The organism is Paenibacillus apis, assembly GCF_018333295.1.
Classification (GTDB): domain Bacteria; phylum Bacillota; class Bacilli; order Paenibacillales; family Paenibacillaceae; genus Fontibacillus; species Fontibacillus antibioticophila.
This window is the reverse complement of record NZ_BORS01000024.1, coordinates 1-57,671: the sequence shown is the minus strand read 5'-3', so window position 1 is coordinate 57,671 and position 57,671 is coordinate 1. Positions and strand designations below refer to the sequence as shown.

The 57,671-nt window shown below is 50.6% G+C and carries 46 protein-coding genes and 1 rRNA gene (1 of these 47 running past the window's edge); 15 read left to right on the top strand and 32 right to left on the bottom strand.

What is annotated here, in order from left to right; translation table 11 throughout:
- From KI362_RS23435 to KI362_RS23405, 7 genes are all read right to left on the bottom strand, one after another.
- Nucleotides 1-2,006: the 5' portion of a beta-galactosidase gene (locus tag KI362_RS23435; protein WP_301630736.1), read on the bottom strand. It extends 58 nt beyond the left edge of the window; only the first 2,006 of its 2,064 coding nucleotides appear in the window; it begins with the start codon at nucleotides 2,004-2,006; the stop codon falls past the left edge of the window.
- A 15-nt stretch (nucleotides 2,007-2,021) separates the two neighbouring features.
- Nucleotides 2,022-3,173 carry a glycoside hydrolase family 53 protein gene (locus KI362_RS23430; RefSeq protein WP_301630735.1) on the bottom strand — a complete coding sequence of 384 codons (1,152 nt, stop codon included), beginning with the start codon at nucleotides 3,171-3,173 and terminating at the stop codon, nucleotides 2,022-2,024.
- A gap of 19 nt (nucleotides 3,174-3,192) precedes the next feature.
- Complete coding sequence (locus KI362_RS23425) at nucleotides 3,193-4,038, bottom strand: sugar ABC transporter permease (protein WP_044477154.1); 846 nt, start codon at nucleotides 4,036-4,038, stop codon at nucleotides 3,193-3,195.
- Between the two features lie 4 nt (nucleotides 4,039-4,042).
- Nucleotides 4,043-5,416, bottom strand: a complete 1,374-nt coding sequence (locus tag KI362_RS23420) for a carbohydrate ABC transporter permease (RefSeq protein ID WP_301630734.1) — start codon at nucleotides 5,414-5,416, stop codon at nucleotides 4,043-4,045.
- A 45-nt stretch (nucleotides 5,417-5,461) separates the two neighbouring features.
- Nucleotides 5,462-6,802, bottom strand: a complete 1,341-nt coding sequence (locus KI362_RS23415; protein ID WP_301630733.1) for an extracellular solute-binding protein — start codon at nucleotides 6,800-6,802, stop codon at nucleotides 5,462-5,464.
- A 208-nt stretch (nucleotides 6,803-7,010) separates the two neighbouring features.
- On the bottom strand, nucleotides 7,011-8,003 hold the full coding sequence (locus tag KI362_RS23410; RefSeq protein WP_301630732.1) for a LacI family DNA-binding transcriptional regulator: 993 nt from the start codon (nucleotides 8,001-8,003) through the stop codon (nucleotides 7,011-7,013).
- Between the two features lie 179 nt (nucleotides 8,004-8,182).
- The gene (locus KI362_RS23405; protein WP_301630731.1) at nucleotides 8,183-9,811 is read right to left on the bottom strand and encodes an alkaline phosphatase; all 1,629 of its coding nucleotides are present in this window, start codon (nucleotides 9,809-9,811) and stop codon (nucleotides 8,183-8,185) included.
- Nucleotides 9,812-11,201: 1,390 nt separating this feature from the next.
- On the opposite strand from KI362_RS23405, the gene KI362_RS23400 reads away from it, so the two are divergent.
- The gene (locus KI362_RS23400) at nucleotides 11,202-11,771 is read left to right on the top strand and encodes a thymidine kinase (RefSeq protein ID WP_044477149.1); all 570 of its coding nucleotides are present in this window, start codon (nucleotides 11,202-11,204) and stop codon (nucleotides 11,769-11,771) included.
- Between the two features lie 82 nt (nucleotides 11,772-11,853).
- Here KI362_RS23400 and KI362_RS23395 read toward each other — a convergent pair whose 3' ends face one another.
- On the bottom strand, nucleotides 11,854-13,266 hold the full coding sequence (locus tag KI362_RS23395; RefSeq protein WP_301630730.1) for a deoxyguanosinetriphosphate triphosphohydrolase family protein: 1,413 nt from the start codon (nucleotides 13,264-13,266) through the stop codon (nucleotides 11,854-11,856).
- Between the two features lie 214 nt (nucleotides 13,267-13,480).
- Nucleotides 13,481-13,933 carry a flavodoxin gene (locus tag KI362_RS23390; RefSeq protein WP_301630729.1) on the bottom strand — a complete coding sequence of 151 codons (453 nt, stop codon included), beginning with the start codon at nucleotides 13,931-13,933 and terminating at the stop codon, nucleotides 13,481-13,483.
- 219 nt (nucleotides 13,934-14,152) lie between these two features.
- Between KI362_RS23390 and KI362_RS23385 the strand changes: the two genes are divergently transcribed.
- Nucleotides 14,153-14,497, top strand: a complete 345-nt coding sequence (locus KI362_RS23385; protein ID WP_301630728.1) for a PadR family transcriptional regulator — start codon at nucleotides 14,153-14,155, stop codon at nucleotides 14,495-14,497.
- A 3-nt stretch (nucleotides 14,498-14,500) separates the two neighbouring features.
- On the top strand, nucleotides 14,501-15,538 hold the full coding sequence (locus tag KI362_RS23380; protein ID WP_301630727.1) for a hypothetical protein: 1,038 nt from the start codon (nucleotides 14,501-14,503) through the stop codon (nucleotides 15,536-15,538).
- Between the two features lie 38 nt (nucleotides 15,539-15,576).
- Here KI362_RS23380 and KI362_RS23375 read toward each other — a convergent pair whose 3' ends face one another.
- From KI362_RS23375 to nikB, 9 genes are all read right to left on the bottom strand, one after another.
- Complete coding sequence (locus tag KI362_RS23375; protein WP_301630726.1) at nucleotides 15,577-16,425, bottom strand: lipoate--protein ligase family protein; 849 nt, start codon at nucleotides 16,423-16,425, stop codon at nucleotides 15,577-15,579.
- The gene (locus KI362_RS23370) at nucleotides 16,422-17,189 is read right to left on the bottom strand and encodes an exodeoxyribonuclease III (RefSeq protein WP_301630725.1); all 768 of its coding nucleotides are present in this window, start codon (nucleotides 17,187-17,189) and stop codon (nucleotides 16,422-16,424) included. The genes KI362_RS23375 and KI362_RS23370 overlap by 4 nt, the downstream gene beginning before the upstream one ends.
- A 149-nt stretch (nucleotides 17,190-17,338) precedes the next feature.
- Nucleotides 17,339-17,665 carry an antibiotic biosynthesis monooxygenase gene (locus KI362_RS23365; RefSeq protein WP_212938981.1) on the bottom strand — a complete coding sequence of 109 codons (327 nt, stop codon included), beginning with the start codon at nucleotides 17,663-17,665 and terminating at the stop codon, nucleotides 17,339-17,341.
- Nucleotides 17,666-17,749: 84 nt separating this feature from the next.
- Nucleotides 17,750-18,517: a class I SAM-dependent methyltransferase gene (locus KI362_RS23360; protein ID WP_301630724.1), complete on the bottom strand. Its 768-nt coding sequence runs from the start codon at nucleotides 18,515-18,517 to the stop codon at nucleotides 17,750-17,752.
- Nucleotides 18,517-20,199: a nickel ABC transporter substrate-binding protein gene (locus KI362_RS23355; protein WP_301630723.1), complete on the bottom strand. Its 1,683-nt coding sequence runs from the start codon at nucleotides 20,197-20,199 to the stop codon at nucleotides 18,517-18,519. The genes KI362_RS23360 and KI362_RS23355 overlap by 1 nt, the downstream gene beginning before the upstream one ends.
- Nucleotides 20,200-20,227: 28 nt before the next feature.
- Nucleotides 20,228-21,043, bottom strand: coding sequence for an ATP-binding cassette domain-containing protein (locus KI362_RS23350; protein WP_301630722.1), 816 nt, complete (start codon nucleotides 21,041-21,043; stop codon nucleotides 20,228-20,230).
- Nucleotides 21,044-21,113: 70 nt separating this feature from the next.
- The gene (locus tag KI362_RS23345) at nucleotides 21,114-21,902 is read right to left on the bottom strand and encodes an ABC transporter ATP-binding protein (RefSeq protein WP_301630721.1); all 789 of its coding nucleotides are present in this window, start codon (nucleotides 21,900-21,902) and stop codon (nucleotides 21,114-21,116) included.
- Nucleotides 21,899-22,744 carry a nickel transporter permease gene (nikC, locus tag KI362_RS23340; RefSeq protein WP_301630741.1) on the bottom strand — a complete coding sequence of 282 codons (846 nt, stop codon included), beginning with the start codon at nucleotides 22,742-22,744 and terminating at the stop codon, nucleotides 21,899-21,901. The genes KI362_RS23345 and nikC overlap by 4 nt, the downstream gene beginning before the upstream one ends.
- Nucleotides 22,745-22,772: 28 nt before the next feature.
- A complete protein-coding gene (nikB, locus tag KI362_RS23335) occupies nucleotides 22,773-23,690 on the bottom strand; it encodes a nickel ABC transporter permease (RefSeq protein WP_301630740.1) in 918 nt (305 codons plus the stop codon).
- A gap of 320 nt (nucleotides 23,691-24,010) precedes the next feature.
- On the opposite strand from nikB, the gene KI362_RS23330 reads away from it, so the two are divergent.
- The 4 genes from KI362_RS23330 (at nucleotide 24,011) to KI362_RS23315 (ending at nucleotide 28,464) form a co-directional block, all read left to right on the top strand.
- On the top strand, nucleotides 24,011-25,378 hold the full coding sequence (locus KI362_RS23330) for a PepSY-associated TM helix domain-containing protein (RefSeq protein WP_301630720.1): 1,368 nt from the start codon (nucleotides 24,011-24,013) through the stop codon (nucleotides 25,376-25,378).
- A gap of 341 nt (nucleotides 25,379-25,719) precedes the next feature.
- Nucleotides 25,720-26,052 carry an ArsR/SmtB family transcription factor gene (locus tag KI362_RS23325; RefSeq protein WP_301630719.1) on the top strand — a complete coding sequence of 111 codons (333 nt, stop codon included), beginning with the start codon at nucleotides 25,720-25,722 and terminating at the stop codon, nucleotides 26,050-26,052.
- 24 nt (nucleotides 26,053-26,076) lie between these two features.
- A complete protein-coding gene (locus KI362_RS23320; RefSeq protein WP_301630718.1) occupies nucleotides 26,077-27,864 on the top strand; it encodes a SulP family inorganic anion transporter in 1,788 nt (595 codons plus the stop codon).
- 45 nt (nucleotides 27,865-27,909) lie between these two features.
- Entirely contained in the window at nucleotides 27,910-28,464 is a 555-nt protein-coding gene (locus tag KI362_RS23315) for an HXXEE domain-containing protein (RefSeq protein ID WP_301630717.1), read from the top strand.
- Nucleotides 28,465-28,484: 20 nt separating this feature from the next.
- Here KI362_RS23315 and KI362_RS23310 read toward each other — a convergent pair whose 3' ends face one another.
- Nucleotides 28,485-29,756: a purple acid phosphatase family protein gene (locus KI362_RS23310; protein ID WP_301630716.1), complete on the bottom strand. Its 1,272-nt coding sequence runs from the start codon at nucleotides 29,754-29,756 to the stop codon at nucleotides 28,485-28,487.
- A 176-nt stretch (nucleotides 29,757-29,932) separates the two neighbouring features.
- Between KI362_RS23310 and KI362_RS23305 the strand changes: the two genes are divergently transcribed.
- The 4 genes from KI362_RS23305 (at nucleotide 29,933) to KI362_RS23290 (ending at nucleotide 33,651) form a co-directional block, all read left to right on the top strand.
- The gene (locus tag KI362_RS23305; protein WP_301630715.1) at nucleotides 29,933-30,655 is read left to right on the top strand and encodes a polyphosphate polymerase domain-containing protein; all 723 of its coding nucleotides are present in this window, start codon (nucleotides 29,933-29,935) and stop codon (nucleotides 30,653-30,655) included.
- A 3-nt stretch (nucleotides 30,656-30,658) separates the two neighbouring features.
- The gene (locus tag KI362_RS23300) at nucleotides 30,659-31,357 is read left to right on the top strand and encodes a DUF4956 domain-containing protein (protein WP_301630714.1); all 699 of its coding nucleotides are present in this window, start codon (nucleotides 30,659-30,661) and stop codon (nucleotides 31,355-31,357) included.
- A gap of 111 nt (nucleotides 31,358-31,468) precedes the next feature.
- Nucleotides 31,469-33,262, top strand: a complete 1,794-nt coding sequence (locus tag KI362_RS23295) for a CotH kinase family protein (protein ID WP_374705709.1) — start codon at nucleotides 31,469-31,471, stop codon at nucleotides 33,260-33,262.
- Between the two features lie 131 nt (nucleotides 33,263-33,393).
- Nucleotides 33,394-33,651, top strand: a complete 258-nt coding sequence (locus KI362_RS23290) for a GlsB/YeaQ/YmgE family stress response membrane protein (protein ID WP_044477130.1) — start codon at nucleotides 33,394-33,396, stop codon at nucleotides 33,649-33,651.
- An 85-nt stretch (nucleotides 33,652-33,736) separates the two neighbouring features.
- Here the strand turns inward: KI362_RS23290 and KI362_RS23285 are convergent, their stop codons facing one another.
- From KI362_RS23285 to KI362_RS23260, 6 genes are all read right to left on the bottom strand, one after another.
- Nucleotides 33,737-35,344, bottom strand: a complete 1,608-nt coding sequence (locus tag KI362_RS23285) for a response regulator (RefSeq protein ID WP_301630712.1) — start codon at nucleotides 35,342-35,344, stop codon at nucleotides 33,737-33,739.
- 16 nt (nucleotides 35,345-35,360) lie between these two features.
- A complete protein-coding gene (locus KI362_RS23280) occupies nucleotides 35,361-36,710 on the bottom strand; it encodes an ABC transporter substrate-binding protein (RefSeq protein ID WP_301630711.1) in 1,350 nt (449 codons plus the stop codon).
- Between the two features lie 11 nt (nucleotides 36,711-36,721).
- Nucleotides 36,722-38,443, bottom strand: coding sequence for a cache domain-containing sensor histidine kinase (locus KI362_RS23275; protein ID WP_044477127.1), 1,722 nt, complete (start codon nucleotides 38,441-38,443; stop codon nucleotides 36,722-36,724).
- 89 nt (nucleotides 38,444-38,532) lie between these two features.
- Nucleotides 38,533-39,396, bottom strand: a complete 864-nt coding sequence (locus KI362_RS23270; protein ID WP_044477126.1) for a carbohydrate ABC transporter permease — start codon at nucleotides 39,394-39,396, stop codon at nucleotides 38,533-38,535.
- Complete coding sequence (locus tag KI362_RS23265; RefSeq protein WP_301630710.1) at nucleotides 39,393-40,349, bottom strand: carbohydrate ABC transporter permease; 957 nt, start codon at nucleotides 40,347-40,349, stop codon at nucleotides 39,393-39,395. The genes KI362_RS23270 and KI362_RS23265 overlap by 4 nt, the downstream gene beginning before the upstream one ends.
- A 92-nt stretch (nucleotides 40,350-40,441) precedes the next feature.
- Entirely contained in the window at nucleotides 40,442-41,797 is a 1,356-nt protein-coding gene (locus KI362_RS23260; protein WP_301630709.1) for an ABC transporter substrate-binding protein, read from the bottom strand.
- A gap of 292 nt (nucleotides 41,798-42,089) precedes the next feature.
- Here KI362_RS23260 and KI362_RS23255 point away from each other — a divergent pair, with 292 nt between their 5' ends.
- Complete coding sequence (locus KI362_RS23255; protein WP_301630708.1) at nucleotides 42,090-45,953, top strand: endo-1,4-beta-xylanase; 3,864 nt, start codon at nucleotides 42,090-42,092, stop codon at nucleotides 45,951-45,953.
- 108 nt (nucleotides 45,954-46,061) lie between these two features.
- Here the strand turns inward: KI362_RS23255 and KI362_RS23250 are convergent, their stop codons facing one another.
- Both KI362_RS23250 and KI362_RS23245 read right to left on the bottom strand, forming a co-directional pair.
- Nucleotides 46,062-47,252, bottom strand: a complete 1,191-nt coding sequence (locus tag KI362_RS23250; RefSeq protein ID WP_301630707.1) for a GNAT family N-acetyltransferase — start codon at nucleotides 47,250-47,252, stop codon at nucleotides 46,062-46,064.
- A gap of 53 nt (nucleotides 47,253-47,305) precedes the next feature.
- A complete protein-coding gene (locus tag KI362_RS23245; protein WP_301630706.1) occupies nucleotides 47,306-48,937 on the bottom strand; it encodes a formate--tetrahydrofolate ligase in 1,632 nt (543 codons plus the stop codon).
- Between the two features lie 355 nt (nucleotides 48,938-49,292).
- On the opposite strand from KI362_RS23245, the gene KI362_RS23240 reads away from it, so the two are divergent.
- A complete protein-coding gene (locus KI362_RS23240; RefSeq protein ID WP_301630705.1) occupies nucleotides 49,293-50,693 on the top strand; it encodes a glycosyl hydrolase family 18 protein in 1,401 nt (466 codons plus the stop codon).
- Nucleotides 50,694-50,813: 120 nt separating this feature from the next.
- Here the strand turns inward: KI362_RS23240 and cobA are convergent, their stop codons facing one another.
- From cobA to nirB, 4 genes are all read right to left on the bottom strand, one after another.
- Nucleotides 50,814-51,599 carry a uroporphyrinogen-III C-methyltransferase gene (cobA, locus tag KI362_RS23235; protein WP_301630704.1) on the bottom strand — a complete coding sequence of 262 codons (786 nt, stop codon included), beginning with the start codon at nucleotides 51,597-51,599 and terminating at the stop codon, nucleotides 50,814-50,816.
- Complete coding sequence (locus KI362_RS23230) at nucleotides 51,596-52,480, bottom strand: formate/nitrite transporter family protein (RefSeq protein ID WP_301630703.1); 885 nt, start codon at nucleotides 52,478-52,480, stop codon at nucleotides 51,596-51,598. Before KI362_RS23230 ends, cobA begins: the two co-directional genes overlap by 4 nt.
- Nucleotides 52,481-52,499: 19 nt before the next feature.
- A complete protein-coding gene (gene nirD / locus KI362_RS23225) occupies nucleotides 52,500-52,817 on the bottom strand; it encodes a nitrite reductase small subunit NirD (RefSeq protein ID WP_301630702.1) in 318 nt (105 codons plus the stop codon).
- Nucleotides 52,818-52,895: 78 nt separating this feature from the next.
- Complete coding sequence (gene nirB / locus KI362_RS23220; RefSeq protein ID WP_301630701.1) at nucleotides 52,896-55,316, bottom strand: nitrite reductase large subunit NirB; 2,421 nt, start codon at nucleotides 55,314-55,316, stop codon at nucleotides 52,896-52,898.
- Between the two features lie 498 nt (nucleotides 55,317-55,814).
- Here nirB and KI362_RS23215 point away from each other — a divergent pair, with 498 nt between their 5' ends.
- Nucleotides 55,815-56,423: an ANTAR domain-containing response regulator gene (locus KI362_RS23215; protein WP_301630700.1), complete on the top strand. Its 609-nt coding sequence runs from the start codon at nucleotides 55,815-55,817 to the stop codon at nucleotides 56,421-56,423.
- 33 nt (nucleotides 56,424-56,456) lie between these two features.
- Nucleotides 56,457-57,500 (top strand): anthranilate phosphoribosyltransferase, encoded by a 1,044-nt coding sequence (locus KI362_RS23210; protein ID WP_301630699.1) that lies wholly within the window; start codon nucleotides 56,457-56,459, stop codon nucleotides 57,498-57,500.
- Nucleotides 57,501-57,544: 44 nt separating this feature from the next.
- Here the strand turns inward: KI362_RS23210 and rrf are convergent.
- Nucleotides 57,545-57,661, bottom strand: a 5S ribosomal RNA gene (gene rrf / locus KI362_RS23205).
- Nucleotides 57,662-57,671: the final 10 nt, after the last annotated feature.

The window sequence follows — 57,671 nt, the reverse complement described above, 5'->3', positions numbered from 1 at the left end:
ATCGAATGGCCCGAGTCCAGATTCCGATAGTCTTGATCCAGCTTTACTGTCTGGCGCTCCTCGGTAAAATTCATCACGAAAATATAATCCGTCTCTCCATCAGTTCTTGCCTGTACGGAGACTCCCTTCGGAAATTGGATCGCATGCGGGGGAGCCATGTTCAGCTCCTTCATCAAGCGGGCATAGAAGTCGTCATGAAACCTCGCTTCATTACGGGAGGCAATATAATAAGCCTGACCTGCTCCCCTGCGGTTAACGGTCACCGCCGGTTGTCCCTCGTAAAAGTCGGAATCGAACCGGGCGAGAACCTCGGCGTCAACAGCATGAATCAATTCGCAATAGTCATGCGACTGGTAGCGAACACCCTCGCTCGTTACGAAGTGCCGGACTTCCTTCGGATACAGGCTGTCCACTTCCTCGGCCCAAATACCCAGCAGCGGCTTCAAGGGCCCTGGAAAGCCCCCGCTGAAGACAAGATCGTGCCGGTCAACAATCCCGCTCATATAGGTGGTCACGAAGGTTCCGCCTTGCTCGGCGTATCGCTCCATTTTTTCCGCAAACCCTTCACGAATCATGTACAGCATCGGCGCAATGACCAGTTTATAGGTATTTACCGGTTTGTCAGGCGTAATCACGTCAACGGGGATTCCCGCTTCCCAGAACACCCGGTAATGCTCCTGGCAAGTATCGATATATTTCTTGTTCTTGCCGAAGCCTTGGGCATCAGCAAGCGCCCATTCCGTCTCCCAATCGAACATTATGGCTACTTCAGCCTTGACCGTGGTTCCCGAAATCTCCGGCAATTTTCCCAGCAGCTCCCCAACTTCAGCCACATCGGCAAAGACTCTCGTGTGTTCATGGCCGACATGGTCAATGACCGCTCCATGAAATTTCTCCGAAGATCCGCGGCTCTTTCGCCATTGAAAATACAGAATCGAGTCCGAGCCGTGCGCGACGGATTGCACCGTGGACAGCTTGTGCATTCCCGCCCGCTTTGCCTTATTGATCTCATGCCAATTCACCTGGCTTGGCGTGCTCTCCATGATCAGGAAAGGCCGCCCATCCTTCAACGACCGGTATAGATCGTTCACAAAAGCCACGTCTTTCGCCAGCGAAGCCGTGGACTGCCAATCATTGTGCCAGGCCGGATAGGAATCCCAGCTGACGACATCGACGGCCTTGGCGAATTCCTCGTAATTGAGTCCGGTGTCCGGCTTCATTAAAGGATAACTGCCCATGAAATTCGTGGTGACCTCGATATCCGGCGTAATTTCCTTGAGCGGCTTGACTTCGTTGTTGTAGAAAGCAATCGTTTGGCTCGTCACGAATCTTTTCCAGTCCAGATTCAGCCCGTGCACCTGGTCTTCCCCATGGGGCGCCGGTGATTCGATCTGGCTCCACTCCGAAAACGTATGGCTCCAGAATCCGGTCCACCAGGCATGGTTCAGCTTGGCGAGGTCATGGTCATATTGCTGCTTGAGCCAATTTCGGAACGCTTCTTGGCACAAATCGCAGTGGCACTCGCCGCCATATTCATTGGACACATGCCACAGGATGAGTGCCGGATGATCCTTATATCTCTCGGCCAGCATACGGTTTAGCCGCGCCGTCTTTTGCCGGTAAACCGGCGAGGTATAGCAATGGTTATGCCTTTGCCCATGCAAATTCCGGACCCGGTTCGCCCCTACCCGAAGCACCTCGGGATATTTCTCGCTGAGCCATGCCGGCCGGGCCCCGCTCGGCGTCGCGAGAATAGCATGCCCGCCGCGCTCCGCAATCCGGTCCATAATCCGGTCCAGCCACTCAAAGCGGTAAACGCCCTCCTCCGGCTCGATAGCGCTCCATCCGAAAATATTGACGGAGAACGTATTGGCATGCGCCAGCTCCATCAAGAGAAAATCTTCATTGATCACATCAGGAGAGTCAAGCCATTGATCGGGATTGTAGTCTCCCCCATGCAGCAGCCCCTTTACGCGGGGATGAATCGTCTTCCACCTTCTAGTCATCGCAAAGTTAGCTCCTTACTCGGACGCACCGTTTTTGAACACATTCAACGAATCCAGCGCATTGCCGTCAAAATCGAACATCGCCTGGTTAGACCAGTGATTCCCCATGTCCCCCATGTCGTTGCCGTATTTCATCCCGGCATAGCTGGCCCAGCTCGTTCCGGCTACTTGCAGCCAGGCTGGTTCCCAATAGACAATACCCAGTCCCCGGCCGCCTGAGATTCCCTTCATCGTCTTCATCAAGTCCCGCAAAAATGCCGCCTGGCCTTCCACAGACGCAGGATAGCCTCCGATTCGGGCCAAATCCTCTGTGAATATGGCTTCGCTGCCCTTCGGCTTCTCTCCGGTAAACCCGTACGAGGTCTCTACGACAAGCACATCCTTGTTATAGCGCTCGCTGATATCCTCCATGTTGAGCCGCAGGTCTTCCAGCGTACCATGCCAGAACGGATAATAGGACAATCCGATGATGTCGTAATCCACTTCATGAGCGGTGATCTCGTCAAACCAGCCCCGGTACAGGTCATTGGCTCCGCCAAAATCCAGATGCAAGATCACCTTGCCGTTTGGAGCCGGCAGCGTTTCTCTAGTCGCCCGCACACCTGCCTTCAGCAGCCGGGCAAGCCGGGCATAGCTATCCTTCTTCTCTTGCGGGGCCGTCTCCTGGAACCTCCGCTCTTCGAACAGATAAGAAGGCGTCTTGCCGTCAGGCCAGAGCATGCCGTTCGTAATCTCATTGCCGATCTGCACATATTCCGGCTCAATATCCTGATCCTTGAATGCTTCCAAGGTTGCTTTCGTATAGCGATAGACCTCATCCTCAAGCTGCTTTCCGGTCAAATCCTGCCAGGCCTTCGGCTTGGACTGCTTCTTGGGATCCGCCCAGAAATCACTGTAATGAAAATCCAGCATGAATTGCAGGCCGTGCTTCTTCGCGCGCTTGGCCAATTCGATTGTCATCTGCAAATCATTTGTGCCGCCCAGATAAGGCTCTTTGTTGTCATCATACGGATCGACCCACAACCGGAGCCGAACCGTATTGATTCCCTTCACGCTTAAAATTTCAAAGAGATCCTTCTTCTCCCCGTCCAGATAAAATGCACCGCCAAGCTCCTCAACTTCTTTCACCGTCGAAATGTCGGCGCCCTTCATAAAGAATTGCTCCATCGTTTTCTCTCCTCACTCTTTATCCTTTATCTCCGCCGGCCGTCAAGCCGTTGATCAAATATTTCTGCAGGGCGATATACAAAATAGCAATCGGGACAGCGACCAGTACGGCGCCCGCCGCGAACAGCGTAAATTCGTTTCTCGTCTCGTCACTGATCATGGAAAACAGACCGATAGCGACCGTCTTTTTCTCTTCGCTGGAGATCAGCAGTTTAGGTAAAATAAAGTCCATCCACGGCGCAGCGAACTGCGTGACCGCAACGAAGGTCAGCATCGGGCTCGCCAGCGGCAAGATAATCCGCGCAAAGATCTGCGTACGGGACGCGCCGTCGATGAGCGCCGCTTCGTCAAAGCTGGACGGAATCCCGTCTAAATACCCTTTTAAAAGCCATAGGTTATACGGCAGCTGCGCTGCGACCCCGACTACGATCAGGCCGGTCAGACTGTTCAGTAACCCGAAATTCAGGAACAGCATATATACCGCGATCGCGGTCAGAAAGGTCGGAAACATTTGCAGAATCAAGATGCTCAGCAAGCTGGCCTTCTTCCCCTTGAATTTGAATCTGGAGAATGCATACGCGCCCAAAGTTGATAACAGCACTCCGCAGACCATGTTGGCAAATGCGACCTTTAACGTGTTCATATACCAAATGGGGAATTTCGTATTGGTTAACAAGTCCTTATAGTTGTTGAAGGTCGGATTCGCAGGGATGGCCGTAGCGTTGGCCAGCCCTTTGGAGCTGCCGAAGGATGATCCGATAATCCAGGTGACGGGATAGATGATGATGACGGCCATGACGATCAGCTCCAAGTAAATCAATGCCGTCTTCCATTTCCCTGATGGGCTGTTCCGTTTGTTCTTCATACCATCATAGCTCCTCGAAGGTTTTCGGTTTCCTTAAATTCCATAGTGAGAATGTTCCGACAATGAAAAAGACGATGATGGACATAACGGCTCCCATATTGTACAGCCGGTTATCCAGAGTCAGTTTATAGAGCCAGGTGATGAGCAGATCGGTGCTGCCGGCAAAATTATAATCCGGATTCGCAGGACCGCCTCCGGTCAGGAAGTAGATCACTCCGAAATTATTGAAATTGCTCACAAAGGCCATCGTCAGCAGCGGCGCAGTCGCTTTGTAGACAATCGGAAAGGTGATGTTCCGGAACATCTGCCCCGATGTTGCGCCGTCAATGCGGGCCGCCTCGTAATAGCTGTCGGAGATATTCGTCAACGTGCCTCCGATCAGGGCCATGAAATAAGGGAAACCGAGCCAGAGATTGATGATGAGGGCCATAGCCCGGGCCAGCGTCGTATTGCTGGGATCCGTAAACCAATAGATTCTTTCGGAGGTTAGACCGATATCCACCAGAAATTGGCTGATTGGCCCGAACTGTCCGTTGAACATCGATTTGAATACCAGAGCAGACACCATGCCCGGAATCGCCCAGGGCAGAATATAAATACTGCGCCACAGCTTCTTGAATTTTACCCGAGGACTATTGATGATCACCGCTTGGAAAAATCCCAGGAAATACGTCGTTATTGTCGCTAGAATCGCCCAGACGATCGTCCAGCTCAATACGCCGAGGAAGGTGTGCATCCATGAGAATACCTGGGTGACGGTAATAAAATTGTCCAGCCCCACCCAATGAATCAGCTTTGTCGGCGGAATATTGTTTCTGCTGTAATCCGTAAAGGCGATCAAGATCCCGAAGACGATCGGCAGCAGACTGACGAACAGAAGCAGCAGTACGGTAGGAGACAGAATGATATAGGCATACATGGAGCTCCACAGCTCTTTAAAATACTCTGATGATTTTTGCCAAGCTCCCGTCCTCAGAATCGTCCTTCTAACCTTCACAGCATCGCGAATATTCCAAATATAGAAAAACAACAAGATCGCAAGGAACATAACAGCAATAATTCCGTTGACCATCAGCACAATCGAATGGTCGCCTTCCGACAGACCCGTGACTCCCATCTTGCGGGGCTGGGTGCCCAATGTAATGAGCCCCCATACCCCTTTCAGAAAGAATCCGCCATGCCCGCGAAAGGAAAATCCATTCTGCATGGAACCATAGTTCCCTGTTAAAAATTCAACACCGATACTTCCGGCGAATATACAGAAGAAAATAAAACCCTTGAGATACTGCCTGTTCAGCAGTTGTCCCGCTCCCCATATCACGGAGGAGAAGAGACCCACTATCCAAAGCGGAGCTTTTCGATCTGCTGTCCCGTTCACTTCTCCACTCCCTTATCTGAAGCCAGCATTGTCCGATTAATCGAATTAATCAACCAAAGCCCGCATTTCGTTATACTCTTTCGTCGCCTTTTGCTGTGCTTCTTCGACGCTCAACAGGTTGTCCCATACATTAACCGAAAGCGAGTCTCCGGAGGTATAAAGATACTCGGGGATTTGCGGCATGAGGTCCGCATTTTCGGATTGGGCGACGATTCCGGCGATATGCTCGTTACCGATAATGCCCTCCACATTGACCACATGCTCTTCATCCAGGGCCGGGATGGCTCCCGTCGATTGATACAATGCGGCCGCGCCTTCATCCGAAGCCATGAAATTCAAAAAGACTCTCGCAGCTGCAGGATATTTCGTATAACCGGACACCACGGCCACCGATAGTCCCGAGAAGGATGCCGCGTCTTCGCCTGCTGCCACTTTAGGCAGCTTCGCAACTCCATATTCAAATCCATTCTCCACCGCAGCTTTATCAAAGTCTGCGAACACCCATGGACCGGTTATGACATACGGCGTCTGACCCTTGATGAATTCGTTCTCGATCGAGTCGTAGGTTGCATCGGCGGAATTCACATTCCAGATGCTTCTTAGCCCTTTATAGTATTCAAGGCCCGCCTTCAGCTCAGGAGCTTCAAAGTTCGGATTGTCCAAGTCTCCGTCCGCGTACAGATGCCATCCCAAGGAAGACAGGACCGCATAGGAGTAGTAGATTTGACCCGCCTGGAAACGAATCGTCCACTGATTCTTGGCCGGATTGTTATAGGTTTGGGCGAGCTCGCTGATTTCCTCCCAGGTCGCAGCCGGCTCTTCGCTTCCCGTCAGCTGCTTTAGCAATGTTTTATTGTAGAAAAGAGCGATGGATTCCGTAGAGATTGGCGCTCCGTACATTTGTCCATCCCGGCTCACGACATTTACGAACTGTTCGGAAACCCGTTCTTTGATCTGCGCATCATAATTTCCGATAGGAGCAGCTGTTGCATTGTCGATTGCACTGGCCAAATCATCATGGTTCGTCATGAAGACATCCGCGCCTTTTCCGGCTTCTCCATCAAGCGCCATGCGTTCCACGCTGTCCACCTTCGCAACGATCTCATATTCGACCTTTACTTCGGGATACTTCTTGGCGAAGTCCTCCTGCAGCGCCTTTCCATAATCCTCATACTCCACCCATACTTTAAGCGGGACTTGTCCGGTAGCAATTTCTTCTTCCATCACGTACTCGTTGGTCTCCGCATTCCATTCGATTCCGCCGCCTTCTCCGTCGTTCGCAGCACCGCCCGAATTCACGGTATTGCCCGAGCCGTTTCCGCACCCGGCCAGTACAAGCATGCTTACCAGCAACAATGTCAAACTAAGTAATCCCCATCTTTTCATCTCTTTGCCCCCTGTGCAAAAAATAGTTACATTAGTTAGCGCTTACATCAACAAATACTATCATTATTTTAGTAAAACATCAACGAAAATAGATAAAATATTTAAGTTAAATTAGTAAAAACAGACTGGTTGATTTATCCTTTTTCGCCAATGAAAAAAGGGCAGCGAATGGATGATTCGACTGCCCTCCCGATGGCTTCAGCTGGATTCAGGTTGTGCTTTTTCTAACTATTAATTCGGAGTTCAAGTAAATTGTTTTAACCAAGGTTCGCTTGGCTATCAGCCTCTCCAGCAGCAGCGATATCGCATCCTTGCACAGTTCATAGATATCGATATGAAAAGTAGTTAATGGAGGCGATACATATTTCGTGACACTGATGTTATTCATGCTCAATACGCTGACCCTGGCCGGAATCGAGATTTCTTGTTCATTCAAGGCCTGTAAACAGCCTACGGCTATCGGATCCGCAGCGACGAAGAAGGCCGTCGGAAGACGATCCTCCAGCTTGCTGATCGCCTCGTGCATGAGCTCATACCCGTCATTTACGGAAAAATGCTTTCCGCGGAATATATAGGCCTCATTCAGCAAACCCAGCTTATCCATGTAATCCCTGAACGATTCCTCGCGCACGTCGATGCGCTCCTCCTTCGTATCGGGATCGATATCGACGCCGCCGATGAACCCGATGTTCTTGTGCCCTCCTGCCACATAGAAATCGATCGCCTTTCTGGTGATCCAGCGCAAGTCCGGCTTGACCGCATCATAATGATCTGGATCCGGCACGCTGTCGATGAATACACCGCTCGGCGTCAGCTCATGCAGGCGATCCAGCTCGCGGCTGGAAAACCGGCCTACAGCGATGAAGCCCTCGATATCCGGACGGATCGCCTCGATGCCGTCGCTGATCTTGTATGTAATGAGCTCGATATTCCGCTCCGCCGCCTGCTTTTCTACCTCGAGCCGGATCGATTTATAGTATACGTCCTCCAACTCCTCCTTTTCGGAGAACCAATAAAGGAAAGCGATGTTCTTGATCATCGGCTGAACCGTCTTTTTCCGGTATCCGATCTGATCGGCGATTTCAAAAATGCGCTCCCTCGTCTTTTCCGTGACCGACAGCTTGGGATCGCTGTTCAACACTCTGGAAACCGTTGCAATGGACACATTCGCCATCTCGGCTATCTGCTTGATCGTAGCCACGTTATCCCTCCTATATCGATTACCATGTTACACTATTCCAAGAACCAAGTAAATAAATCAGGTAAAATATTTTACTTTTCTTTTTCTACAAAATAGCACTTGGCTTCTGGGGCACGCAAAGACACCCCCCGCTAGGTTAGCGAAGGGTGCCTGTATCGGAATAAGCGGTGTAATCGAGATTACTTGATCAAATCGACGGCATCCTGCGGTACGAACAGATCCGAGCCATTAAAGACGTTAACGCCCTTGAGCGTCTTCTTGGCACCGTTCAGAATCGCGATATTTTTGTGAATTTGCAGCTCCAGCTTCGTGCTGCCTTTGGTGACGATCGCTTTCGGGTTCTTGGCATCATTCAGATCAAGCACAACCTCCGCTCCCTTAGCGGCAAAAGCTTGCTTGGCCGGTACGAACAATTGGCTGGATACTGCGTCAAGGTCCAGACCGAGTACACGAGCCATGTATTTGGCCACATCCGTATTGTCGATTACCCCGCTTGGACGGTCATTGGTAGGGGAGTATGCGTAGAGAACAACATCCCCGCCAGTATGTCCTCCTGTGGTCCAGCCAATGCCCGAACGCTTGCTGATCATCGGTCCAACCGTGTAATTCATACTGCCAGCTTTCGCATCACGAATTGCCTGAATTTCTTCGTTGCTCAGGTCTGTAATTCCGAAGTATTCTGCCATTACAGCTTGAATATTGGTGCGGTCGCTGTTCAGTTTGGCTTCCAATCCTTCTCCTGTCAGCTTCGCCCGCTTAAGCGGATCAATGAATGTAGAGAGAGGCTCGGTGTCATAGGTTCCAGTGGTCGAGCTGTTGCCAATGGTCAGTCCGCCATTGCCATGGTCAGTCACGGCAACCACAACGGTCTCGCCATCCTGCTTGGCAAAGTCGAGAGCGGTTTTAACCGCATCATCAAAGGCAAGCACATCGCTCAGGATACCGATCGGGTCGTTGGCATGAGCTGCCCAGTCGACCTTACTTCCCTCTATCATCAGGAAGAAGCCGTCTTCGTCCTTGGACAATACTTCAATCGCCTTGGCTGTCATCTCTGCCAGACTCGGCTGTTCAGCAGGGTTCCGGTCCATATCATAAGCCATAGCCTTGGAGGAGAACATGCCCCACAGCTTCGAAGAGCTGGATTTCGCCATGGCTTCAGGCGTTGTGACATATTCATAGCCGAGCGCCTTAATGGAAGCGATCAGATTGTCGCCGTCCGCTCTTCCTTCTGGAGACAAGTAGCTGCTTCCCCCGCCGAGCACGACGTCGACGCCGCTGTATACTTGCTGCTTGCTCAAAATATCATATTCTTTACGGCTCGGATAATGGGAGGTGAAATCCGCCGGAGTAGCGTGCATGATTTCCGAGGTCGCAATAATGCCCGTCGACTTGCCTGCCAGCCTGGCGGCCTCCAGTACCGAAGCTACCGGCTTTCTGGCATCACCGGGTGCAATCGGATCCTCTCCCGGCATGGTCGCTTCATCCGGCAAGACTCCTACGAAGCCGGTATGCGACTTGTGTCCGGTGGCCAATGCTGTTCCAGCCGGAGCGGAATCCGCAATCGGCGCATCAGCGGAATGAGTGCGCACCAGGCCGCTCGCAATTTCGTCCAGTGCGAGGTCCGATCCCTTATACCATCTGGCCAATGCCGTTGCATCGCTAGGCATGCCGTCAGGAATAAGGATAATCACATTCTTTATCTGCTTCGTCTCATTCGCTGCCTGGGCTGGCGAGATTCCGCCTGTCGTAATTCCAGCAGTAAGTGCAAGTGCAATGATTAGCTTCGTAGCGTTGCCGTACCTTTTCATCCTCTCCATCTCCTCCAGAACCATTGAAATTTGGTTGAACTTACATAGAGAGTGTAACCTAGAATTGATAACGACAAGCCAACCGGATGTAAAATTATTGTAAAATGGAGTCATTTTGGAGGTTTATGCCCACGCTCCATTCGTCGCGGTTTGCTGCAAGTGCGCAGCAATACGAGTACGCCAACAGCAAAAAAAGCCGACCAATGAATGATTCTGCGTTGCTGGGGGCAACGTGTGAAGTATGCTTACGATCGCTGTTGTTCGCGGATTTCTTTGATTGAGTAAAATCTGAAATTGTAGGAATCCACTTACAAAGGCGAACGCTTTCGCTTAATGCTTCCGAGGGAGCTTTCTTACAGAAAGCTTGTAACACTTCACACTTATGCCCTTATTACGCGGCTCTTGAGCTCGGCTTTATAGTACCGATTGCACCGCATTCCCTCTAAAACGCAGATGCATTCAAACAGTAAGTAGACAACCGTATCATTATTGGGGATACCCCCCTTTCAATAAGCCCGCAGAGCAAGACAATTCCAGCAGATTCTGCAAAATACCGACCAAGTACGCATGAGTGCACCTCACACCGAGCGCAGCTCCCAGCACGCGGTGTTTCGCAGTATGACGGATCGGTCTACTGCATGAAAATATGACTATTTCGCATCTAGTGAAAAAGTTACCTTAAATTCAGTTGAAATGATAGAAATGCGGATATAGTGAAATTTTTGTACTTAAAGTGGACTAAAACACGGGTTTGGCTAGCTACTGGCGATTTAAGGTAAGTTTTTTCACTAAATGTGGGTTCGAGCGTCGAATGAAGATTTTAAGGTAAGTAATTTCATTAAATCGCGACCGGAGGCGCGGTAGGTCATCGACGTCGTGCATAAGCTATCGCGCAAGCTGCCATTCGCGCTTAGCTCAAGGCTGTGCTTAATCTCCTGCTTGTATGTCAGGACGGTAAGTTAATAGCAGTGCAGTTGTTGCATTGCAGCATAACACATCGAGGTGCAAGCTGCATTGCAATTGAACTGCAGAGGCGAAGTAGTTAGGGCATAAGTATGAAGGGTTGTGAAGAAGCGTTAGCGGTCGCCTTTGTGAGCGGATTTCCCCCTTGCTAGAACTTAGTCCAATCATAGAAATCCGCGAACAACAGCGATCGTAGCAACCCTTCATACGTTGCCCCTCTAACTTGCCCTCCTATGTTTAACTGTCCTTTGCTATTGCACAGTAACAGTAAATTGGCAACACCACATCTCCATAGATATTACGGCGAGATGACCGCCCGATCAAAATGACGGGATCCTTCGTAAATTATCGGTAAACCCGGCGAGCGTTTTATGTTAAAATAGAACCTGCTTGCAATGAAAAGAACTGTAGAGAGGAACGTCCCGAATTGGCACAATTGTTTTATAAATACGGAGCAATGAACAGCGGGAAATCCATCGAGATTCTCAAGGTTGCCCATAATTACGAAGAACAGAATAAGCCCGTACTTATCTTCACCTCCGCTGTAGACAACCGCGACGAGATCGGTTATGTCTCTTCCCGGATCGGTCTTCGCAGACATGCCATTCCGATCTATGAGGATACCGACATCTTCGCCATCGTTCGCGATCACACCCCGAAGCTGTACTGCGTTCTGATTGATGAATGTCAGTTCCTCGGGGAGACGAGCATCCGGCAGCTAGTCCGGATTGTCGATGAGCTTGACATCCCGGTGATGGCCTTCGGCTTGAAGAATGATTTCCAGAATCAGTTGTTCGAGGGCAGCCGCCAGCTGCTCATTTATGCGGATAAAATTGAGGAAATGAAAACCATCTGCTGGTTCTGTGCCCGAAAGGCAACGATGAATCTGCGCGTGGAAAACGGCAAGCCAGTCTATACCGGAGAGCAAATTCAGATCGGGGGAAATGAATCCTATTATCCGGTCTGCCGCAAATGCCACGCGAATCCGCCGCTATAGCGCGAGCACGGCAGCTCGCTGAAAAAGGGGGCCAAATCATCATTATCGATGATTTAGCCCCCTTTTGACGCATCTGCTTAGCTTAATCCAAATCGTAAATCGTACCTACTTTGAGTCCATAGAGCTCATTATATATTTTCTCCGCGTAAGCATCAGTCATTCCGGCAATATAGTCAATAATCATATGCTCCCAGGTCCAGATCGGGTCGGACTTCTTCTGATCTTGATCGAATCTGCGCAGCCAGTCTCCGGGGATAATCGACTTGGAGGTAACCGGATCGACAAAGGCGTCCCATAGACGCTTGATGACCCAGGACGAGCGCTTCTGAAGCCGCTGAACACGCAAATCCCGGATCATTGTCACCCAAGCAAAGCTTTTCAGCACACTGACCGTGCGCAGCATATCCTCGTCTTCCCTGCCTTCCTTGACAAATGTGACCTTCTGCCAATTCTCCTCCTCGACCACCCCCAGGCTGCCGACAAACAGGCTGACCCAATGGGCCTTTACCTCTCTGCGGGTTCTGGAGTAGTCGTGATCGCATATCGGCATTTTTGCATTCCAAACGTCTAGGAACAGGTTCAACACCTGCATGACCTTAATCTCAATCTGCTCGGGAGTCCACCCTGTCCAGAAGAAATCATCCAGTGTCGTAATTTTCTCGACGATGAGCCGCTGAATGTGAGAGTCAAACAGGAAATGCTCATGTACTTCAATTTTGCCGGCTTTGATTCCGTCCTCCAGATCATGCGCCGAATAAGCGATATCATCGCACAAATCCATCAATTGCGCCTCAAACGTCTTTTTGCCTTCCGGCATCCCCCATCGTTCCCGGATCTGTGATATATATTGCCATTCATGACGGTAAAGCCCTTTTTTGTTGAGAGTTCCGGGGTAGGGATACTTGTTCGTTCCAAGCAGAACCGCATCCGATAGGTTGAGCCCGTCAATGTTTTCCCTTTTCTCAAGAAACATCATTAACCGAAAGTTATGGGCATTCCCTTCAAAATGCTCGTACTTCCGCCGCATAGCATCATACAGCTCTTGCTGCACATCTGGCGATAGATTATCTCTGCCTGACATGGCCTCTTGCGCCTTGCGCTCGATCAGATTGTCAAGGATCTGCCCCAGCACTTCCTCTCCCTTATGACCAAAGGGAGGATGCCCGAAGTCATGGCATATCGCCGCGCATTCCACCACTTCAGGATCAATAACGAGCCCGGGATGCTCCGCCTGTTCAATCGCAACCTGCGGGTAGGCCCGCAGCAAGCTTCTAGCCGCCTCCCGAGCAATCTGCGCCACCTCCAGGGAATGGGTCAGCCGGGTCCGGTAGTAATCGCCGGTTCCTGCCCCGAACACCTGGGACTTTCCTTGAAGCCGACGGAAGGTGGGGGAATGAATTAACCGCGAATAATCGCGGTCATAGGTTGAACGGGCAGTCTCCTGTCCAATGTTATCCGGATGCTGCCGGTGATGTCTTAATGTCTGTAGGTTCATTAGCCTTACTCCTTCATAACGCAGTGCTTTTAGAGGTTGTTCAAAAAGTCATCTTTTGAACACGCACTTTTATGTTATTGTAGCCCTGCAAGCCATGAACTTAAAGAGGCATTTCAAAAAATCATCTCTGATCACGAAGTATTTGATCTGGCTGATTCGACATCGAATCTTTCGTTCACCCTCGAAGTCCGCTACTATCCTCAGCCTTTAAGAATCAGGAGGCGCCAAGCAGGCTTTGGGCGAAACGTGCACCGAATTCCCTGCACAATTGCTTCTCTTCTGCATTGGGTCCATACTCCACTTTTAAACCTTCTTGCTCCACAACAGCGCCGAACTCCCTCAGCTTCTCTTCCAAGACATCAACAGCGCCGCAGTAAAGGCGATAGGTGGTATCCCCGCTTCCGAATACAGCCGCCTTTCTGCCCTCAAGCTCCAATTCCTCCATCTCATCGATGAAATCCTCAAATTCATCCGGGAGTTCTCCATCTCCCCATGTATAAGCGCCCAGAAGAACACCCTCATAGCGCATCATTTCTGAAGCATTGCATTGCTCTACTTCCTTCAAATCTGCCGTAGATCCCGCGGCACGGATGCCTTCCGCAATGAATTCGGCCATCTCTTCAGTATTCCCCGTCAGGCTCGCATATACAATCAGTACTCTGCTCATCTCTCTCATCCCTCGTTATTCTTAATCACTATCGACCTAAGCGATGTGGAATCAACACCCGCATTATAATTGATAATGATTATCATTGTCAATATTGGGACTTGATGTGGCTTTGATGTGTGGGATTTAACGTGTTGATTATTATTATCAACAATGTATTATTAGTCTATTTACAATAGTGTGCGTCATACAGTATAGTGAGATTAAGGAGTTGATCATATGGCCGATGTAGCTGAGACTATACAGACGATACTAAGCGAACTGCGGAGAGGTACGATCATTATCGGTGTACTGAGCCAGCTGGAGGAACCGCAATATGGTTACTCGCTAGTAACGGTACTTGAAGATAAGGGAATCCCTGTCGATCCAGGAACATTGTATCCGCTTCTTAGAAGGCTGGAGAAGCAGGAGCTGTTGGAGAGCAGCTGGGACACAAACGAGGCGCGTCCTCGCAAGTATTATGTGATTACTCCATTTGGGCGCGAGGTATATGCGGGACTTTGCATGGAATGGAAGACGCTTAATGAAGCCGTGACAAAAATCATTAATTCGGAGGAGGCATGATGTATGGAGGTTGTCGATCGTTATGTGCATGCGGTGATCCGCAGGCTGCCTGAAGGCATGCGGGAAGATATTCGCAAGGAGCTCCACGGCCTGATTGAAGATATGCTGGAGGAGCAAGCTGCTGGCCCGGCTCCGACTCCTGAAGAGGCCGAGCAAGTGTTGCTGCAATTAGGCCACCCCGCTGCCATGGCGGCTAAATACCGGGGGCATGAACGCTATTTGATAGGTCCTCAATTGTTCGAATCCTATCTTTCCGTCATCAAGATTGTAATGATCGCGGTTATCGCATCTTTATCGGTTATTTTTGTGGTTGAGACTGCGCTTCGGCCGAACGAGATTACAGATCAGTTTACAAGCTACATTACTTCCATCGTCAGTGCGGCCTCGCAAGGCTTTGTCTGGGTAACTGTGGTGTTCGCGATGATCGAATACGGAATCCGCAAAAAGACGCCTGGCGAGTCCGGCTCCATGTCATGGCAGCCTTCCGACCTGCCCCCGGTTCCCGACTCCCGCGCCGAGATCAAGCTGAGCGAACCGATTGCGGGAATTATCTTTACGGTTCTCTTCACCATTGTCTTGCTTAGCGGTGCTGAGCTGCTTGCCGTTTATACGACGGCAAACGGTGAATTGAGCATCATACCCTTAATCAACTTTGATGTTCTATACAGCTTCTGGCCATTCATCGTGGCCTTTGGCGTTGCAGGCGTTGGGAAGGAAATCTATAAAATGCTGGTTCGTCAACGGACTGCCGGGCTGCTTGCCTGCCACATTGTGCTCAGCGTAGCAGTCGTCATTTTTGCCGGATTCTTGCTGTCACAGCCTAACTTCTGGAATCCTGCCTTTATGGAACAACTGCAGGCAACCGGCATGTTCACTGAAGCAGGCAGCGAGTTCTTCACGACTGTTAATCGGATCTGGGAGGCGGTCACCGGAAACCTGATTTATCTCATTATTTTGGTCACACTGATTGATATCGGTTCGGAAGTTTTCAAATGGCTGCGCATTAAAAAGGCTGGACCGGTCATCATTAACATCCCCTAATGCCGGAAATGAATCGTTAAGAGCCTTCTGCCGTCAGACTATGGTAGCTCATATCGCTGCCTTAGCTTGGCGGCAGTTTCTTGAATCAAAGACCTATTGGCTAAGATCAGCTCCACAGCGTCTGAAACCGCAACCGCTCCCGCATTCTCAGCACTAATGACCTGCTTCACGCCTTCGATAAATCGAGCAATGGCCGCTTTTCCGCTTCCTATGCCGGTCAATTCCTCAAGGCTTGCTGTATATTCCGGGATGACAAGAGGATATTGCCCCGGATCAGCACCCGCAGCTGCCGTGTCATAGAAGGAGCGAACCAGTCTCGCCCTTGCACTTCCGGAGCCTTCCACAATGACGAAGGCCTGGATAATAAAAGCCTTACGCTGCCTGCGCTGGGCTATTCCGCAAAACTTGCGTCCTCCGACACTTAAATCATAGTCTCCCGGACAGAATGCCCCCTCAATCTCACCCGCTGCGACCTCCGCCTCCTCTGCGCCAGCCGCTCTGCAGGCCTGCACCACAGCCCTTTGAATCAAGCTGACCATCCTTTGAAAATCCTGCCGAAAATTCTGCCGATGGCTCCCCCCCGGAATAGGAAGAATCAGAGAAACATTGATTACACCGGCATCCAATGGAACCGCCGCCCCGCCGGAATGCCTTACGACGGCATCGATCCCGCTGGCATGCAGAGCCCTTACTGCGGTACCGGTCTGCGGAAGCCGGCTGTCACGCGAGCCCATAACAAAGGAGCCGGCATGTCTCCACAAATGGCAAACCGCCGGCCCTCCCTCTCCAGTATGCCTGCATAACAGCTCGTCCAATGCGAAATGCTCAAGCACGTCGCCTTCCAAGGTATCCTGGGTCCGATCCAGTATCAGAACCGGCCGGATCAAGCGACGCTTCCTTCCTTCAGATAAAGCACCACCGGACAGTGGTCGCTGCCCATGACCTCACAAGAAATCTGTGCATCCTCAAGCTGTGGAGCCAGACGCTCTGATGCCAGAAAATAATCAATCCGCCAACCCACATTCCGTTCACGAACCTTTGGCATGTAGGACCACCAGCTGTACACACCTTCTCGATCGGGATAAAAATAGCGGAAGGTATCGATAAAGCCCGCCTCCAGCAGCTCTGTCATTTTCCCCCGCTCCTCATCAGTAAATCCGGCATTACCGATGTTCGGCTTCGGATTCTTCAAATCAATCTCCCGATGCGCCACATTCAAGTCTCCGCAGACGATCACAGGCTTCACTGAATCCAGCCCCTGCAAGTAGGCGCGAAAGCGGTCCTCCCACTCCATGCGGTACGCCAGCCTTGATAAGTCGCGCTTGGCATTGGGCGTATAGACATTCACCAGGAAAAAGTGTTCAAATTCCAGAGTGAGCACTCTCCCCTCCGGTTCGCTGTCCTCCTCCATCCCGTACCGGACGCTGAGCGGCTTAAGCCGCGTGAACACCGCGGTTCCGGAGTAGCCCTTTTTCTCCGCATAGTTCCAGTACTGCTCATATTCCTCGCCAATCTCCATGCAGATTTGTCCCTCTTGCAGCTTCGTCTCCTGAAGACAGACAATATCCGCAGCCTCGCCGGCAAAGAAGTCATTGAATCCTTTATTGACACAGGCTCTCAGCCCATTTACATTCCACGAGATTAGTTTCATAGCACACGCCTCCTCTTCCCTTGCTAAAAGTCTACCTTTTATGAAAAAAGTCTGTCAACAGGCCGGCTCTTTCCTTATAAAGACAAAACGCCAACACCTCGGCGGTATTGGCGCATTCCGTATGCTTTAAAGCGGCGCATTCACTACGCTTAAATAGAAGCTTTCCCCTTCTTCACAGCATGAACATCGTAGGTTTTGACATCTGTGCTGATAATATAAGCCGGAGGCTGCTGTCCCCGCTTTTCCCGGTGTCCCTGGATATGAACATCGCTCTTCTCCCAATTCTTCCAGGCTTCCTTCGACTCCCAGCGGATGATCATAACGACTTCCTCATGCTCCTTGCTCTTGGTATTGACCATAACGATCCGATCAATCAAGCCTTCCATGGTATCTACTGCCATATCTGAGCTGAAGCGCTCCAGAACCTTGTCGCTGTTACCTGCCTCTATGGTCATTGTTCTTGTCATGATAAACATGTTTATCTGCCTCCTCTCACAGTATACGTTAACACAACCCAGCTCTTGGAGCCAACCCTTTAACAAGTAGAGAGGAGTTGCCGCTTACTTCGTATCAAATGCTTCCTTCTTCGCGATAATCATAAAGCGGTTTATGTTCTGGTGTCCATACTTCAAATAATGAAGCGGCAGGGCAGTCGCGGGAATGTAGTTCCGCCGAATATGAAGATCCGCAAAGCCCGCAGCCTTCAAGGCCCCTTCGTCCGCCTCAGGACGCAGGACACGAACAAAGGGGAGGCCGTTCAACAGGCTGCGATCCTCCTGATTCCGCTGCCGCACTCGTCTCTCCGTCACTAGAATCAAGACCCAGGAGAGGGCATACCACAAGCGATGCATCAAGCTCCGGCTCTCCTGATACATGTAATTCCCGTCAAACACGATCAGGACGCCCCCCGGCTTCAAAATCCGAAACCATTCGGCATAAGCCCTCTGTGGCTCAGGCAATGTCCATACGACATCCCGGCAAACGACCGCATCAAAGCTGTTATCCGCCTCCGCTTGCAAATGGGCAGCATCGCCCACATAAGCGGGTACTTCATAACCGAAGTGGCGGAAATTTCCCGTTGCTCGTTCGATCATACCAGAAGAGGCATCCACCGCCGTCGGCTTATGTCCCATCTGGGACAGCAGAATCGAAAAGAATCCTGGGCCGGTACCGACATCCAGCACCTTCTGCCCGGAACACTCGCCCATACCTTCCACAAGCAGGGATTTCCACAGCGCAACTGTTTTTTTACTGCGAAATTGAGTTTGGATCACTTTATCATAACTGCTCGAACTGGAAGTCCAATATTTAGAAATTTCCTTCAGCATCATTGCTCACCCACATTCAGTTGATTCCAGAAGATCGGTGTAAACGTAGTGTATCCGGCCTTATAACCTGCAACCCGCTGACTTCTAACCAGGACATCATCAGGAAAATAAATGGCTGCAAACATGGCCTGCTCGTACATCTGAGCAAATATAGAGTCATAAGCAGTTTGACGCTCTTCCAAATTAGTGGTGCCTACCGCTTGGTCAATCAGCGCCTCCAGCTTGGCATCGGACCATACGACAGCCGGTGTTTCGCCTGTTGCATGAAATAAGGATAGCAGGAAGGAATGCGGATTATAGGCATCGTCATACGTACGGTACAGTATCAGATCATACTCCCTTGTTTTCCATAGAGCATCATAATAAGCGTTAGGCTCCAGCACCTGCAGGTTAACCCGGATACCGATCTCCTGCAGCTCCGATTGAATCAGTTCGGCAAAAGGCTTCCATTCCGGAAATTCCGCCTGCTGCAACACCAGGTTCAGCTCCAGCGGCTCCCCGGACTTCGAGACCACGCCCTCACCGTCAGCCTCGCCATAACCCGCTTCTGCCAGCAGCCGCTTGGCTTCCTCCGGCTCAAATCCATACCAGGTCTGATTGGATTCGGTGACATACGGCACCGTCATAGGGAACAAGCCGGTAGCTTCGCTGCCGATACCATTCATCAGATCGTTGACAATACTTGCTTTATTGATTGCCAGATTGATTGCCTTGCGGACATTCAGCTCCTGCAAGGCAGGCGTGTCATAGTTAAAAATCATAAAATGGGAGTTCGTACCCGGGGTCCGCTCCAGACTCAGTGAGGCATCGCCTTCAATGACCGGGATGCTCTCTACCGGAATTTTGCCTAATTGGCCTCCGGCAATGTCAATATCACCGCTTTGTAAGGCCATGACACGGGACTGCGGATCAGGGATAACCTTTAACACAATTTTGGTAAGCTTCGGCTTCTCGCCCCAGTAATAAGGATTGGCTACGAGCACGGCTTCCTGTTCCGCCTTATAGCTCTCGGCCATCCAGGCCCCGGTCCCGATCGGACTGACGAATTGGCCGTTCACATCGCCAGCTGGCTCCACAGCCGATGGGCTAATAATCCGGACCGGACGGGCAAAGGACAGTTCCGTCAAGAAGGGATAGTAGGATTTGCTAAAGTTCATCGTTACCGTGTGCTCATCCACCACCTCCAGAGCTTCCAGGGAAGTAGCTACATTTAAGGTGTTGGCCGGGTCCTTGATCCAGCGTTCGAAGGAAAATTTGACGGCTTCGGCATTAAATGGAGTGCCATCCGAGAATTTGACGCCTTGACGCAGATGGAAGGTGTATACCTTGCCATCCTCGGATATCTCCCAGGACTCCGCCAGCGCAGGCTTGATCTCTCCCTTCTCCCCATACTCTACCAACCCGTCATAGATCATGGCATGCACGGTCATAGAGCCTTTATAAGTACCAGCATCCAATTGATCAAGTCCCGCATCGGCTGAGATGGCTACTTTAAGCGCCTGCTCTTTCGCTGCATCGCCCGCAGAAGTGGATTGTTGCTGCTCATTACCGGTATTTGCTGCATTTGTACTATTGGAGGATTGTCCATTATTGCTGCAGCCTGCCACCACCAGCACTACGACCAGTAAGGTCAGGGTCAGGCTGGAAATCAAACGACGCTGTCTAATAAAAGGTTTATTCATGGATAATAACTCTCCTTCTGTCGCTGCTTTACATGTAATTGAATGTCTCTCTCTGCCTCGGGTCCTGGATGGGCACAGATGCCACCAACGTGCGTGTATAGGAATGCTTGGCATCCAGCAGCAGGTCTGCTCCCGATAGCTTCTCTATGATTTCACCTTGGTACATCACGGCTACACTGTCGCATAAGCGATGTACAATAGATAGATCATGAGTGATAAAAACGTAGGCCAGACTTAGTTCTCGCTTCAGTTCCTGCAGTAAGTCGATCATCTGCTTGCGCAGGGTCATGTCCAGGCTGGAAAAGGGTTCATCGCAAATGACTAACTCCGGCTGTAAGGCAATCGCCCTGGCGATGCCTACTCTCTGTAATTGGCCCCCACTGAGCTCATGGGGAAGCCGTTTGAGATAACCCGAACCCAGTCCAACCCGTTCCAGGGTCTCTACCACTCTGGATTGGCGAGCCTTATGGTTGTTCCAACCATAGTTGCGCAGCGGCTCATCAACGATTTGCTCAATCGTGAACAGGGGATTAAATGCAGCCAGACTATTCTGGAAGATCATCTGCACCTTGCCCCGGATAGATTGCATCTGTCGCTGCTTCCAATACGTAAACTCCATGTTCCGGTAAAATACCTGGCCGGAGGATGGCTTCTCCAGTCCCATCAGCAGCCGGGCCAAGGTGCTCTTGCCACAGCCGCTCTCCCCCACCAGCCCCAGGTTCTCTCCGGGAGCGAGAGATAGATTGACTTGGCTCACCGCCTGCACAGGGGGAAGCTTTGCGGCCAGCCAGCCCCTTTCAGTATGATAAGTTTTGCTTAAATTGTTGGCTCTCAACAGCTCCATAGCTCTGTGTTCTCCCTAGCTCTCTGTTAGTCAAATATGTGTAGTTCATAAAAAAGGCTTAGTCACACGGCTAGCGGCACTCCAGCAAATATCTCGTATACGGATGCTTGGGGTCGGCGAATATGTCGTACACGTCACCTTCCTCTACAATCCTCCCGGCACGCATGACATACACATAGTCAGCCAGCTCGGCGACGACACCAAGATCATGGGTAATGAGCAAAATGCCTATTCCCTCCTCGCGTCGGACACCATCTAATTCCTTAAGGATTTGCGCCTGAATAGTCACATCCAGAGCAGTAGTTGGTTCATCAGCGATCAGCAGACCGGCCCCTGCAAGCAAAGCGCTCGCAATCATAACTCGTTGGCACATTCCTCCACTGATTTGAAAAGGATATTTATGGAACAAGCTATCCGGATGCGGGAGCCCTACCCGCTGCATCTGGTCTAAGACCAGCCTCTTGGCTGCCTGGGCCGAAATTCTTCGGTGCTGCCTCACGCTCTCTATCAGCTGCTTGCCTATGCTAATGACTGGGTTCAGCGCATTGACCGGGTCTTGGAAGATAACGGCTATTTCCTGGCCGCGTACTTGCTGAAGCTGACGTTCCGAGCAGGTGCGAAGGTTACAGTCGCCTAGCCAAATGTTGCCGTCCTCCACCTGTCCCGGGGGATCGATTAAGCCCATCGCCGCCATCGCCGTGACACTTTTGCCGCTCCCGCTCTCACCGACCAGAGCCACGATCTGCCCAGGCTTCACCCCCAGGCTCACATCCTCCACCGCGATCTGCGGCCCTTGCCCAGTGTGGAAGCTAACCCGTAAATGCTCAATTCTCAGAGCTGTAGATCTTGCATCCATCATGGGGATACCTCCTCCTTCCGCCCCTTGGCCATTCCCCGATTGGACGCCTTAAGCCCCTCGCCCAGCAGATTGAAGCCCAATACTGCGAACATGATCGTCAACCCGGGGAAAAGCAGCAGGCGCGGTGCAGTCTGAATGTATGGCCGGCTGTCATTCAGCATAATGCCCCACTCCGGCGTAGGCGGCTGGGCTCCAAGGCCCAGAAAGGATAAGCCAGCGATGGATAGGATCATAGTTCCGACCTCCATCGAAGCTAGGACAAGGATGGGCCGGGCGGTATTCAGCAGGATATGCCGAAATACGATTTGCAGATGAGAGGTTCCGGCAGCCCGAGCTGCCATAATATAATCACTTTCCTTGATCTGCAGCACCATTCCGCGAATAACACGGGCATATCCTGTCCACCATACCGCCACGAAAGCGATCAACAGATTCTGCATGCTGGGTCCCAGCATTGCGGTAATCGCGAGAGAAAGAATCAAGCTGGGGAAAGCCAGCAAAATATCGATGATGCGCATGATAAAATGATCTACCTTGCCTCCTACATAACCGGCCAACAGACCGATCGGCACACTGATGGAGAACACGGCAGCAAGAGCAATCAGTGAATAGTAAAGCGAGGTCCGTACGCCATAAATTAAGCGGGATAACACGCATCGGCCCAAATGATCCGTTCCCAGCGGATATTCCAGGGAAGGCAGGCTTAATTTATGCTCCATATGAATCTGCAACGGGTCAGCAGGAGCAATCCAGGGCGCCAACAGACCCGTGAGCAAAAATAACAGAACGATAGCTGCCCCGACCTGAGCCGCTCCCGTTCGTAGTAGTCGTGTCTGAAACATCAAAGCATACTGCTCCTTCTACAAGCGTTCAACGCAGCCTGATTCTGGGATCCAGTAGCATATGCAGCATATCTACCGCCAAATTGACCAGGACAACGACAAGCGCCATCAGTAATACGTAACCTTGGATGACAATGTAATCTTTTGCAAAAATAGCATCAACCGCATATTTACCGAGTCCCGGCCAGGAAAAAATAGTCTCCACGACGACCGAGCCACCAAGCAAAGCGGACATGTGAATACCCAGCAAGGTCATGCTGGGCAGCCATGCGTTACGGAGGGCGTGCTTAGCAATCACCGCCCAACCGGCCAGTCCCTTGGCCCGGGCCGCTTTGATATATAACTTTCCAAGGATATCCAGCAAGCTGGTACGAATCAATCGGATATAAATGCCTGCCAAGCCAAATCCCAAGGCAATGGAGGGCAAGACGAGACTGGATGGTCCCTCCATTCCTGTCACAGGCAGCAGCTTGAGTTTGACGCCTCCATAGTAAATGAGTATCATGCTAAGCCAGTAACCAGGCATAGATACACTAAGCAGCGCACACCCCCGACCCAAGCGATCCAGCCAGCTTCCCGGATAGAGGGCAGAGCCAATGCCCAGCGGCAAGGCAACTCCCAACGCCACCAGCAGTGAACCGGTAGTCAACACCGCCGTAGCGGGAAAGCGGCTCATCAGTTCCGTGAAAACAGGCCGTCCACTGCTATAGGAAATACCAAGATCAAGCCGAAATAAACGGGACAGCCAATGCACGTATTGCATATATACAGGACCGTCCAGGCCTAGCTCTTGCCTGGTCGCCTCAATCGCTTCATATGTAGGCTTGATGCCATCCGCCCGCAGCATAATTTCCGCCGGGTCACCTGGAGTTAGATGCATGAGACCAAAAGCGATGCAAGAAATCCCCAACAGCACCGGAACCAGCTGCAGGAGTCGCTGAAGCAGATAGCGTGTAATTGTCCTTCACCCTCTTTCTTATTAGTAATATTTACGATTATAACATGATCTTTTGAAATTGGTAGTGTTATTCAAAAAAATTACGATTTGAAGCAGCGTATGCTAATCATCATGTTATGTATGAAGGCAAAAATGCCGCCCGGCAAGCCGGATGGCGGTGGTCAGGTCATTTCCGGAGATTTTCGTTAAAATTTAAAAATATTACAATTAAACTAGCCCATTGGAGTCATGTGCTCCCTATCTAAATAGATTAACATGGTTGCATTGGATCCACAGAAGCGTGGAAATATGATAATAAGGAGAACCCCATGGGTCATAAAAACACCTTTAATCCGTTTCGCCGACTTCATTTCTACGCGGCTTGGCTGATTACTCCACTGCTCATTACATTGAGTCTATCCGGTATTGGCTTCTTGTTCTATACGGATGTCGAGAAGAATATATACGAGCATGAATTTTTCGGTGACAGCGGCATCACGACCAAGCAAAGTATGGATGAGGCGATTCAGCAAATCAGTCATCAATACCCGGACTATACGATTGCCAAAATCAGTATCATGGAGGACCCCTACAACAATCGGGTAACCATCCAGAATTCCACAGGAGAGACACAGTATATTTTCCTCGACCATCATAATCAAATTGTGGCTAGTCAAAATGCCGAGCAGACCTATTCCAATTTAATGCGAAACTTCCATAGTTCGCTGCTGACGGAAGAGACTTGGGTACGCTATATGGTGGAGCTGACGGCCTGCTGGACAGTCTTTCTTATTGTGTCGGGCATTTATATGACCTTCAAGAAGAAACTGCTCACTGCTAAATCTGCCAAAGCCAGCAAACCGTTTCGCTTTCAGAAGATTCATGCCGTGCTGGGGTTGATTATTGCCCTACCGCTTATTGTGATTATATTAACCGGAATTCCCTGGTCCGTCTTCATGGGCAGCCATATCAGCAAGCTGGGACAAGAATATCCGGCCTTGGGAAGAACGGAGTTGCGATATAATCCGCCTCAATCCGATGTAAATGAAATTCCGTGGGCCACCCGAAGCCTGGACCAACCCGTCTCAAGCCAAGGTGATGGTCATGAGGACCATCACCTAACGGGCGAGATCTCTATTAATCTGGATTATCAGCAAAGCTTGGCGGCAATAATCAAACAAGCTCAAGCCGAGCAGATCTCCCGCCCATTTTCTATTATCTATCCGTCCAACGAGTTTGGTGTATTTACCGTGTCCAAAGGCAGCAACACCGGCGTTACCGGTCTGGATGTGAGTCCCTATGAAGAGACAACTGCTTATTTTGACCAATACTCCGGTAAACTGATTGCCAAAATTGATTTTGCGGATTATGGAATCATCGGGAAATGGTTCACTTGGGGAATTCCTCTGCATGAAGGGCATTTATTCGGAGTAGCTAATAAAATCTTGAATCTGCTAGTCTGTCTTACCTTCTTGGCGACTATTGTAATGGGTTTCACTTCGTGGATGAAAAGGATAAAGCCAGGAGACCTCAATCTTCCGCAGAGAATCAATAAGCCTTGGTCTATTGGCGCATTGCTCACCGTATTGATTCTGGGAGTACTTATGCCTTTGTTCGGCTTGTCCGTCCTCATAATCTTGCTGATCGAATTAACAATCTACTATATCACCAGAAATAAGGCACGAGTCGCCAGCTAGTCTGCCCTGCGCTACTCTGCTTGAGGATTAATGTGCCAAAAGATATGCCCCGGCCGATAACGAATGTCCGTCACTGACTGGGCGCTAGCATTATTTCGGCTCCAGGTACATGCTTCGAAGCGGATTATGCCAAATTAGACTCTATCGCCAGCCACAGGCAGCCCCCTCCCTTGCTAACAAGGGCGGCAGGCTGTTTTTTTACATCATAGAGGCTTGGAGCTGCCGAAGGAAATGTGCTTTTTTTGTCCTGTACAGATCATTTCTTTGTATGTTATCATCTTATCCGTATTGAATATTCAAATCTTTGAATATTTGAATTCTTGAATGCTAGGAGGCCTGATATGGAAGACCATGCGAACTTGCAGCAGTTTAAAGCCGAATTTTTCAAAGCCCTTGCCCACCCGATGCGAATCCGGATTCTGGAGGTGCTATGTGACGGGGAGAAGAGCGTGAACGAGCTCCAGACGATTCTCGGCTCTGAGGGCTCCGCCGTATCACAACAACTATCGGTACTGCGTGCAAAGAATCTGGTCAATACCGTGAAAGAAGGGACGACCGTCGTATATTCACTGCGTGATCCGTTAATTAAGGACTTGCTCGCCGTGGCGCGTCAGATTTTTGATAATCATCTCGTAGAGTCTATCTCACTGCTAAAAGGTATTCGGAAGAGCTAATAATTAGAAAAGAAGGGTTATTGGATGAAGTGGTCGGGGAGATTTAGCGGTTACTCGAAGGAAGCATTTCGTAAGGATATTGTTGCAGGATGTATCGTAGGTATTGTAGCAATCCCGCTCGGCATGGCCTTTGCCATTGCTTCGGGAGTGAAGCCCGAATACGGGCTGTACACGACAATCATCGCGGGAATTCTGATCTCGCTGCTGGGAGGCTCCCGATTCCAGATTGGGGGTCCAACCGGGGCATTCATCCCGATTCTCCTTGCGATCGTTATGCAGTATGGCTATGAAAATCTGCTGATTGCCGGATTCCTCGGAGGTATTATTCTGGTGCTAATGGGTGTGTTTAAGCTCGGGGCATTAATCAAGTTTATTCCTCGGCCCGTTACGATCGGATTTACCGCAGGAATTGCTGTAACGATCTTCAGCGGACAAATAGCCAGCTTTCTTGGGCTTCAAAATATGGAGCGGCACGAATACTTCTACGATAGCATGAAAGAAATCGTGCTTCGCTTGCCTTCACTGAATATGTACAGCATTCTGGTGGCGTCTATCTGTCTTGCTGCCCTGATTGTAACGCCAAGAGTACTGCCCAAGGTGCCGGGCTCCCTGGTAGGTATTATTCTATCTACACTGGTGGCCGTCTGGTTGTTCCCAGACAAAGTTGCCACGATCGGGTCTGCCTACGGTGCTATTCCCGCCAGCCTGCCGACCATTCATGGCCTGGATCTATCCTGGGATCGAATCACGGCAATGATACAGCCTGCGCTCGTCATTGCGCTTCTCGGCAGTATCGAATCCCTGCTCTCCGCCGTTGTGGCGGACGGTATGGGCGGTACGCGTCATAACAGCAATCGTGAATTGATCGGTCAGGGAATTGCCAATATAGTTACTCCATTTTTCGGGGGGATTCCCGCGACAGGAGCGATTGCCCGCACGGCTACGAACATTAAAAATGGCGCGGTCTCCCCGATGTCAGGCATCATTCATGGCTTCTTTGTACTTCTTATCGTCATCTTGTTTGCCCCGTATGCCTCAGCAATTCCGCTTGCCAGCATGGCTCCGATTCTGATGATGGTCGCCTGGAACATGAGCGAGCGCAAAGCATTTGCCGCGCTCGTCAAGGCACGGACAAGCGACAGTATCGTGCTGGTGCTGACTTTCCTGCTCACGGTGTTTACAACTTTAACTACAGCCGTAGAGGTTGGATTGATTGTTGCCGTTCTCCTCTTCATCAAGCGGATGAGCGAGATGCTGACGGTCCGCAAGGTGCTGCCCGACCTCTCGTCCGGCAAGGCGAAGGTATCCGCAGACATCGTATCCGCGGAACACGACTGTCCGCAATGCTCTATTTTCACAGTAGAAGGTCCCCTCTTCTTTGGCGCCTCTCAGAGCTTCGCCGCCTTCTCCGACTGGATCGAGAGCGGACATCAGCTGAAGTCGGTTATTTTGCGAATGCGTAACGTCCCCTTCATGGATACAACCGGCGAAGCTCACCTGATCGATCTGATCAAGCGCCTTCAGCACCTGGGGGTAACGGTTCATGTCACCTCGCTCCGGGCGCAGCCAAGAAGGCTGCTCACCAAGACAGGCGGACTTCAGCTTATCGGTGAGGAGCATCTGTTTGAGCATACCGGAGAAGCGATCAATGCGGCGCTCTCGAATTTGAACAAAGACCATTGTCTTGGCTGCCGGCATTTTGCCTTTCGCGAGTGCGCCGAGCTCTGCGGAGTTACCCCTCGGGAAGCGGCTTATCCGTCACCAACCGCAAAGCCCGCCAGCCGAATGACACGTACTGTGCTTAAGAGTTAACCGCCGTAAAGACCGGCGAAGGCGAATAAAAGGAGTGAGCATGTGATGCAGCTTGTGCTTCAGTTTATTGATGCCCATATCGATGTATCCAGTCTGTTATGGCTGTTCCCTATCACATTCATGTTCCATGACTTTGAAGAAATCCTCACGGTAGAGAAATGGGGCAATGCGCGAGGACCGGGAATCCTCAAAACATTGCCCGGATTTGCTAAGAAGATGTATGCCTCTTCCCTTCAAATGAATACACATCGCTTCGCCCAGGATGTGCTCGTAGTCTACTCAATCATCGTAACCGCAACCTTGCTTGCTGCATTCTTTCAAAGCTATTTCCTGTTCCTGGCTGTACTGCACCTGTACTTTCTTCATGTATTCACGCACATCGGGCAAGCACTCTTACTTAAGATGTACACCCCTGGCGTGGCTACCGCCATCGTTCCGGTGCTTCCTTACTCGCTTTACGCGTATTATCGGCTGATGTCAGAAGGTATCGTCGGCTGGAGCGATATGCTGTGGGGACTCGCCATTCTGGTCGTACTTCTGCCATTCTGTCTGCTATTGCTGCTGAAGGGCCGGCATCGAAGCGCTCCGCCAAAGCGATAAGAATCCATTCTTGCGAGATCTTATTTCTTCCGGTTGTCCAGTACAAATCCATCCAGCAGCTTGCCTTCAATATCAAACGCCTGATAGGTCAAGGTATCTGCACTGACCGTAATGCCCGCATACATCGGCTTCCCGTTCTGAAAATGAACCGCATGATAGAATTGATCCTCTTTCTTCTCGTTGAATTTTCGTCCGGAGGCATTGGTCGTCACGTAGACCGTGCCTTCTTCCGGCTGCACGATTTCCCCGCCCCGAAGAGGGAATGACCGGGAATACTCGTGATTATGCCCTTGAAGGACAAGATCGACCCCATATTCATCAAATACGGCTATCCAGTCATCTAGCTTTTTGTACATGTTCCCCCCGTACGCCGGACGGTGAATCGCTGCGATCAGCCAGGTCTGATCCGTGTTCTCCAGGTCTTGCTTAAGCCATGCTGTCTGCTGCTTAAGGTTGGATTCGGTATTCAAGACGACAATATGGGCGTGGCCGTAGTCAAATGAATAGTTTGTGCCGGGATTTGAAGCCTGCTCCCCGTTATCAGGAACGTAGAAATGAGCTGTAAATCGGTCTGATTCACCATCAATCTCATCATGATTGCCGGTCACAGGCATCAACGGAAGCCGGCTTAGCCAGTCCGACGGGATGCCAAAGAAGTAATCCCACGCCTTCTCATCTGTCGGATCCTCGGTCAAATCTCCATTATGCAAAATCCAGGACGCATCGGGAAATTGTGCAAAAGCGCTGTCAAGCGTGCGTCCCCATACGGCAAAATCCTTCTTACTCACGCCTTGCGAATCCGTTACATTCAGAAAAGTGAACGTCTCCTCCTCCACTCCTTCTGTCCTGATTACTGCCGCATTGCTCCATTCGCCCTCTTTTCCTTCTCCAATCCGGTATATGTATTCCGATCCTGGCTCCAGACCGGTCACCTCCACCTTGTGTGAATATTGCTTGCCGTATTTCTTGGTATTCACGATCGTAGTCTGAGCCTCGTAAATCACGGTCTTTTCACTATCGAAAGCATCCGGCGCATTCCCTTTGGCCATCTGAAGAATACCTGCGAGCTTCGTCTCGGAATACCAGGTGAAGGCTCTTGAGGTACGAGGATCCCCTCGAAATGTGGTTACCACCGATTTTACATTCAGACTAGCCGTGTCTTCGTCCGTCTTCTTCCCACGTCCCGCTCCGGTATTGCTCGGCTTGTATTGCAACAAAAACAGAACAAGTGCAACTGCAAGTAATATACATAGGGCCGCCCAGCCCAGCTTCAGGCCGATTCCATCATTCATTCTATTTCCTCCTGTCTAACGGGCTCATACACAGCATTTTTTACTAGTAACTTCCATATGTCAAGCGAATGTAAAAACATTCAGGCTATATTCAGTTTCCGTTAAGTCTAAAATCAGCAAAGCCTGTTAGCGTTAGGAAGTGTTCAGTTACTTTGCCAATGAAATGAGGTGTATTAGTGAACAAGGCATACAACAACCTGAAGTTTCGCCATGAGCTAAAGTTTATGATCAACCGGCATCACTACTTCATTATTCGCCAGCGTCTTAAAAATCTGGTTCGGCCGGATAAAAATGCGTCCACGAATGGCGAGTACCATATTCGCAGTCTCTACTTCGACGATTATGAGAATTCTGCACTTTCCGAGAAGCTCGGCGGCTTCCGCGATCGTCATAAATACCGGATCCGCGTATATAACCGCAGCGACCGGCTGATTCTTTTTGAGAAAAAGATCAAATGCGGAGATTACATCGCCAAGCTGAAGGAGCCCCTGGATCGGGACATGTATGATGCTATTTTAAACGGAAACTATGAGGTTCTGCATCAACCGGACAACCCCTTTGCCATGGAGCTGTACCTGGAAATGAAGCAGCATCTCCTTCGTCCAAGGGTCATCGTTGATTATGTGCGGGAGCCCTACGTCTGCGAGAACGGCAATGTCCGGATTACCTTCGACAAGGAGCTTCGAACCGGGCTGCATGCGACGGATCTTTTCGATCAGTCATTCAATCCCGTACCGGCCCTTGATGACCGGCATATCATTATGGAGGTCAAATACGACGAGTATTTGCCTGAATATATCAAGGCAGCCGTGCAAATGGAGGGGCTTCACCAGCAAGCCGCATCCAAATACGTCATCTGCTGCAAATATCTTAAAAATAATAATTGGGAGGATCAATAATTTATGCAAACGGCGAATTCATCTTCGACGAGCTTTAGCGATATTATCAAAAATTCGATCCTGGAAAATTTCTCATCGAATATCAGCATTTCCAATATTATTATCACACTGTGCGTTGCCTTCTTAATCGGATTATTCATCTTTATCCTGTACAAGCGTGTGTTCAGCGGGGTGCTCTATTCCAAAAGCTTCAACGTATCTCTGATCGGGATGGTTATGGTTACCGCAGTAGTGATTATTGCCGTCAACTCTAACCTCGTGCTGTCACTCGGGATGGTCGGCGCCCTGTCCATCGTTCGCTTCAGAACACCGATTAAGGACCCTACCGACCTGGTCTTTCTGTTCTGGGCTGCGGCGGCTGGGATTGTAACCGGCGCCGGATTCTACTCGCTTGCCGCTATCGGATCAGCCGTCGTCGGTCTTGTTCTGTTCCTGTTCATCAAGAATACTTCGGCAGACGTTCCCTACCTGCTCGTCGTTAATTGCGACAACGATGAGAGTGAGCAGCATGTTCACAATCAGATGAAGCAGCTTGTGAAGCGGTACAATGTGAAGCAGAAAAATGTAACCCCGCACAATATTGAAATGACACTAGAGGTTCGCCTGCGTGACGGCGAAGGGCGCTTCGTTAATCAAATCTGTGAGCTTGGCGGCGTAAAAAATGCGGTTCTGATCAGCTATAACGGCGATTATGTATCCTAATTTCAGATGGAGGTACCTACCATGAAGAGCAGATATTCCAAGCTGCTTCTGTCCTGCTGCTCGCTGCTTCTGATTCTTGGTATGACCGCTTGCGGAGAGGCCACTGCGACCATGACTCAGGATTCAGGGAACCTGGGAACGGTATCCAAGGCAGAGCAGAAGCTGGATGAGGAGGTCTTCCCTAAAGACAAGGTCGTGGACGTAAAAATCACGATCGACAGCGGGGACTTCCAGGATATGCTCGATAATGCCAGCGCCGAGGAATACAAGGAGGCATCCGTAGATTACAACGGCCAGCATTTCGAGCATATCGGGATTCGTACCAAAGGGAACCTGTCCCTGCGAAGCGTCGTGCAAATGCCCGATTCTGACCGATACAGCTTCAAGCTGTCGTTCGACGAGTATGTAGACCAGACCTTGGATGGAATCAGCAAAATCAACCTGAATAACAACTACAGCGACGCTTCCTCCATGCGGGAATTTTTAACGTATGAACTGGCCGAACAGCTGGGGCTTCCCACACCTAAATATTCCTATGTCAATGTGTACATCAATGATGAATTGTGGGGCTTCTATCTAGCCATCGAACAGATCGGGGATGCGTATTTGAACCGTCACTTCGGCAATTCATATGGCGCGCTTTATAAAGGCGAGATGACCGGCAGCGGCAGCGATCTAACCTGGCTTGGCGACGACCCTTCTGCTTATACCGGATTGGCGCTCAAGTCTAAAACGACGAATGATGACATTCTTATTGATATGATCAATGAGCTGAATAATGGCCGTGATTACGAGAAGGTTCTTGATGTCGAAGAATCGCTCAAATATATTGCGCTCAATGTGGCAACCAACAACATGGACAGCTACATCGGGCAAAATAAACAAAACTATTACCTGTATGAAGATGACGGAATCTTCTCCATTTTACCCTGGGATTACAATATGGCTTTCGGCGGCATGGGCGGAGGTATGCCAGGAGGTATGGGCGGCTTCGGCAATCGGGGCGTCAATGAAGCTGGGGGCCAAGCCGCAGGGTCGGCTCAATCAGCTCCAGACAGCTCCAGCGATTCTCAGGCTTCGCCCTCGGAATCAGGTACAGCGGCCCTCCCTGCTGATGGAAGTACACCTGAACCGCCAGGCGGGGGGAGTGTCGATAGCACCGAGCCCGCCGGACAGCGTGAACCGCAGGAGACTGCTGCCCCGGACTTCGAAAGAGCATCCGGCAGCAGTCTGTTGATTGATGAGCCGACACAAGGTGCGGTGGCTGACCGGCCGCTTGTGGCCAAGCTTCTGGAGGTTCAGGAGTACAAGGAGCTCTACCACTCCATTCTTCAGGAGGCGGTCGACGGATACTTGTCCAATGACACATTTACAGCCAGAGTGAACGAGCTGGCAGCCATGATTTCGCCTTACGTGCAAGCGGACCCTAATGCGTTCTACAGCTATGAGGAATTCCAAGCGGCCGTGCCAAGCCTGATTGCTACGAATGCTTCACAGGTAGAGAACATCTCCCGGCAGCTTGACGGCACCATTCCTTCCACCGGTGACGGCAGCGGCAGCGGCGGTGGTATGGGCGGCTTTGGCGGGGATATGAACCGCAATCGCGGGCAGAATAATACAACAGCGTCTCAAGGAGAAGCGGAAGGACTGTTCCCTGCGTTTGGTGGACAAATGCCTCAGGGGCAGGCTCCAGGCGGACAGACCGAGGGACAAATTCCGGACCGGAACGGACAACCGGGCGGGGGCGGACGCGGCGATTTTAACTTCGACTTTGGCTTCGGACAAGAGAACGGCGCCCGCCAAGGAGCAGCTTCTGCAGAGGGAGCGATTGCAACAGGAGCATCTCTTCTCTTCTTACTATCGGCAGCTGGTTTCGTGGCCTTTTTCAAAAGAAGGAGATGGTAAGGAAGACCGCCTAACCCTGATTGGATACCCCGCAACAATAATGTGCGATCAGCTTACTCTCATGTTTAAAAACATCACCTTTGGTTAATAGTAAACGACAAGAAAATTAATTACTTAAGAGGTGATAAATGATGGGTTTCTTGTGGTCATTAATTATTGGCGGTATCATCGGATGGCTGGCCGGTCTTATTATGGGTAGAGATATTCCCGGCGGCGTAATCGGGAACATAATTGCAGGCTTCATTGGAGCCTGGCTCGGTAGTCTGATTCTGGGCAACTGGGGACCGGTGATCGGAGATTTCTATTTCGTCCCGGCATTAATCGGTGCCGTTGTTCTCGTCTTTATCGTGAGTCTGATCATGGGCTCGATGCGAAGAGGACGTTCTTAATCCATAATTGAACGTGAAATCAGACAAAGCCAGTGCCCTTAGGTTTTAACCCGGGCACTGGCTTTTTGTTTGTATCTGTACCAAGTTATTCATCCCTGCTGGAGCTCTCCCGATATTCGCTCGGGGTCATCCCTGTCATCTTCTTGAATACCTGAGTGAAATATCTTGGATCCTGGTAACCCACCAGCGGGGCGATCTGGTACACTTTGACCTGACTATTCTTCAGTATATATTTTGCCTTACCGATTCGGCATTCTGTCAGATACTCCAGGAAGGTGTATCCAGTCTCTTGTTTGAATAACAGGCAGAAATGGCTGATGCTCAGCCCTGCAAATTCTGCAGCCTCTTCAATGGATAAGTCCTTGTGATAATGACTGGCAATATATTCGCGAGTCTTTTCGATCAGCCGATGAATTTGCTCCTTCGGCTCTGATAATTTGCTAGCGGAGATGCCCTCACCGAAGATACGGCTGAGCAAATCGATGATGTCAGGCAGCGTCTCAGAGGCATGCAATTCCTGGAGCAGGCCTTCCAATGACCATTCCAAAGGCAGCTTCATATGCTCAAATTCCCTGTAGAGGACTACCGTCAACTCCACCAGCATGCGCTGAGCGGACTCTCTTGCAACCGCATGGCCTTCAATGAAGTCCCTGGTCTCTTCGAGCAGTCTCATTAGCCTTTGATCATCCAGCGTCCGGATGCATTCAAGCATCTGCTCCTCCAAATGCTTCGGATACTTGGCCGTATCGGCCGACTGTCCTCCCGCTCTCCCCAGTTCCTCTACAAAGACGCCCTCGCTATCCCGATAGAATCTTTGATAAAGCGCCTTGCCGGCTTGCTGATAAGCTTCTCCCAGCTGCGTTATCCCTGCCGCAAGCGGACTGAAGCCAATGGAGCAAGGAAGCTTGGTATGCAGCTTGATCTGTGAGATTAAATCTTGTCCCAACTGCTCCCTGTTCGTAAGCAGTCCCCCGGGGAACAAGATAATCCACTCTCCGCTGTGAAATGGAAACACGGTAAGCGCGCCTTGAGAGAGCGACCATTCATTCAGAATATTGCGAATGGCAAACAGCCATAATCTTCGCTCATGCGGCGGCCACATATCCGCCAGCTTTAAATAATGGTCAAGCTGAACAACCGCCACAAAATAACCCTCCTGCAGCTTCCCGCTTTCAAGCCACTGCATATGGCGAAGGTGGCTTCCGCTTTCGCCTTCCTCAATCAGCTCAGCAAACATTCGCTCGCGCGCAAGCTCTGACAGCACCTGTGCCGAGTGCAGTAAATGCTCGTTCTCCTCCTGCTTGTTCAGCTTCTTGATTGCCCGCTGTATCATTACTATCAGCTCATCATGGTCGATCGGCTTCAGCAAATAATCGAATGCGCCTTCCCGTAACGCTTCCCTGGCATACTCAAACTCACTATAACCACTGATAAAGATAAATAACCTCTTGGCACTCTCGGCCATAACTTCCTTCATCAGACTGATTCCATCCAGACCAGGCATACGAATGTCGCTAATAATCATATGCGGGGCATGCTCCCGAACCAACCGCAGCGCCTCTTCACCATTTCGCGCCTCTCCCACAATCTCAAGGTTCAGCTCTTCCCATGGAATAGCCACCTTCAGACTCCGCAGAATGATCGGTTCATCATCAACCAGAATTACGCGATACTTTACTTCTCCGCCCTCCATACCTCACCCCTCCTGATTAGTCGGATATCGAGCTGCCGCGAAGCTGCCAATACTGCTCCGAGGTTGACTGGATCTCATCCAGCCCTTCCGCAGGTAATACGGAGCCGGTGATTAATTCTCCGATTACCTTCAGGAAGGCCTGGCTGACTTCCGGAGACATAGCATTATCATAAGGCAAGAAAATATGGTCGCTTTGCTCAATCAATCCAAGCACCTGTTCAAACACAGGCCCGGTCTTCTCTGCATCAAACGTTATGTCCATCGATGGAATCCGCTGTCCCTCATATACGATGCGTCTTTGTACTTCTTCTGTATAAAAAGCATAAAGCAATTCCAGCGCGGCTTCCCGTTTAGCATCCTCCAGGTTGGCTGAAAGCGCAATTCCTATCGTATAGCCTCCGGCCAAGGCGGCTTGTTGACCCAGCTTTTCCGTTGGAAAAGACATAACGCCTACGCGTTCCGAGAAATCCTCCCCTCCCGAGGCGGAATGAAACAAATTGATATCCCAGCTTCCGTTCAAATACATGGCCGCCTGGCCTGAAGTAAACAGATCGATCGCATCCTCTGTCGACAAGTCGTTGGCAGGATCGCTGAACGCTCCCTCCATGACCCAGTCCTTAAAGTGAACCAAGGCTTGAAGATACGCGCTATTATTGAAGCTCGCCGTGCTATTCCCCCGGGTCAGCTCGTTAATCAGGCCTGAACCGGCATATCTGTCCATTAAATAATGAGCGAAGATGGCTGCGGGCCACCGCTCCTCATTCCCGAGCGCAAACGGAATAATTCCGTTCTCTTTAAGCGTATGCACCGCTTCATCCAGCTCTGCAATCGTCCTTGGCGGCTCAATTCCCAGCCTCTCAAAGATATCCCGATTGTAAAAGAGCGGCTCGGCATTTCCTTCTATCGGCAGCCCGTACACTTTTCCATCATAGGTCCAGGCATCCAGGTTCCGAAATTTTCCTGCAATACGGTTCGTATTCATGTGATCCGTTAAATCCATCAGGCGGTTTGAACGGACATAAGGTTCAATTTCAGCACCTGCGAACAGAACAAACATATCCGGCGGTGTCCCCGTCACCATCTCACTCTTCAGCTTCTGCTCGCGGTGCACCGTCTGATCCATGCCCTCAAAATTCACCTTGATATTGGGATGCGACTGCTGGAAGGAGTCGACCACATCCTCGAAGATGTTCAGCATATTCCGGTCATGCTCTTTAATCCAGAAGTGACGGAAGGTCAATGTGATCTTCTCTGTCTGTGGCTCTTCAATGGGCTCCGGGCCATTCAAGGTGATGATCCAGACCGATATTCCCAATACAACTGCATAGAGGGCCAGCCAGCCCCAATTCAAAACCCACTTTTTCACGACGCTGCCCCCTATGACCCGATTTTTGGAATACGTATCCGAATAATTGATCCATATCCCGGAGAGGAGCAGATCATGATGCCATAGTACGCTCCAAATCGGATTCGAAGCCGTTCATGCACATTTTTCAGACCAACACCGTTCTCCCGATACTTCTTCAGATGCTCCCAATCCTTGTCCCAGAGCCCCAATAACGTGTCCTGATCGAAGCCCGGGCCATTGTCGGCCACATCGATCAGAATATCTCCCCCGCCGTCATGGGCAATAATTGAAATCTGTCCTTGTCCCTCCATCGGTTCGATCGCATGATAGAGCGCGTTCTCCACAATCGGCTGTACGATCAGCTTCTGCGTCTTGTAATACTTAAGCTCCTCAGGCAATTCAATCCGATATGAAAATTTGTCCTCAAAACGGAACTTCTGAATATCCATATAGTGCTTGACATGCTCCATTTCCGTAGAAAGAGGAACTAATTGCTGGCTCTCGCTGATACTGATTCGCAGCAGCTTCCCCAGAGAAACGACCATTTTGCTAATATTCTTATTTCCCTCCAAAACGGCCATCGAGTTGATGGATTCCAGAGAATTATATATAAAATGGGGATTAATCTGGGCCACCAGCGCCTGCAGCTCTACCTCTTTCTTCCGTGCCTGCTCGAGCTGTACCTGTTCAATCAGCTCCGAGATTTGGCGGCTCATCCGATTAAAGCCATCAATCAGCAAATCCCGCTCATCCAAGGCTGGTACGGGCTTGGTAATTGGCATGAAAATCCCTTGCTGCACCCGCTTCATCCCGTTAACGGCGCTAATAATGCTGCTGACCAATCTGCGGATGAAGTAACGGTCGAAGAGAAAAGCCGAGATTAACGAAAGCAGGACCAGAACAACGGCAATATTGCGTATTTTTACCGACTCTGAGTTGATTAGCTTACGCGGTGTGATCGCAACGAGATACCACTCTTTATTATGGGATGGCAAATACGTAATGAGCGAGCTCTCCCCGGCATATTTGTCCACGTAATCCCCCTTACCGCTGCCGTCCGCTACGGACAGGAAAGGAAATGCAGTGTTTTCTCCAATATGCGCACCCGATTTATCAAAGACGATATTCCCTTGGCGGTTCACCAGCAAAATGTCTCCCTGCTTGAGGGTAGCTGCATCCCAGAATACTTGATCCAAAATATCCGGCTTCACATAGATAACCAGTGTCCCGATATCCTCGAGAGAATAAAAATCTTTAATGATTCGAGCCTGAATCAGTAAAGGTTTGCCTTCCTCCGCACTGCCGTTCTCTCCGGGACCGGACCAGATTGGCCTCCCTTCCGCTGCCTCCATGGCTTGATGCCAGTTCTGACGCTTCATCTGCTCGAACGACATCGAATTGGCGGATGAATAGACTAACTTCTCCTTGGAGTAAATGTCGAAGGAAAGAATCATGGAATGATTGAACAAATTGTTTATTTCCTGCCGTTGCTCATAGGTAACCGGACTGCCTGCTTGTTTGAGTATCCGCTGAATCTGCTTCTGGGTAATCGCAGAATTAGACACCGTAGTGATCTCGTTCAGCGCATAATTCAGCTTCCGATCCGTCTCAAGCAGCGAGACCCAATAAAAATTGCTGGACTTCTGCTCCATCGTCTTCGAGTAACTGAAGTAAGATACCGAGCCCATAAGAATGACCGGTATAAACACAAGAAGAATAATAGCCAGCAGGATTTTTCGACGGAGCTTCATAAATGGCTCTCCCCCTTTGATCTACTGCATCTATTATTCTTCATATAGGAGGCTAACTCCTTGTGCGAACTACTGTCCATCCGGAATGGCTAGCTCTTGATCGCACCCGACGTCAGACCCGCAATGACCCAGCGGCTGAAGAGCAGGAAGACGATCAGAAGCGGCAGCGTCGCCGTAAAGGTTGCGGACATGATCATCCCGAAATCGATGCCGTCCTTGTTGGTAAAGAGCTGCTGCAGCGCAAGCTGAATCGTATAGTTCTCACGGTTCTTGAGCACGACCAGCGGCCAGAAGAAATCATTCCATACATTCATAAAGTTAAGAATGCCCAGGGTAGCCATTGCCGGTGTTACTACAGGAATCGCAATATTCCAGAAAATCCGGAAATGTCCTCCCCCGTCAATACGACCGGCCTCCAGCAGCTCGGAATGGACGGCCGAAGAGATATATTGCCTCATCCAGAAAATACCGAACGCATTAACCATAGCCGGGACGATCAGCGCTTTATAGGAGTCGATCCAGTGCAGCTTCGCCATAATAACGTACTGCGGCAATACACCAAGCTGAGCCGGTACAAGCATCGTCGCAATAACAAATACGAACAAGGTCTTCTTCATCGGAAACTCGTACTTGGCAAAAGCAAAGCCTGCTAATGTACAGAGGAACACCACCGATGCAGTGACGGAAGTAGCCACGACCAGCGAGTTAAACATGGACCGGAAGAAGTCTGTACGTTCCAGCACCCGAGCAAAGTTATTAAAGAACTCTCCGCCCGGGATTAACAGCGGAGGAATATGAAAGGCTGCATTCTTGTCATTGGTCGCCACTACAAACATCCAGTAGAACGGGAAGACAGATACCAGAGCTCCGATGATCAGGAACAGGTAAAAGAAGAGCTTGCCCACGATTCCCGGCTCATCCGGTTTACGACGCATACGAGCGGTCAGATTCATGCTCCACCTCCTGTATCTCCGCCCATCCGGCTGGATAGGGCCATATTAAGCACTGAGAACAGGATTGTAGCAATGAACAGCAGCACCGCCGTTGCGGCAGCCGTTCCAAAGAATCCGTTACTGAATGCTTCATTGTACAAATACGTTACCATCGTGATCCCTTCCTGACGAGTCGAGCCTGTACCGCCCTGTCCAAGGAAGACATAAGGCTCTGTAAATAATTGCAGGGATCCAATCGTGGATACCAGCGTGACGAACAAGATGAACGGCCGAAGCATCGGCAACGTTATGTGCAGCAGCTGTTGGGTGCGGTTGGCACCATCAATTTTGGCAGCCTCGTAAATATCATTAGGAATACTCTGCAGACCCGACAGGAATATAATCGCGTTATATCCCATCCAACGCCACATGACCATCGTGGAGATGGCAATTTTGACTCCCCACCAGCCTGAATTGAACGGCACGCTTTCCAAGCCGAAATTATTCAAGATCCAATTGATCATCCCGTTGTTGCCGAACATCGTACTGAATACCAGCGTTACCGCAACAATGGACGTAATATTCGGCATAAAATACAGCACCCGGAAGGTGTTCTTGAACCGGTTAAGCGCCGAGTTCAACATGATGGCCACCAGCAAGGCCACAATCAACTGGGGAAGTGTCCCCATGATCGCCATGATGAGGGTGTTGCTGAAGGAAATCCAGAAGGTCGGGTCTTCCGTGACCAGTCTGTAATTCTTCAGGCCTACATACTTCATCGGACCTAATGCATCCCATTTAAAAAAGGATAAGTAAATGGTAAAGAGGATAGGATAGAGTCCAAATATTGAAAAAAGAATAAAGAACGGTGAAATAAACGTATACGCCGTAATCCGGCTCCGCCGTGTCTCCGTCAGAAAAGGCTTCTTCCGGGGAGTGCTCGGCTCCGGATGCGCGGTAGCAAGTTCTGGCATGAATGCACCTCCGTGAAGTCATTGATAAATCCGAACCGCATGGAGGGAGGGCTCCCTGATGCGATTCGGATTTGAAATTACCTATAAATTGCTTAGCTGCGATCTACCAGTGTCTTCGCTTGCTTCACTGCACTTTCCCATTCCTTTTCAGGATCAGCCTTTTTCTCAAGCACGTTCTTCAGGGCGTTCTTGAAGAAGGCATCTGTCTGGTCATGCAATGGTCCGTAGTAAACCGGTTTTACGCGTTCTGCCGATTTGGCGTAAGCATCCGAGATCACTTGACCGCCGAAGAATTCATCCTTATCCTCTGAGAAAGCAGGCTCTGTGTATACCGCCGGAATCGACGGGAACAGACCGCTTGCCTTGAAGGATTTCAATTGGTTTTCTTTGCTTACGAGCCAGGAGATGAATTCATAAGCCTCTTTCGGATGCTTCCCTTCCTTCGGCAAGGTCAGGAAGGAACCTCCCCAGTTCCCTGCACCTTCAGGGAGCTGTGCAATTTGCCATTTACCGGAGCCGTCTGTACCATTGCGAATGGTTCCTGCCATCCAAGCCGGTCCGAGCAGAACGCCGAAGTCGCCGTCGTTGATTGCCTTTTGCCATTCCGGAGACCACAGTGTCCAGTTGCCCACCCAGCCTTCTTGAATGCCTTTTACGGTAAAGTCATAAGCTTTCTTCACTTGCGGATTTGTATCGCCGATGAACGAACCGTCCTCTGTGCTGAAGTAGATTTGATCCGGCGATTGGTCACGAAGACCGTTATAGAGCAGGTCCGTCAAATCGGTGAAAGGCTTGCCGGTCTTATCCTTGAAGTCCTTAGCCACCGTTGCGAATTTATCCCAGGTATCGATCGCTGCGCTGAATCCGTCCGGATCCGTTGGCAGTCCTGCTTGCTCAATCAGGTCGGTACGGTAATATACGACTGTAGGACCAATGTCAGTTGGAAGTCCAAGCTGGAAGGAACCGTCAAGCGATGTGGCTTGCTTCCATTTCCAGTCAAGGTAGTTGCTTTCGATATCTTTTGCCCCAAGATCATACAGGTTATAGAATTTGTCCTGGTTATTAATGAAGCGCTCGATAAATGCAATTTCCAGCATGAAAATATCAGGCGCTCCCGAGCCTGCGGACAATGCCGTTGTCAGGTTATTATGGTGAGCTGTTTGGTCCGACGTATTTTGGAACTTGAATGTAACGTTCGGATGCTCTTGCGTGTATTCCTTGGCCAGTTCCTCATAGTTTGTTGTACCGAGCGACCAGAAGGATAATACAACCGGTTCTGCACTATCGGTCGGCTCGTTAGTATCGCCTCCGGTGCTTTCATTTGTGGAAGGTGCCGGTGTGTTGCCTCCATTGTTAGAGGCATTATTACCGCTGCCTCCGCAGGCTGCCAAGGAAAGAATCATTAAGGCAGCGATGAGCAGAATCGCAAGTGGCTTGCTTCTCTTCATTGCTTGTTACCCCTCTCTTGTTCTCCATATTTTTCATATTCAGTCTAATGGAAACGGATTCATTTTTTGAGGAGGCATTTTTGCGATTTATGGTGGAGATTCTTCTGATTGCTGTTGCTCCTGAATACGAAACAACTAAAATAATGCAGTAAGGTTCTTTAATTTGGAGAAGTTCAAACGATTTGGGATCATGTTACTATGACTTCCAGAAAGGAGGATTTCCTAGCCCAATTCTTGTAAGCGCTTTATTTGTAGGAAAATATCGAAAGGACGTGAGCATGTGAAATCACAGATGATCAAGCGGACCCTTGCACTCAGTCTGGCTCTCACCCTGCTGCTTTCATCAGGGCTGCTGCCAAGCCGTGCGAGAGCCGAATCATCCGGTATTAATGATCCTGTTACGGTATACCGCGAGGATTTCGCTAACGGGAAAGGAGCAGCGATACAAGCAGGCGGTTCAGCCTTGACCCTGGTGACGGATAAGAGTTTTGCCGGCAATGAGGATGGCGCCGCACTATACGTCAGCAACCGGACGAATAATTGGGATGGCGCAGATTTTCGCTTCGCCGATATCGGACTTACGAATGGGCAGACCTACACTGTAACCGTAGCTGTGTACATTGACGCTGACACTATCGTGCCTGATGGCGCGCAAATTGCGCTGCAGACCGTTGACAGCTATGGATGGCTGGATGGCAAAAATGCAATCAGCGGCGGCGCGATTACACTGACCAAGGAATTTACGGTTGATACCGCCAAGGATTCGGCCATACGAGTACAATCCAACGACGCCGGAGCAGGAGTGCCATTCTATATCGGAGATATTCATATTACAGGCGCAGCTTCATCAGGCGGGGAGGATCCTCCTCGAGAACCTGCCCTGCCTTTTAACACAATCACCTTCGAGGAGCAGTCAACGGGCGGCTTTGCAGGACGTTCGGGCACAGAGACGCTTACCATCACCAACGAAGCCAACCATACGGATGGGGGAGGCTATGCCTTGAAGGTAGAAGGACGTTCAGAGACCTGGCACGGACCAGCCATCCGGATAGAGAAATACGTGGACAAGGGCCACGAGTATAAAATTTCCGCCTGGGTCAAGCTGATTTCACCTGAAAGATCACAGCTGCAGTTATCCACCCAAATCGGCGAAGGCAGCAGTGCCAATTATGTTGTCCTCGCGCCAAAAACGATTCGTGTTGATGATGGATGGGTCCTGCTTGAAGGGAACTATCGGTATAACAGTGTGGGGAACGAATTCCTGACGCTCTATGTGGAAAGCTCCAGCAGCAAGGATGCCTCGTTCTATATTGACGACATCTCCTTTGAAGCTACGGGCTCAGGCACCGTTGATATCGAGCGCGATCTGATACCGATTAAAGACGCCTATGCCTCGAACTTTTTAATTGGAAATGCGATCACAGCGGAGGACTTGGAAGGAATTCGATTCGAGCTGTTGAAGATGCATCACGGACTGGTTACCGCGGGCAATGCGATGAAGCCGGATGCGCTGCAAAATACCAAAGGCAGCTTCACCTTCGATAGCGCAGATGCCATGGTGAATCAAGTGCTGGATGCAGGTATGCAAATGCACGGTCATGTGCTCGTCTGGCATCAGCAATCACCGGACTGGCTAAATATGAATCCGGACGGTTCACCGCTCCAGCGAGAAGAAGCGTTGGAGAACCTGCGTACCCATATTCGCACCGTCATGGAGCATTTCGGCGATCGGGTGATCTCTTGGGATGTTGTGAATGAAGCCATGAATGACAATCCAACCAATCCGACCGATTGGGAGAATGCCCTCCGCAAATCACCTTGGTATCAGGCCATCGGACCTGATTATTTGGAGCAAGCCTTCCTTGCCGCCCGCGAGGTGCTGGATGACCATCCGGATTGGAACATCAAGCTGTACTATAATGATTACAATGATGACAACCGCAACAAAGCAACCGCGATCTACAGCATGGTCAAGGAGCTTAATGAGAAGTATGCCGAGACGCATCCTGGCAAGCTGCTGGTCGATGGGATCGGCATGCAAGGTCACTACAGCATTAATACGAACCCCGAGAATGTCAGATTATCTCTGGAGCAATTCATTTCATTAGGTGTCGAGGTCGGCGTGACCGAGTTAGATATTCAGGCTGGAAGCGATTATCAGTTATCTGAAAAGCAGGCCGAAGCGCAAGGATATTTATATGCCCAACTCATGCAGCTGTACAAGGAGCATAGTGAACAGATCAGCCGCGTAACGTTCTGGGGGCAGGACGACGGAACAAGCTGGCGCGCTTCCTCGAATCCGCTGTTGTTTGACAAGAACCTTCAAGCCAAGCCAGCCTATTATGCAGTTATTGATCCGGCTAAATTTATAGCAGAGCATCAACCCGATTCATCCGAAGCCCGCCAATCAACTGCCAAGTACGCGACACCTGTACTAGATGGCGTTGCCGACGCGATCTGGAATGATACGCCGGCCGTCCCGATTAACCAGTATCAGACGGCCTGGCAAGGAGCCAGCGGCACGGCCAGGGTATTATGGGACGATGAAAATCTGTACGTGCTGATCCAAGTCAATGATGCTCAGCTGGATAAGACAAATACGAATGCCTGGGAGCAGGATTCTGTTGAAATCTTCCTGGATGAAAACAACGCCAGAACTACGTTTTATCAGGCAGATGACGGACAATACAGAATCAACTTTGATAATGAAGCTTCCTTTAATCCTGACAGTCTGTCAGAGGGCTTCGTATCCGCAACAAAGATTAGCGGCAGCAGCTATACTGTCGAAGCGAAATTGCCGTTCAAGACAGTGTCGCCTGCCAATCAGATGAAGATCGGCTTTGATCTTCAAATTAACGACGCCAAGGATGGCGCGCGCCAAAGTGTCGCAGCCTGGAACGATACGACAGGCAATGGATATCAGGATACCTCGGTGTATGGAGTACTGACTCTGATCGGCAAGCCCGGCAGCACACCTGGAAGCGGCGGCAGCGATGGGGGCAATAACAATAATGGTAGCGGCAATAGCAATACGGCCAGCCCTTCAAATCCCTCAGCTTCATCATCGGAGAATGTGCTTCTGCAAAACGGAAATGTGATTATTCAGCCGGTAATTACAACCTCCGCCAAGCAGGCTAAAGCCGTCATTTCCGCCTCGTTGCTAAACAAGGCTGTGGCACAAGCCAAAATGAGTGGAACAAAGACACTGACCATTGAGCTCCCGGCACAGGCCGATGTAGACAGCTACGAACTAGAACTTCCGGAACAAAGCTTGAAAGCCTTGGGAGACTTTGGGCTTCTGATCATTACGGATTATGCCGAGTTGGATATCCCTGCAAATTCACTGCAATCAGACCCTGATTCTGAAGGAGCCCTCCGTATTCGCATCGGCCGTGCCACATTATCCGATCTGTCCGCGGACGAACATGCTTACATTGGAGACCGGCCAACTTTTGGCTTCATGCTTGAATATGGCGGCGAGACTGTAACCACGCTGGAGCGGCCTGTCGTTGTGAAGCTGCCTTATACACTTACTGCTGTGGATCAAGAGCATCCGGAACGATTGGTCGTCTGGTTCATTAGCCAGGAGGCAGGCATGCAGACAACTCCTATTGTAAACAGCCGATTTAATCAAGCCACCAACCAGATCGTATTTGAGACAGACAAATTAGGTAATTATGCTACCGCCTATATACCTCCTGCTTTCAATGATGTGCAGCCCGCGCATTGGGCCGGGCAAGCCATAGGGGCCATGACAGCCCGCAGCGTTCTTACAGGGAATGACAGCGGGTCTTTCTCCCCGGCACAAGCGGTCACCAGCAGTGAATTCGCAGCAGCCCTGGTCCATGCATTAGGGCTGAATGCGCAAGAGGCAGCAGCCTTCGCTGCATTGTCTAACGATGCGGTCATCACGCGCCAGGATATGTTCGTCCTGACAGCCCAAGCATTGGCTGCAGCAGGTATTAAACAGAGCAGTGACACGCAATTGGCAACTTACTCCGATGCGGCAAGTGTTCCGGAATATGCCCGGGATAGTGCAGCTGCACTAATCAGCCTCGGCATTATTAACGGAAAGAACCGTCAGCTTGCTCCGCAAGACGCACTTACGCGAGCAGAGGCCGCAGTTATTTTGTATCGGGTATGGTCCCGGCTATAATCCAATATTCAGCTTTGTTAAGCAAAGAAGACATCAACCTCTAGAGGAAGATGTCTTCTTTGCTTGGCTCCTTTGAGCAAATATAAACTTTTAAACGTTATCCAGCGATTAAAAGAAATCCAGCAATGCGGTCTTGCTCGCCGGAATCCATTGCTCCAGCAGTCCAGCTGCCTTCTGCGGTCCATTCAAGCGCCCATAGGCATGCATCTCAAGCGGTCTTTTATAGCCAAGCAGCATTGCTGTCCAGGCTTGTATGTCGATCATAAGCAGGTCTTGCCCAGGCCCGGAAGTTGCTGCACGTTCCATGCGTGCTGTTCCGTCAGGGGATATACTCAGGTCCCATTCCCCCTCATTCCAAGGTGCATATTCGTCCTTGATGCTGAAGCGAAGCTGTCTCATTTCAGAGGACACAGGGTTAAAGCGATAATATGGCAAAAAAGACGGCACATCTACAATTCGTGCCATGAAATAGGGAAGCGTCTCCTGTTTGCAGCGAGGATCACGCAGCAAGAACGGTAACAGGTCATCCGCCGGCACATGATCGACAACAACTTGCTTCACCATGGAATCGTGGTTGCCAACATAAGTCCACAGCGCTTGGCGGGCGCTTTCATTCAAATACACGAATTCATCAATTAGGAATTGCTGATTTTTGATCTGGTATAGAATGTATCCCTCAGCAACACCGGAGTCAGAATAGCATACTGCGGTATGACTCTCGTCTCCCAACACCATCTGCTCCCACCATTCGATATCTCTTACCAGAGTGCCGTTATATCTTGGGGCAAAGCTATGATAGATCGAGTCGAGCAACGCTATATCCTTCACATTTCTCTTCACTGTGCCGCGAAGCTCCGATCTGGCGGGCAGGTTAGGCACCTCAATGGTGTACTTCTTATAATCGGTATACACTTCCCAGCCAAATTTCCGGTAAAAAGGGATCAGAAACGGATGCAGACATGACAACACCTGTCCCTGCTCCTTCATATGAGCAAGCATATGCGTAAGCAGCCGGCCAACCAGACCTTCACGCCGATTCTCGGGCCAGGTTGCTACACCCGCGATGCCTCCCATTGGAACGGCCTCTTCTTGAATGTAAAGATTAAGAGGCAGTAAGGTTAGCTTGGCCAGCAGCTCGTTTTCCTGAAATACACCCCAAAAGCGCTCTGCCTTGAATTTAGTCCGCCGCTCTTCAAGCTCCTCTGGCTTCACTTTGTATTGAAAGGCGTACTGGGATAATTCCATGCTTACGTCGAACTCTTCCGGCGTGAGCTGCCGGATTTCCTGAGCGTTCTTCATCATATCGCCTCCTTCGCATTTTTTCGTAGCTGGGCTTCCTTCCATAATATATATTACAACAAACCGGCAACTTGTCCCTGCTCATCAAGATGAATTCGGTGCGCAGCAGGTGTCCTAGGTAATCCTGGCATCGTTACAATATTACCGGTGTGAATGACTACGAAGCCGGCTCCTGCCGAGAGGGTTACGTCCTTAACCTGCACTGTAAAATTCTCCGGCGCGCCAAGCAGACTTGGCTGATCCGAGAAGGAATACGGTGTCTTTGCCATGCAAACCGGCAGAGTCCCGTAACCGCCGCTTTCCAATTCCTTAAGCTTCGCTTCTGATTTGGCTGAAAGCTTGATCCCTGCCCCACGATAAATCTCATGTACAATCGTCTCAATTTTATCCCGCAGCGGTAAATCATTGGGGTATAGCGGCGCATAGCTGGCAGTCTTGCTGTTCAGCATTTCTCTTAACGCTTCTGCCATTTCCACTCCGCCCTGGCTTCCCTCTGCCCATACATCAGATACCGTAGCCTGAATCCCCAGCCGTTCGCATTCTTCAATAATAAGCGCTACTTCATTATCATCATCATTGCTGAAATGGTTAATCGCCACCATGACAGGAACCCCGAATTTTACGAGATTCTCAAGATGACGCCGCATGTTCGCCAGCCCTGATATAAGCGCGGGTTGATTCGGTTGATCCAGCTCTGTCTTTGGCGCTCCCCCATTGTATTTAAGCGCCTTGACAGTCACTACCAGCACCGCAGCATCCGGGCTTAGTCCTGCTTGGCGGCATTTGATATCAAAGAACTTTTCCGCACCCAAGTCTGCGCCAAATCCAGCTTCTGTAACTACGATTTTTGCCAGCTTCAACGCCGTTTTCGTACCGATCACACTGCTGCAGCCATGAGCAATATTCGCAAAAGGACCTCCATGTACAATAACCGGAGTACCTTCGATAGTTTGAACCAAATTAGGCTTGATCGCTTCTTTCAGCAAGACAAGCATAGGATCAACAGCTCCTATACTCTCCGCTGTAACAGGCTCCCCAGAGATGGTGTAAGCTACGACCATCCGTGCCAGCCTCTGCTTCAGATCACCCCGATCCTCACTCAGACAGAGGACAGCCATAACCTCCGAGGCAGTAGTAATCATAAAGCCGGACTCATGAACATTGCCGTTCCCTTCGCCAATTCCGACTACGATTTGCCGCAGGCTCCGGTCATTCATATCCATGGCGCGCTTCCACACGATTCGACTTAAGTCAATCTGCAAAGAATTTCCTTGAAATATATGATTATCTATCATCGCAGCCAATAAATTATGCGCAGATGTAATAGCATGCAAGTCTCCGGTGAAGTGTAGGTTAATCTCATCAGCGGGCACGATTTGAGCTCGGTTGTCCCCTGTCGCCCCTCCCTTCATACCAAAGCAAGGGCCGAGAGAGGGCTCTCTCAGCGCAGCTATCGTCGGTTCTCCGATTGCATTCAGCGCTTGGGCCAGTCCGATGGTCGTCAAAGTCTTGCCTTCCCCAGCCGGTGTTGGATTCATCGCCGTCACCAGCACTAATTTTCCATCAGGACGGTTTCGCAGATCATGGTTAATGCTCAAATCCAATTTACCTTTATAACGCCCGTACATTTCCACATATTGTTCCGCGATCCCGAAGGATCCGGCTACTTCCAAAATTGGCTTCATTCCAGCAAGCTACCTCCAACATCATTTTCCATGCAAATTATGAAAATTCCACACTCTTATTTTACATGATTTGCACAGGAGATATGCGCATTTTTTCACTATTTTGCAAAACAGTGAGATCAATCGACAGATTCATAAAATGTCATTGACAAAATCTAACAACTCTATCAAAGTATTCATTGTATAGAGTGCCTATATTTAACATTTAAGAGAAATAAAGATAACTTCATACGGGCGCCTGTACCATTCTGCCAAAGGGAGGTGTCATGGCTTTCGAAGGCTGCTTTTTGTCTACTTCTACTACCCGAGCCTTCTACAAATCTATTATTAACATTTAAGAGAGGATGAATTGATGATGCAGAAGCGTAAAGGAAAAATTTCAATCTTGGCTATTTTGGCGCTATTAATCACCCTGTTTGCCCCGCTCCCGTTCGATGCGCAAGCAACAGAGGCAGCAATTGCTCTGGATGCCAGTGAAAATGTAACTATAGCCGCTTATTCTGCTTGGGATAGCAATGCCGTCTACCTAGCTAATGATGTTGTCACTTATAATGGAAACGATTACAGAGCCAAATGGTGGACCCAGGGAGATGTTCCCGGAGAAACGGACGTGTGGGAACTGGTTCCTCCATCCAACGGGGAATATCCCGTATGGAGCAGCAGCAAGGCGTATGTCGGCAACGACATTGTTTCATACAATGATCAGCTCTACAAAGCAAAATGGTGGACCTTGGGAGAAATCCCGGGAATTGCTGCGGTTTGGGAACTGATCTCCGGGAATCCGAATCCGAACCCCAACCCGAATCCGAATCCAGGAGGGCCAGATGATCCGCCGATTTCAGGTGATTTTAAGGTCGTCGGTTACTATCCAAGCTGGGAGCCTGACAAAATCGGAACGATCCAATATCAGAATCTGACGCATATCAACTATGCCTTTGCGATTCCTACCAGTGACGGTTCGTTGTTACCTCTGGAGAATCCCGCTGCGGCAACTCAAATTATTCAAACCGCCCATGCCAAAGACGTGAAGGTTCTGCTTGCCGTGGGAGGCTGGTCATATAACGGAACTCCGCTGGAGAACACATTCATGGCCGCCACCAGTACACCGCAAAAAGTCACGCAATTCGGCGATGCAATCATCGCGATGGCCAAGCAATATGGCTTTGACGGGGTCGATATGGACTGGGAGCATCCAAGAAGCGACGGTTCTAGCAAACAGCAATATGAAAGCTTGATGGTATATTTGAGTCAAGAGCTGAAGAAGGAAAATATGCTGCTTACCTCCGCCGTGCTCAGCGGTGTGACGCCGGAAGGCATTATATATTGGGACGCAGCGGCTCATACGAATGCGGTCATCAATGCCGTTGATTGGTTTAACGTGATGGCTTATGACGGAGGAGACGGTGATCGCCACTCCACTTATGATTTTGCTGTCTTATCGGCTAAGTATTGGAAAGAAACTCGTAATATGCCTGCAGAGAAGGTTGTTCTGGGTGTTCCTTTCTATGGGCGGCCATCCTGGGCGCCTTATCGAGATATCCTGCAAGCCAATCCCAATGCTTACAACACCGATATTTCAATGATTAACGGAATGGAAGCCCATTATAACGGCATTCCGACCATCGAGCGCAAAACGCAATATGCCCTCGATAATCTGGGTGGGGTGATGATTTGGGAACTGACCCAAGATACGACTAATCTGGACAAGAGCTTGCTGCAAGCGATCGGCAATAAAGTACGGGCGCAAAGCAACTAAATATGTTCTAGTATTCTAAACAAGCGGGGAGTGCCCGGCACAACGGATAAAGCTTCACAGAAACACGCATAGACTTAAGATGCATCTTTTTCACAGATGCATCTTAAGTCTATATTTGGATTACCCGATCCTAGCCGACGCTTGATGCTGCAACTGATGCAGCTGTTCCCGGATCATTGCCGCTTCGCCGACCACGATCAGCGCCGGGTTGCTGAGCTGGACGGCAGCAGCCAACTGATGCACCTCCGCCAATGTACTGACGAAGGTGCGCTGAAGGCCGGTCGTGCCGCTCTCGATCAGCGCCACCGGCGTGGTGCCGGCCTTGCCGTGCTTCAGCAGTTCCGCGCGGATTTCCCGCAATTGGCCCACTCCCATGTAGATCACAAGCGTATCGACGGCATGGGCCAGCAAATCCCAGCGAATGGGCGGTCCGTCCGGCCCATCCGTTCCACCCGGGCAGCGGCTGCCCGTTACGCAGGCGAACGACGCTGCTACGCCGCGATGCGTCAGCGGAATGCCGCTGGCGGCCGCCGCGCCAATCGCCGAGGTGATACCCGGGATCACCTCGTACGGGATACCCTGGGCGGCCAGCACAAGCGCCTCTTCGCCGCCGCGCCCGAAGACGAACGGATCGCCGCCCTTCAGGCGGACCACCCGTTTCCCTTCCAGCGCGTAATCGATCAGGCGCCGCTGAATCATCTCCTGCGTCATCGCGTGTTGTCCGGGCGACTTGCCGCAGTAAATCCGCAGCGCCCGGGCATCGGCGTACGAGAGCAACGCCTCGTTCACGAGGCGGTCATACAGGATCACCTCTGCCGCGCGGATTGCTTTCATCGCCTTTACGGTAATCAGTTCCGGATCGCCCGGTCCTGCACCTACGATGCTTACCAGCCCCGGCCGGATCATGCTCCTTCCCCCGTTCCGGGTGCTACCGCGGAAGTCGTCCTATGATCCGGTACTTCCGGGGTACTGCGAACAGTGGCAAGACTGGATCCGAAAGCAGCTTTCCTTTTATAGGAAATATACAGTCCCAATCCCGTAAACAGCACACCGCCTATAAAGTTACCGCCCAGCACGGGGAGCTGATTCCAGAGCCACCAGTCGGACAGGCTGACATCCGCTCCCAGCATCATTCCCGCAGGAATGACGAACATATTAACAACTGCATGCTCAAAGCCTTGCCCGAAAAAGATTAGAATCGGCAGCCACATCGCCACGATTTTCCCTGTTGTGGATCGTGAGGTTAAGGCCATCACGGCTCCCAGCGTGACCATCCAGTTACACAGCACTGCCTTGATGACTACCAGCCCCATGCCAGGCAACCCCATCGACGCATATCCGATCGTTTTGGACTCGCTGGCCTGAATCAGAGTCTGCACCATCGGGTGACTCATATCGCTCCCCATCTTTGTAATTGTCAAACCATACAGAATAGCATATACAGCACAACCTAGCAAATGGCCGAGGATGACCCAGCCGAAATTCGCCAGCATTCGCGAGAAGGTTGTCTTGCGTTCCAGGACCGCGAGCGGAATGAGCGCAAAGCTGCCAGTCACCAATTCAAGGCCAAGCAAAATGATAATGACGAAACCGACGGGAAAAATCAGCGCTCCTACAATCCCCAGCGAAGTTTGTGCGGTCGCCGTGAACGCAAGCGTCGTGGCGCAGGCAAGAATCGCACCGGCGAGAAACCCCTTGACCAGCATTTGTAAAATAGTTAACCGGGCTTTGTTCATCCCTGTCTCAATCATCGATTCCAGCACTTCGGCAGGCTTTACATAATCCATCGGTCTCATCCTCCTTCTATTAATCTAAGGTGATATAGATGGAGCCGGTCTCCGCGTCCACTTCGGTCTCGTAAACCGTGACTACTCCATGATCCGGCTCTTGGACGCGGCCGGTGAGCAGATCGATTTTCCAATCGTGCAGCGGGCAGTGAACGGAAGAACCGCACACCATTCCCTCTGACAGCCGTCCCCCTTTATGAGGACAGCGGTTTTCAATTGCCCGGATACTCCCGTCGCTGAGTCGAAATACGGCGATCTCCTTATCCCCCGCCACAAGCGTCCGCGCTCCCTGCTCATCAATCTCCTGCAATTGGGCCACCTTCATTTTTGTCAACATCGCCGTTCCCTCCTATTCAATATATGGATACTACTTCCCTGTAATAAGTCCGTACGTGACCGGTTATAGGGCAACCAGCTAAACACTGGCCAAAGGCTCAAAGTTTTTACGCAGAGACTCATCTTCGATAATCTCTTTCCAAGGGTCGGTCGAGCGGCTTAGCGTTTCCTCAATCCGGTCGGCCAACTTCTGCCGTTCCTCAGGATTCTCCAGCACTGTCTTGATCGTGCCTAGCCCAACCCGCTCTACCCACTGTGCGGTACGCTCATTCCAGCTGGCCTGCTCACGGTAATACTGTAAGTAGGCAGCCGTCCACTCCATGACTTCATCCTCCGTCTTTACCGTACAGAGCAGGTCCGATGCTCTTACTTTCACGCCGCCGTTCCCGCCGACATAGATCTCCCAGCCGCCATCGATGGCCACGACGCCCAAGTCCTTAATCGTTGCCTCTGCGCAATTGCGCGGACAACCGGAAACGGCAAGCTTCACTTTCCCCGGCGTATTGAGCCGCTCAAAGGCTTTCTCTAACCGGATTCCCATGCCGATCGAATCCTGGGTGCCGAATCTGCAGAAGGTCGAGCCTACACAGGTCTTCACCGTGCGCAATGCTTTACCGTAAGCGTGGCCGGAAGGCATATCCAGCTCCGCCCATACTTTAGGCAGATCCTCCTTCTTCACCCCGAGCAGGTCAATCCGCTGTCCTCCGGTGAACTTCACCATGGGAACATCGTACTTCTCCGCAACCTCCGCAATTTTTTTAAGGTCGGCCGGTGAAGTTACACCACCGTAAATGCGGGGCACTACAGAGAAGGTGCCGTCTTTTTGGATATTGGCGTGATAGCGTTCATTTACGAACCGCGACTCCTTCTCATCCACGTATTCTGTTGGCCAGAGCATCCCCAAGTAATAATTCAAAGCGGGCCTGCATTTGGAACAGCCTTCAGGCTCGTGCCACTCCAGTACGTTCATGACCTCTTTGACACTCTTCAAGCTCATTGCTCTGATGCTCTCCACGATTTCCTCGCGGCCGAGGGAGGTACATCCACAGATTCCTTCCTTGACCGGTTCACCGGATACCCCCTCTCCGTACAGCTGGAGGAGCCCCTCTACGAGCGGCTTACAGCCGCCACAGGACCCGGAGGCCTTCGTGCAGGCCTTAATTTCGCCGACCGTGCCGCAACCGCCCTTCACCGCTTCGACAATTGTGCCTTTGCTGACACCGTTACAGCCGCAAATGATTTCATCATCAGCCATGGCTGCCAATCTGGCCGCTTGGGAGTTTTCTCCGGCACTCCCCGCCGGGAATCCAAGCAGAAGCTCCTTTTCCTTTCCGGCGACAGACTCCCCTTTCTTAATTTTTGCGAATAAGGAAGCTCCGTCTGTGGTATCTCCGAACAGGACGGCCCCAACCAGCCTATCGTCCTGTAACACGATCTTCTTATAGGTTCCGTCCAGATCGTCTTGAATCCGCAGCGACCGCGTCCCCGGGACATCCTGGAAGAACCCTGCCGAGAACACATCCACCCCCGACACCTTTAATTTTGTGGAAGTGACAGACCCCTCATATCCTCCCGTCTCCACCCCGGCCAGCCGTTTGGCAAGGACCTGCCCCTGTTCATACAACGGAGCGACTAGTCCGTAGGCGATCCCCCGATGCTCTGCGCATTCGCCGACTGCGTATATCCCCGGCATGCTTGTTTCCAGATAATCATCAACTACGATCCCGCGCTCCACTTTCAGGCCCGATGCTTTCGCCAGCCCCACATTCGGCTTAATGCCTACAGCCATCACGACCAAATCGGCCATCAGAGAGCTGCCGTCCGCAAAATCAAGTCCCTCAGCCCGACGCCCTCCCCGAACACCGGCTGTTTGCTTTTGCATCATAAATTTCATACCTTGAGCCTCCAATTCCAACTGCAGCATCTTGGCAGCAGGCTCATCCAGCTGACGTTCCATTAAATAAGGGTGAATGTGGATCACCGTGACATCCATCCCGAGATGAAGCAGTCCTCTGGCCGCTTCCAATCCGAGCAGTCCGCCTCCGATAACAGCCGCCCTTTTATATTTTTTTGAGGCTTCCATCATGCGGTCGCAGTCCTGAATGTCCCGAAATCCGATCACTCCCTCTTTATCCGCGCCAGGGATCGGAAGGATAAACGGATTAGAGCCTGTCGCCAAAATCAGTTCGTCGTATGCCGCTTCTACCCCCGATTTTGAGAATACCTTCTTATTTCCGGTATCAACTCGAGTTACTGCGTCACCTGTATAGAGGCGAATCCCATTCTCCCTGTACCAATCCCAATCGTTGATAACAATATCCTTCATATTGGAACCGCCCACAAGCACCGAAGACAGCATAATTCGGTTGTAATTCGGATAAGGCTCCGCTCCGAATACGGTGATATCATAGATATCTGGTGCCAATTTCAGCACATGCTCAATCGTACGCACACCTGCCATCCCGTTGCCTACCAATACTAATCTCTTTTTTCCTCCCATATTCGGTTCTCTCCTCCCAATCTTTCCTCTCCATGTTCATACAGTAAAAAGGTACAGAAAAAGCCCGCTCCGCCAGGGAATGGACATGAACATACAACCTTCATGCTGATCCCTATTTTGCGAAGACAGGCTCCATTGCCGCTTCATGCCGAACACGCCATTGTGTCCGTAAATTATTTAAAATTTGATTCGTTGAGGCTAATATAACCTAACTATTTTTATCATGTCAATATATATAACAAAAAATTATATTAAAATTCAAATTATGTTATATTAATTAACATATATCGTTAACTAATTGAAAATTGTTCTGCTTTTATTTAAAATATTATATAATTTGAGTGTGATTCACGAAAATTGTATTGATTTTTCAGAAAAATAGCGTGAAAATAAAATAGAAATTATCTGTCGGTTGATCCAATGTTAGGTTTCTTATCGGCTTTGCTGATCCGAAAATAAATATGTCCGTCAACGGAATGGAACGGAGGCATACTCCAGATGCGTTTTCTGCTGGTTATTCGCGAACAGAGCTCCCCTAGCGGAGAGAGGATCTACACTCCAGATGCATCCCCTCCCCTTGCCGAGCCTGAACGCATGCTGAAAAATAACGGATATCAGGTGTTCGTCTCCGATATAGAAGAAGAAATTTGCCAAAAGGTCAAAACGGCGGATGCTGTTGTCCTTCATCTGCCTATTTCCGGGATCTCTGTCTGGGGGAGCCTGGTGTCCAAATCGAAGGCCGTCCCTTTAATGTGGTGGTGTAGTGCAGCTATGGCTGCATCATCCTTGGAATCCTGTGAAGACGACATCCCGGTTGACGGGATCCTGACTCCGTCCATGTCTGCTCAAGAGCTTCATTGGGCGCTTCATCTCGGTGCCAAGCATTTTTTTGAACGTCAGCAATGGATCGATGAACGGGCTCAGCTCGTTTCCCGGCTGGAAGAACGGAAATGGATCGACCTCGCCAAAGGGATTTTGTGCGAGATTAACCTGATTTCAGAGGCGGAAGCTTACGAGGTGCTGCGAAAACGGGCGATGAATGAGCGTAAAAGAATTGTCGACATCGCAACCTTGATCGTTAAAGCGCATCAACAATTAAGAACTTAGCCTATAAGAAGTATCGACGAGGAGGAGCCCTACATGAATATGACGGAAGTTTTAAAAGAAGTGGGCCGAGGCAAGCGCGGAGCTCGCGACTTGGGCTTCGAGGAAGCTGTTGCCGCAGCGAAAATGATATTTGACCAGTCTGCAACTCCGGCGCAAATCGGCGCTTTCTTTCTGGCGGAACGCATCAAAATGGAGAGCGTGGATGAGCTTTATGCCTTCGTAAATGCCTGCCGCAGCCATGCCATCCGCTTCCCCCGCCCGGACTCGCTCGACTGTGCCGGTCCCTATGACGGCAGGAAGTCCTCCTTTATGGCCAGCTTTGCTGCAGCCTTTGTTCTGGCTTCCGCCGGATTGCCAGTGACACTGCACGGTACCGAATCGCTCCCGCCCAAGTGGGGCATCACCCTGCCCGACGTGCTCCGGGAAATGGGCATAGATGAGGGGGTGAGGGGACGGGAGCAGACGATTCGAGCCGCCCAGCAGACCGGGGTTCTATTCGTACCGGCAGAGTCATGGTGCCCGCCTCTCGGACGGTTACGACAAATCCGCGTAGAGCTCGGGCTGCGGACGATCCTTAATACTGTAGAAAAGCTCGCCGATTACAGCCACTCCCCTTACCTTGTCTATGGGGTATTTCATAATACGATGTTCGACCGGACGGCCCAACTACTTCAACGGCTAGATTACCGCAAGGCCCTGATCGTTCAGGGCGCGGAAGGCTCGGAGGATGTTTATGTCGACCGCCCTACCCGAACTTATCTTGTTGAAAACGGTAATGCCAAGCTTCATTTGATCGATCCGGAAACGTACGGGCTGGAATCTTCTCTGCCGGACATCACATGGACCGCCGCCAAGCAGTTGCATGTCACGGAAACGGTGTTAACCGGGGAAGCTCACATGGCATTCATCAATCAGACGATTCTAAACGCAGGGCTTCGCCTTCATTTGGCCGGGCTATTCGATTCTGTAGAAGAAGGTGTTTATACGAGTAAATCCCTACTCGAAGGCAAATCTCCGTGGCAATTGTTCTGTCGGTGGAGGGAAGCCCTGTCGGACGCTCAAGTAAATAGTTTATAAGCAAAAAAGAGCACCACCGGGTTATCGGTAGTGCTCTTTGTGTTGCTTGGCGGCGTCCTACTCTCCCAGGACCCTTCGGTCCAAGTACCATCGGCGCTGGAGGGCTTAACGGTCGTGTTCGGGATGGGTACGCGTGGAACCCCTCCGCCATCGCCACCAAACAGGATTTTT

Coding starts and splice junctions, on each gene's coding strand:
- KI362_RS23430 (WP_301630735.1), bottom strand. CDS start 3,173: ATGGAGCAATTCTTTATGAAGGGCGCCGACATTTCGACGGTGAAAGAA.
- KI362_RS23425 (WP_044477154.1), bottom strand. CDS start 4,038: ATGAAGAACAAACGGAACAGCCCATCAGGGAAATGGAAGACGGCATTG.
- KI362_RS23415 (WP_301630733.1), bottom strand. CDS start 6,802: ATGAAAAGATGGGGATTACTTAGTTTGACATTGTTGCTGGTAAGCATG.
- KI362_RS23405 (WP_301630731.1), bottom strand. CDS start 9,811: ATGAAAAGGTACGGCAACGCTACGAAGCTAATCATTGCACTTGCACTT.
- KI362_RS23395 (WP_301630730.1), bottom strand. CDS start 13,266: ATGAACCTACAGACATTAAGACATCACCGGCAGCATCCGGATAACATT.
- KI362_RS23390 (WP_301630729.1), bottom strand. CDS start 13,933: ATGAGCAGAGTACTGATTGTATATGCGAGCCTGACGGGGAATACTGAA.
- KI362_RS23385 (WP_301630728.1), top strand. CDS start 14,153: ATGGCCGATGTAGCTGAGACTATACAGACGATACTAAGCGAACTGCGG.
- KI362_RS23380 (WP_301630727.1), top strand. CDS start 14,501: ATGGAGGTTGTCGATCGTTATGTGCATGCGGTGATCCGCAGGCTGCCT.
- KI362_RS23370 (WP_301630725.1), bottom strand. CDS start 17,189: ATGAAACTAATCTCGTGGAATGTAAATGGGCTGAGAGCCTGTGTCAAT.
- KI362_RS23365 (WP_212938981.1), bottom strand. CDS start 17,665: ATGTTTATCATGACAAGAACAATGACCATAGAGGCAGGTAACAGCGAC.
- KI362_RS23360 (WP_301630724.1), bottom strand. CDS start 18,517: ATGCTGAAGGAAATTTCTAAATATTGGACTTCCAGTTCGAGCAGTTAT.
- KI362_RS23355 (WP_301630723.1), bottom strand. CDS start 20,199: ATGAATAAACCTTTTATTAGACAGCGTCGTTTGATTTCCAGCCTGACC.
- KI362_RS23350 (WP_301630722.1), bottom strand. CDS start 21,043: ATGGAGCTGTTGAGAGCCAACAATTTAAGCAAAACTTATCATACTGAA.
- KI362_RS23345 (WP_301630721.1), bottom strand. CDS start 21,902: ATGATGGATGCAAGATCTACAGCTCTGAGAATTGAGCATTTACGGGTT.
- nikC (WP_301630741.1), bottom strand. CDS start 22,744: ATGTTTCAGACACGACTACTACGAACGGGAGCGGCTCAGGTCGGGGCA.
- KI362_RS23330 (WP_301630720.1), top strand. CDS start 24,011: ATGGGTCATAAAAACACCTTTAATCCGTTTCGCCGACTTCATTTCTAC.
- KI362_RS23325 (WP_301630719.1), top strand. CDS start 25,720: ATGGAAGACCATGCGAACTTGCAGCAGTTTAAAGCCGAATTTTTCAAA.
- KI362_RS23320 (WP_301630718.1), top strand. CDS start 26,077: ATGAAGTGGTCGGGGAGATTTAGCGGTTACTCGAAGGAAGCATTTCGT.
- KI362_RS23315 (WP_301630717.1), top strand. CDS start 27,910: ATGCAGCTTGTGCTTCAGTTTATTGATGCCCATATCGATGTATCCAGT.
- KI362_RS23310 (WP_301630716.1), bottom strand. CDS start 29,756: ATGAATGATGGAATCGGCCTGAAGCTGGGCTGGGCGGCCCTATGTATA.
- KI362_RS23300 (WP_301630714.1), top strand. CDS start 30,659: ATGCAAACGGCGAATTCATCTTCGACGAGCTTTAGCGATATTATCAAA.
- KI362_RS23295 (WP_374705709.1), top strand. CDS start 31,469: ATGACTCAGGATTCAGGGAACCTGGGAACGGTATCCAAGGCAGAGCAG.
- KI362_RS23290 (WP_044477130.1), top strand. CDS start 33,394: ATGGGTTTCTTGTGGTCATTAATTATTGGCGGTATCATCGGATGGCTG.
- KI362_RS23285 (WP_301630712.1), bottom strand. CDS start 35,344: ATGGAGGGCGGAGAAGTAAAGTATCGCGTAATTCTGGTTGATGATGAA.
- KI362_RS23275 (WP_044477127.1), bottom strand. CDS start 38,443: ATGAAGCTCCGTCGAAAAATCCTGCTGGCTATTATTCTTCTTGTGTTT.
- KI362_RS23270 (WP_044477126.1), bottom strand. CDS start 39,396: ATGAATCTGACCGCTCGTATGCGTCGTAAACCGGATGAGCCGGGAATC.
- KI362_RS23265 (WP_301630710.1), bottom strand. CDS start 40,349: ATGCCAGAACTTGCTACCGCGCATCCGGAGCCGAGCACTCCCCGGAAG.
- KI362_RS23260 (WP_301630709.1), bottom strand. CDS start 41,797: ATGAAGAGAAGCAAGCCACTTGCGATTCTGCTCATCGCTGCCTTAATG.
- KI362_RS23255 (WP_301630708.1), top strand. CDS start 42,090: ATGATCAAGCGGACCCTTGCACTCAGTCTGGCTCTCACCCTGCTGCTT.
- KI362_RS23250 (WP_301630707.1), bottom strand. CDS start 47,252: ATGAAGAACGCTCAGGAAATCCGGCAGCTCACGCCGGAAGAGTTCGAC.
- KI362_RS23245 (WP_301630706.1), bottom strand. CDS start 48,937: ATGAAGCCAATTTTGGAAGTAGCCGGATCCTTCGGGATCGCGGAACAA.
- KI362_RS23240 (WP_301630705.1), top strand. CDS start 49,293: ATGCAGAAGCGTAAAGGAAAAATTTCAATCTTGGCTATTTTGGCGCTA.
- cobA (WP_301630704.1), bottom strand. CDS start 51,599: ATGATCCGGCCGGGGCTGGTAAGCATCGTAGGTGCAGGACCGGGCGAT.
- KI362_RS23230 (WP_301630703.1), bottom strand. CDS start 52,480: ATGGATTATGTAAAGCCTGCCGAAGTGCTGGAATCGATGATTGAGACA.
- nirD (WP_301630702.1), bottom strand. CDS start 52,817: ATGTTGACAAAAATGAAGGTGGCCCAATTGCAGGAGATTGATGAGCAG.
- nirB (WP_301630701.1), bottom strand. CDS start 55,316: ATGGGAGGAAAAAAGAGATTAGTATTGGTAGGCAACGGGATGGCAGGT.
- KI362_RS23215 (WP_301630700.1), top strand. CDS start 55,815: ATGCGTTTTCTGCTGGTTATTCGCGAACAGAGCTCCCCTAGCGGAGAG.
- KI362_RS23210 (WP_301630699.1), top strand. CDS start 56,457: ATGAATATGACGGAAGTTTTAAAAGAAGTGGGCCGAGGCAAGCGCGGA.